The sequence below is a fragment of the Micromonospora sp. NPDC047812 genome (assembly GCF_040704175.1).
Lineage (GTDB): Bacteria > Actinomycetota > Actinomycetes > Mycobacteriales > Micromonosporaceae > Micromonospora.
The window spans coordinates 57,672-115,342 of record NZ_JBEYRY010000010.1 but is presented as its reverse complement, the minus strand read 5'-3'; the positions used below and the strand labels follow the sequence as shown (position 1 = coordinate 115,342).

Annotated in this window: 48 protein-coding genes (1 of these 48 only partly in view); 27 read left to right on the top strand and 21 right to left on the bottom strand. The window is 73.6% G+C overall.

What is annotated here, in order from left to right; genetic code table 11:
* The first annotated feature begins 113 nt into the window (after positions 1 to 113).
* Positions 114 to 476, top strand: a complete 363-nt coding sequence (locus tag AB0883_RS26385) for a hypothetical protein (RefSeq protein ID WP_366644022.1) — start codon at positions 114 to 116, stop codon at positions 474 to 476.
* A 100-nt stretch (positions 477 to 576) separates the two neighbouring features.
* Here AB0883_RS26385 and AB0883_RS26380 read toward each other — a convergent pair whose 3' ends face one another.
* Positions 577 to 849 (bottom strand): GlsB/YeaQ/YmgE family stress response membrane protein, encoded by a 273-nt coding sequence (locus AB0883_RS26380; protein WP_121398573.1) that lies wholly within the window; start codon positions 847 to 849, stop codon positions 577 to 579.
* 361 nt (positions 850 to 1,210) lie between these two features.
* Positions 1,211 to 1,822, bottom strand: a complete 612-nt coding sequence (locus AB0883_RS26375) for a TetR/AcrR family transcriptional regulator (RefSeq protein WP_366644021.1) — start codon at positions 1,820 to 1,822, stop codon at positions 1,211 to 1,213.
* 91 nt (positions 1,823 to 1,913) lie between these two features.
* Here AB0883_RS26375 and AB0883_RS26370 point away from each other — a divergent pair, with 91 nt between their 5' ends.
* Positions 1,914 to 2,960, top strand: a complete 1,047-nt coding sequence (locus tag AB0883_RS26370) for an aldo/keto reductase (protein WP_366644020.1) — start codon at positions 1,914 to 1,916, stop codon at positions 2,958 to 2,960.
* A 193-nt stretch (positions 2,961 to 3,153) separates the two neighbouring features.
* On the opposite strand, the gene AB0883_RS26365 is transcribed toward AB0883_RS26370, so the two are convergent.
* Positions 3,154 to 4,416 carry an FAD-dependent oxidoreductase gene (locus AB0883_RS26365; RefSeq protein ID WP_366644019.1) on the bottom strand — a complete coding sequence of 421 codons (1,263 nt, stop codon included), beginning with the start codon at positions 4,414 to 4,416 and terminating at the stop codon, positions 3,154 to 3,156.
* 134 nt (positions 4,417 to 4,550) lie between these two features.
* Between AB0883_RS26365 and AB0883_RS26360 the strand changes: the two genes are divergently transcribed.
* On the top strand, positions 4,551 to 6,128 hold the full coding sequence (locus AB0883_RS26360; RefSeq protein ID WP_366644018.1) for a helix-turn-helix domain-containing protein: 1,578 nt from the start codon (positions 4,551 to 4,553) through the stop codon (positions 6,126 to 6,128).
* Positions 6,129 to 6,172: 44 nt separating this feature from the next.
* Here the strand turns inward: AB0883_RS26360 and AB0883_RS26355 are convergent, their stop codons facing one another.
* The gene (locus tag AB0883_RS26355) at positions 6,173 to 8,377 is read right to left on the bottom strand and encodes an ATP-dependent RecD-like DNA helicase (protein ID WP_366644017.1); all 2,205 of its coding nucleotides are present in this window, start codon (positions 8,375 to 8,377) and stop codon (positions 6,173 to 6,175) included.
* A gap of 287 nt (positions 8,378 to 8,664) precedes the next feature.
* On the opposite strand from AB0883_RS26355, the gene bla reads away from it, so the two are divergent.
* The 3 genes from bla (at position 8,665) to AB0883_RS26340 (ending at position 13,052) form a co-directional block, all read left to right on the top strand.
* Positions 8,665 to 9,597: a class A beta-lactamase gene (gene bla / locus AB0883_RS26350; protein WP_366644016.1), complete on the top strand. Its 933-nt coding sequence runs from the start codon at positions 8,665 to 8,667 to the stop codon at positions 9,595 to 9,597.
* Between the two features lie 144 nt (positions 9,598 to 9,741).
* On the top strand, positions 9,742 to 10,203 hold the full coding sequence (locus tag AB0883_RS26345; protein ID WP_366644015.1) for a hypothetical protein: 462 nt from the start codon (positions 9,742 to 9,744) through the stop codon (positions 10,201 to 10,203).
* A complete protein-coding gene (locus AB0883_RS26340; RefSeq protein WP_366644014.1) occupies positions 10,200 to 13,052 on the top strand; it encodes a M48 family metalloprotease in 2,853 nt (950 codons plus the stop codon). The genes AB0883_RS26345 and AB0883_RS26340 overlap by 4 nt, the downstream gene beginning before the upstream one ends.
* Positions 13,053 to 13,083: 31 nt before the next feature.
* Here AB0883_RS26340 and AB0883_RS26335 read toward each other — a convergent pair whose 3' ends face one another.
* The 13 genes from AB0883_RS26335 to AB0883_RS26275 all read right to left on the bottom strand — a co-directional run bounded on the left by AB0883_RS26335 (position 13,084) and on the right by AB0883_RS26275 (position 30,851).
* The gene (locus tag AB0883_RS26335) at positions 13,084 to 15,432 is read right to left on the bottom strand and encodes an AbfB domain-containing protein (protein ID WP_366644013.1); all 2,349 of its coding nucleotides are present in this window, start codon (positions 15,430 to 15,432) and stop codon (positions 13,084 to 13,086) included.
* A gap of 143 nt (positions 15,433 to 15,575) precedes the next feature.
* On the bottom strand, positions 15,576 to 19,031 hold the full coding sequence (locus tag AB0883_RS26330) for a discoidin domain-containing protein (RefSeq protein WP_366644012.1): 3,456 nt from the start codon (positions 19,029 to 19,031) through the stop codon (positions 15,576 to 15,578).
* Positions 19,032 to 19,316: 285 nt separating this feature from the next.
* Complete coding sequence (locus AB0883_RS26325; RefSeq protein WP_366644011.1) at positions 19,317 to 20,372, bottom strand: alcohol dehydrogenase catalytic domain-containing protein; 1,056 nt, start codon at positions 20,370 to 20,372, stop codon at positions 19,317 to 19,319.
* Positions 20,359 to 21,060 carry a GntR family transcriptional regulator gene (locus tag AB0883_RS26320; RefSeq protein ID WP_366644010.1) on the bottom strand — a complete coding sequence of 234 codons (702 nt, stop codon included), beginning with the start codon at positions 21,058 to 21,060 and terminating at the stop codon, positions 20,359 to 20,361. The genes AB0883_RS26325 and AB0883_RS26320 overlap by 14 nt, the downstream gene beginning before the upstream one ends.
* An 8-nt stretch (positions 21,061 to 21,068) precedes the next feature.
* On the bottom strand, positions 21,069 to 21,980 hold the full coding sequence (locus AB0883_RS26315) for a 2-deoxy-5-keto-D-gluconate 6-phosphate aldolase domain-containing protein (protein ID WP_366644009.1): 912 nt from the start codon (positions 21,978 to 21,980) through the stop codon (positions 21,069 to 21,071).
* Positions 21,977 to 22,978 (bottom strand): alcohol dehydrogenase catalytic domain-containing protein, encoded by a 1,002-nt coding sequence (locus AB0883_RS26310; protein WP_366644008.1) that lies wholly within the window; start codon positions 22,976 to 22,978, stop codon positions 21,977 to 21,979. Before AB0883_RS26310 ends, AB0883_RS26315 begins: the two co-directional genes overlap by 4 nt.
* On the bottom strand, positions 22,975 to 23,796 hold the full coding sequence (locus AB0883_RS26305; RefSeq protein ID WP_366644007.1) for a carbohydrate ABC transporter permease: 822 nt from the start codon (positions 23,794 to 23,796) through the stop codon (positions 22,975 to 22,977). The genes AB0883_RS26310 and AB0883_RS26305 overlap by 4 nt, the downstream gene beginning before the upstream one ends.
* Entirely contained in the window at positions 23,793 to 24,746 is a 954-nt protein-coding gene (locus AB0883_RS26300) for a sugar ABC transporter permease (protein WP_366644006.1), read from the bottom strand. Before AB0883_RS26300 ends, AB0883_RS26305 begins: the two co-directional genes overlap by 4 nt.
* A 7-nt stretch (positions 24,747 to 24,753) precedes the next feature.
* On the bottom strand, positions 24,754 to 26,049 hold the full coding sequence (locus tag AB0883_RS26295; RefSeq protein ID WP_366644005.1) for a sugar ABC transporter substrate-binding protein: 1,296 nt from the start codon (positions 26,047 to 26,049) through the stop codon (positions 24,754 to 24,756).
* 27 nt (positions 26,050 to 26,076) lie between these two features.
* Positions 26,077 to 27,183: a diphosphate--fructose-6-phosphate 1-phosphotransferase gene (locus tag AB0883_RS26290; RefSeq protein WP_366644004.1), complete on the bottom strand. Its 1,107-nt coding sequence runs from the start codon at positions 27,181 to 27,183 to the stop codon at positions 26,077 to 26,079.
* 5 nt (positions 27,184 to 27,188) lie between these two features.
* On the bottom strand, positions 27,189 to 28,664 hold the full coding sequence (locus AB0883_RS26285; protein WP_366644003.1) for an aldehyde dehydrogenase family protein: 1,476 nt from the start codon (positions 28,662 to 28,664) through the stop codon (positions 27,189 to 27,191).
* Positions 28,661 to 29,881, bottom strand: coding sequence for a mandelate racemase/muconate lactonizing enzyme family protein (locus tag AB0883_RS26280; RefSeq protein WP_366644002.1), 1,221 nt, complete (start codon positions 29,879 to 29,881; stop codon positions 28,661 to 28,663). Before AB0883_RS26280 ends, AB0883_RS26285 begins: the two co-directional genes overlap by 4 nt.
* A 187-nt stretch (positions 29,882 to 30,068) precedes the next feature.
* On the bottom strand, positions 30,069 to 30,851 hold the full coding sequence (locus AB0883_RS26275; protein WP_366644001.1) for a DeoR/GlpR family DNA-binding transcription regulator: 783 nt from the start codon (positions 30,849 to 30,851) through the stop codon (positions 30,069 to 30,071).
* A 126-nt stretch (positions 30,852 to 30,977) separates the two neighbouring features.
* Here AB0883_RS26275 and AB0883_RS26270 point away from each other — a divergent pair, with 126 nt between their 5' ends.
* The 5 genes from AB0883_RS26270 to AB0883_RS26250 all read left to right on the top strand — a co-directional run bounded on the left by AB0883_RS26270 (position 30,978) and on the right by AB0883_RS26250 (position 35,851).
* Complete coding sequence (locus AB0883_RS26270) at positions 30,978 to 31,853, top strand: hypothetical protein (RefSeq protein ID WP_366644000.1); 876 nt, start codon at positions 30,978 to 30,980, stop codon at positions 31,851 to 31,853.
* Between the two features lie 2 nt (positions 31,854 to 31,855).
* Complete coding sequence (locus tag AB0883_RS26265) at positions 31,856 to 32,584, top strand: sulfite exporter TauE/SafE family protein (protein WP_366643999.1); 729 nt, start codon at positions 31,856 to 31,858, stop codon at positions 32,582 to 32,584.
* Positions 32,578 to 32,976 (top strand): DUF202 domain-containing protein, encoded by a 399-nt coding sequence (locus tag AB0883_RS26260; protein ID WP_366643998.1) that lies wholly within the window; start codon positions 32,578 to 32,580, stop codon positions 32,974 to 32,976. The genes AB0883_RS26265 and AB0883_RS26260 overlap by 7 nt, the downstream gene beginning before the upstream one ends.
* A gap of 46 nt (positions 32,977 to 33,022) precedes the next feature.
* Complete coding sequence (locus AB0883_RS26255) at positions 33,023 to 33,367, top strand: DUF202 domain-containing protein (protein ID WP_366643997.1); 345 nt, start codon at positions 33,023 to 33,025, stop codon at positions 33,365 to 33,367.
* 834 nt (positions 33,368 to 34,201) lie between these two features.
* Positions 34,202 to 35,851 (top strand): family 10 glycosylhydrolase, encoded by a 1,650-nt coding sequence (locus tag AB0883_RS26250; protein ID WP_366643996.1) that lies wholly within the window; start codon positions 34,202 to 34,204, stop codon positions 35,849 to 35,851.
* Between the two features lie 10 nt (positions 35,852 to 35,861).
* Here AB0883_RS26250 and AB0883_RS26245 read toward each other — a convergent pair whose 3' ends face one another.
* Positions 35,862 to 36,503 carry an MBL fold metallo-hydrolase gene (locus AB0883_RS26245; RefSeq protein WP_366643995.1) on the bottom strand — a complete coding sequence of 214 codons (642 nt, stop codon included), beginning with the start codon at positions 36,501 to 36,503 and terminating at the stop codon, positions 35,862 to 35,864.
* A gap of 156 nt (positions 36,504 to 36,659) precedes the next feature.
* Here AB0883_RS26245 and AB0883_RS26240 point away from each other — a divergent pair, with 156 nt between their 5' ends.
* On the top strand, positions 36,660 to 37,208 hold the full coding sequence (locus AB0883_RS26240) for a hypothetical protein (protein ID WP_366643994.1): 549 nt from the start codon (positions 36,660 to 36,662) through the stop codon (positions 37,206 to 37,208).
* Positions 37,209 to 37,236: 28 nt separating this feature from the next.
* Here the strand turns inward: AB0883_RS26240 and AB0883_RS26235 are convergent, their stop codons facing one another.
* Positions 37,237 to 37,995 (bottom strand): aminoglycoside adenylyltransferase family protein, encoded by a 759-nt coding sequence (locus AB0883_RS26235; protein ID WP_366643993.1) that lies wholly within the window; start codon positions 37,993 to 37,995, stop codon positions 37,237 to 37,239.
* 135 nt (positions 37,996 to 38,130) lie between these two features.
* Here AB0883_RS26235 and AB0883_RS26230 point away from each other — a divergent pair, with 135 nt between their 5' ends.
* From AB0883_RS26230 to AB0883_RS26210, 5 genes are all read left to right on the top strand, one after another.
* On the top strand, positions 38,131 to 38,760 hold the full coding sequence (locus tag AB0883_RS26230) for a CatB-related O-acetyltransferase (RefSeq protein WP_366644055.1): 630 nt from the start codon (positions 38,131 to 38,133) through the stop codon (positions 38,758 to 38,760).
* 180 nt (positions 38,761 to 38,940) lie between these two features.
* On the top strand, positions 38,941 to 40,521 hold the full coding sequence (locus AB0883_RS26225) for a phenylacetate--CoA ligase family protein (RefSeq protein WP_366643992.1): 1,581 nt from the start codon (positions 38,941 to 38,943) through the stop codon (positions 40,519 to 40,521).
* A 3-nt stretch (positions 40,522 to 40,524) separates the two neighbouring features.
* Positions 40,525 to 40,965 carry a DUF4188 domain-containing protein gene (locus AB0883_RS26220; RefSeq protein WP_366643991.1) on the top strand — a complete coding sequence of 147 codons (441 nt, stop codon included), beginning with the start codon at positions 40,525 to 40,527 and terminating at the stop codon, positions 40,963 to 40,965.
* Entirely contained in the window at positions 40,962 to 42,065 is a 1,104-nt protein-coding gene (locus AB0883_RS26215) for a hypothetical protein (protein ID WP_366643990.1), read from the top strand. Before AB0883_RS26220 ends, AB0883_RS26215 begins: the two co-directional genes overlap by 4 nt.
* A gap of 2 nt (positions 42,066 to 42,067) precedes the next feature.
* On the top strand, positions 42,068 to 43,051 hold the full coding sequence (locus tag AB0883_RS26210) for a nitroreductase (protein WP_366643989.1): 984 nt from the start codon (positions 42,068 to 42,070) through the stop codon (positions 43,049 to 43,051).
* A 73-nt stretch (positions 43,052 to 43,124) separates the two neighbouring features.
* Here the strand turns inward: AB0883_RS26210 and AB0883_RS26205 are convergent, their stop codons facing one another.
* Positions 43,125 to 44,414, bottom strand: a complete 1,290-nt coding sequence (locus AB0883_RS26205) for an MFS transporter (protein ID WP_366643988.1) — start codon at positions 44,412 to 44,414, stop codon at positions 43,125 to 43,127.
* A gap of 214 nt (positions 44,415 to 44,628) precedes the next feature.
* Between AB0883_RS26205 and AB0883_RS26200 the strand changes: the two genes are divergently transcribed.
* The 4 genes from AB0883_RS26200 (at position 44,629) to AB0883_RS26185 (ending at position 50,187) form a co-directional block, all read left to right on the top strand.
* Positions 44,629 to 47,607 (top strand): MXAN_6230/SCO0854 family RING domain-containing protein, encoded by a 2,979-nt coding sequence (locus tag AB0883_RS26200; protein WP_366643987.1) that lies wholly within the window; start codon positions 44,629 to 44,631, stop codon positions 47,605 to 47,607.
* A gap of 69 nt (positions 47,608 to 47,676) precedes the next feature.
* Positions 47,677 to 47,979 (top strand): type VII secretion target, encoded by a 303-nt coding sequence (locus AB0883_RS26195; protein WP_366643986.1) that lies wholly within the window; start codon positions 47,677 to 47,679, stop codon positions 47,977 to 47,979.
* Positions 47,980 to 47,986: 7 nt separating this feature from the next.
* Positions 47,987 to 49,651, top strand: a complete 1,665-nt coding sequence (locus tag AB0883_RS26190; protein ID WP_366643985.1) for an alpha/beta hydrolase — start codon at positions 47,987 to 47,989, stop codon at positions 49,649 to 49,651.
* The gene (locus AB0883_RS26185) at positions 49,648 to 50,187 is read left to right on the top strand and encodes a hypothetical protein (RefSeq protein ID WP_366643984.1); all 540 of its coding nucleotides are present in this window, start codon (positions 49,648 to 49,650) and stop codon (positions 50,185 to 50,187) included. The genes AB0883_RS26190 and AB0883_RS26185 overlap by 4 nt, the downstream gene beginning before the upstream one ends.
* Positions 50,188 to 50,239: 52 nt before the next feature.
* Here the strand turns inward: AB0883_RS26185 and AB0883_RS26180 are convergent, their stop codons facing one another.
* A complete protein-coding gene (locus tag AB0883_RS26180) occupies positions 50,240 to 51,037 on the bottom strand; it encodes a siderophore-interacting protein (RefSeq protein ID WP_366643983.1) in 798 nt (265 codons plus the stop codon).
* A 249-nt stretch (positions 51,038 to 51,286) separates the two neighbouring features.
* Here AB0883_RS26180 and AB0883_RS26175 point away from each other — a divergent pair, with 249 nt between their 5' ends.
* From AB0883_RS26175 to AB0883_RS26150, 6 genes are all read left to right on the top strand, one after another.
* Complete coding sequence (locus AB0883_RS26175) at positions 51,287 to 52,315, top strand: iron-siderophore ABC transporter substrate-binding protein (RefSeq protein ID WP_366643982.1); 1,029 nt, start codon at positions 51,287 to 51,289, stop codon at positions 52,313 to 52,315.
* On the top strand, positions 52,312 to 53,355 hold the full coding sequence (locus AB0883_RS26170) for an iron ABC transporter permease (protein ID WP_366643981.1): 1,044 nt from the start codon (positions 52,312 to 52,314) through the stop codon (positions 53,353 to 53,355). Before AB0883_RS26175 ends, AB0883_RS26170 begins: the two co-directional genes overlap by 4 nt.
* A complete protein-coding gene (locus tag AB0883_RS26165; protein WP_366643980.1) occupies positions 53,352 to 54,386 on the top strand; it encodes an iron chelate uptake ABC transporter family permease subunit in 1,035 nt (344 codons plus the stop codon). Before AB0883_RS26170 ends, AB0883_RS26165 begins: the two co-directional genes overlap by 4 nt.
* Positions 54,383 to 55,210, top strand: a complete 828-nt coding sequence (locus AB0883_RS26160) for an ABC transporter ATP-binding protein (protein ID WP_366643979.1) — start codon at positions 54,383 to 54,385, stop codon at positions 55,208 to 55,210. Before AB0883_RS26165 ends, AB0883_RS26160 begins: the two co-directional genes overlap by 4 nt.
* Before the next feature lie 178 nt (positions 55,211 to 55,388).
* Positions 55,389 to 57,095, top strand: a complete 1,707-nt coding sequence (locus AB0883_RS26155) for an ABC transporter ATP-binding protein (RefSeq protein WP_366643978.1) — start codon at positions 55,389 to 55,391, stop codon at positions 57,093 to 57,095.
* On the top strand, positions 57,092 to 57,671 hold the 5' end (the start) of the coding sequence (locus AB0883_RS26150; RefSeq protein ID WP_366643977.1) for an ABC transporter ATP-binding protein. 1,310 nt of this gene lie beyond the right edge of the window; only the first 580 of its 1,890 coding nucleotides appear in the window; it begins with the start codon at positions 57,092 to 57,094; its stop codon lies beyond the right edge, outside the window. The genes AB0883_RS26155 and AB0883_RS26150 overlap by 4 nt, the downstream gene beginning before the upstream one ends.

Genomic DNA, 57,671 nt, shown 5'->3' with positions numbered 1-57,671 from the left:
CGCCAGGGCCGCCCGCCGCCACCCGGTCGAGATCCACAGGACCGGCACACGGCGGGCGGAGCGCATCAGCGCTCCGCCCTTTCTTTCGTTGCGAGCAGGGAGAAGGACCGATCGTGTACGTCGCGAACAGGCAGGACGAGCTGGGAGTGCTCCGGATCGTCCTGGAGGAGCAGTACGAGCGGCACAGCACCCAGTTGGCGCTGCTGGACCGGCAGGCCCGCCAGGTGCGCTCCGACGGCGCCGATCTCGAGGCCGCCGCCGCGTTGACCGCCGCCACGCGACGGGCCCTCGGTGACATCGCCCGGGCGCTGCACTACCTGGAACAGGGCCGCTACGGCACCTGCAAGGGGTGCGACCGCGACATCCCGATCGAGGAGCTGGCGCACCGCCCGTCGGCCCGGTACTGCGCCACCTGCCGGCCCTCGCCCCACCGGCGCGCCGCCCACGGCCGCACCAGCTGCGACTGTCGTAGCTAGGCGCGCCACCCGTCTTCGCCGGCGCGGTCCTACGGCAGCACGGCGGACAGAACGGCGCCGGCCCGCCGCGAGGGTGGGCCGGCGCCGTCGGACGTGCAGGTCAGCGGATGCGTCGGCGACCGTAGGCGCCGGCGGCGATGGCGACACCGATCGCGGCGAAGACGACCTGGAGGGCCAGCTCGATCCAGTCGATCCCCCTGGTGTCGTCCACGCCCAGGGCCCCGGCGACGAGGGTGCCGAGGATTGCCGCCACCACACCGATGAGCAGCGTGAGCCAGATCGGGATGTTCTGCTTGCCCGGCACGACCAGGCGGCCCAACGCCCCGATGATCAGGCCGATGATGATGGCGGTGAAGAAACCGGTGACTTCCACGTGGAGCCGTCCTTCCGGAGAGTTGTCGTCGAGCTGCGTGTTGCCCCCGCCGGAAGGGCGGCGAAACCACTCCCGGTTACTTCCACAGCTTCTTCATACAACTGTCATGGAGCTGGGTACGAAACGTCATCGGTGTCACCGGACGGCTCGCAGCCGAGCTGGCCTGGCCGGGAACCGCGCCGACCGCGCGCCGCAGTGCGGAGGGGGGCCGCCGTCCGCCGGAGCCGCGGTACCGGGCCGGCTGCGGAGCGTAGGCGGATGTCTCGTCGCGCCGGGCGTAGCTCAGGCGAAGGCGGCCTCTTCCCGTTCGTGCCACCTCGGGCCCAGCGATGAGCGCGGCAGGTGAGGATGTGGTGCGTCGTCAGTCGCGACCGTTGGCTGGCGTGTAGACGCCGGCCCGGGCGGCTGCCGCTGCCCCTTCGGCAGCCCGGTCCGCCGCGGCCTCGTCGACGGGATCTCCGCTGACGAGCAGGCGGTAGTAGAGCGGGGCCGAGACGGCGCGGATGACTTCGGCCGCATCCGTGCCCGCCGGCAGCTCCGCCCGCTGCACGGCCTGCTCGACGCAGGGAGCCCACTCGGCGATGCGCACGGCATAGAAGCGATGTAGCGCTTCGGCGGCACGGGGGTCGCAGGTCGCGGCGACGATGACCGCCCGGAACAGCGCGCCCTGGCGCGGATCGACCAGGGTGCGCTGCACGAGCCGGGCATTGGCGCGCAGGTCCCCGATCAGCGAGCCGGTGTCGGCCCGGGGCGAGGACTGCTCCGCCATGTCCGCCAGCAGGTCGGCGACGAGGCCGGCGACCGTACCCCAGCGGCGGTAGACCGTCGTCTTGCCCACCTCGGCGCGGCGCGCCACATCGGCGAGGTCGAGACGGTCGAAGCCGTGCTCGATGAGCGCGTCAGTGGCGGCTTGGAGCACGGCGGCACGTACCCGGGCGGTCCGTCCTCCGGGCCGGATGGCACCGACGGTCATAACGGGTCTCCAGTTCCCTTAACTGCGGATGGCTGCTATCGTACGCAACATCTTAAAGGAACTGAAGTTCCGTTAATAAAGGGGTGTGATCGTGGAGTACCGACGACTGGGGGCATCCGGCCTCACCGTGCCCGCGCTGAGCTTCGGCGCCGGCACCTTCGGCGGTTCCGGACCGCTCTTCGGTGCCTGGGGCAACACGGACGCGCGCGAGGCCAGGCGCCTCGTGGACATCTGCCTGGACGCCGGGATAACCATGTTCGACACCGCGGACGTGTACTCCGACGGCGCGTCCGAGGAGGTGCTGGGGCAGGCGATCAGAGGCCGACGCGACGCCGTCCTGATCTCCACCAAGAGCGGCCTGCCGACCGGCGACGGACCGAACGACGCGGGGACCTCACGGGCCCGGCTCATCCGATCGGTCGACGCAGCGCTGCGCCGACTCGGCACCGACTACATCGACCTGTTCCAGCTACACGCCTTCGACGCCGCAACGCCCGTCGAAGAGGTCGTGGCGACACTGGACGACCTGGTGCGGGCCGGCAAGATCCGCTACGTCGGCGCATCCAACTTCGCCGGCTGGCAACTCATGAAGTCCCTCTCCGCCGCCGACCGGGACCACCGTTGCCGGTACGTGGCGCACCAGGTCTACTACTCCCTGGTCGGCCGGGACTACGAATGGGAACTGCTGCCCCTGGGCCTCGACCAGGGCGTCGGAGCCGTCGTGTGGAGCCCGCTCGGCTGGGGACGACTCACCGGCAAGATCCGCCGCGACACCCCGCCACCGCCCGCGAGCCGGCTGCACGCCACCGCCGCCTACGGCCCGCCGGTCGACGACGAGCACCTCTTCCGCATCGTGGACGTCCTCGACGAGCTGTCCCGCGAGACCGGCCGGGCAGTGCCGCAGATCGCGGTCAACTGGCTGCTGCGACGACCTACCGTGGCCACCGTCATCATCGGCGCCCGCAACGAGGAGCAGCTGCGGCAGAACATCGAAGCCGTCGGCTGGTCACTCACACCCGAACAGATCGCCCGGCTCGACACCGCCAGCGCCCGCACCGCGCCCTACCCGTACTTCCCTTACCAGCGGCAGGAGGGCTTCGCCAGGCTCAACCCCTCGCCGGTCGCGACCGCCTCCTGATCTTTGCGACCCGCCGACCACCAGGGCTTCCTCGACGGGCGCCGGAAGCCCTGGGCTGCTGGCGCGTCGGCTGTGCTGATCCGGTGGCCGCGTGCGGGAGGCGGGCGGCTCGCCCGTCTCCCGCCCGCGTGCGGCATCCGTCCGGCGCGCAGCGAGGCCCGGCCGGCGGCTCGTCGGTCCCGGGCGGTGCCCGTCAGCGCAGCGGGTCGAAGGGGCGCAGCTCCACAGGCTGCCCACCGCCGGTGATCTGCTCGGCGAGCAGCTCGCCGGTGAGCGGGCCGAGGGTGATGCCCCACATGCCGTGGCCGCCGGCGGCGAAGACGCGCGGTGACCTGGTCCGGCCGATCAGGGGCAGGCCGTCGGGGGTGCAGGGCCGCGAGCCGACCCACTCGTCGGTGCGGGCATCCAGGTCGGCGCCCCGCAGCAGCGGTCGGGCGGCCTCGGCGATGGCCGAGATGCGGCGCCGGTCCAGCGGCGCCTCGGCGCTGCGGAACTCCATCATCCCGGCGACGCGCAGCCGGTCGCCCAGCGGCGTGCAGGCCACGCGCTGCGCGGGGAAGTAGACCGGACCGGCCGGCAGGTGCTCGATCGCGACGCTGAAGCTGTAGCCGCGGCCGGCCTGCACGAGGGTGCGGACGCCGAAGCGCCGGGCCAGCTGGCCGAGCCAGGTGCCGGTCGCCAGCACCACCGCGTCGTAGCGCTCGTCGGCGCCGGCGGAGGTCAGCACCCGGACCCCGGTCGCCTCGTCGCGGACGTCCACGACGTCCACCCCGGTCTCGATCGCTCCGCCCCGCGCGCGGACGGAGTCGGCCAGCGCGTGCACGTACTGCCCCGGGTTGACGTAGCGCTGGTCGTGCAGGCGGATGGCGGCGCCGACCGCGTCCGACAGGGAGGGCTCCACCTCCCGTGCCTCGGCCCCGGTCAGGACGTCGAACTCGATCCCCTGGCCGGCGGAGTGGATGTGCGCCAGCTCGTCGAGCAGGACCGACCGTTCGGCCTCGGTCCGGTACGCGGCGAGGAACGACTTCGCCTCGTGCGTCGGCGCCGCGACCCCACCGGCCGTCAGCGCGTCGAACGCCGCCAGCGCCCGCCGGTTCACCGGGATGAGGGCCCGCATCGCGCTCTGCCACCTCGACGCGGTGCTGTGCCGCGCGAAGCCGGCCAGGAACCGCAGCAGCCGGGCGTCGGCGCGCGGCGGAACGTAGACGGGCGAGGACGGGCTCAGCACGGCGCGCACCCCGTACCGCAGCACCGCCGGCTCCGGCAGGGGAGTGGTGATGCCGGGGGTGAGCCAGCCCGCGTTGCCCCACGACGCGCCCGCCGCGACCCCCGTACGGTCGAGCACGGTGACCCGGACCCCCCGCTCCTGCAGGAACCAGGCGGTGGCCAGCCCGACCATCCCCGCGCCGACGACGGCGACGTGCTGGGGGGCGGGCACTGACTCGGCGGGGGACATGGCGTCTTCTCCTTCGGGCGCGACAGGGATCGCGGCAATCCTGTCCCCGCCGGGCCGGGAGGTCATTGTCCGTTCCGGCCAACGATCGCCCAGGTCATTGGCCCTCGCGCACAAGATCGGGGCACAATCGCGGCATGCTCACCGTGGCTGGCGTGGTGGACGCGGCCGGCGCCGCGTTGCTCAAGGTCGTCGTCGCCGCCGACGAGGCGGAGGTACGCGACGTGACCCTCGCCGAACCCGACGACGCCACGACCGGCCAGAGCGGCGACCTCGTCCTCGGCGCGGGTGTCGCGACCCCGGAACAGGCCATCGCCGTCGTCGCCCGCTGCCAGGAGACCGGGGCGGCCGGCCTGGTGCTCAAGCCCCCACTGGCCGCGCACCCCGACGTGACGTCGGCCGCCGCCGAACGGCGCCTGACCCTGGTCGAGCTTCAACGCCACGGCTCCTGGGCCCAGCTCGTCTGGCTGCTCCGCGGGATGATCGACCGGGCCGTCGCGCCCGGCTCGCCGGAGACCGGGGAGCCCGGCGTGTACGACGAGCTGTTCGCCCTCGCCGACGCGACCGCCGCCGTGGTCGACGCGCCGGTGACGATCGAGGATGCCCGGTCCCGGGTGCTCGCCTACTCCTCGCGCCAGGACCGCACCGACCCGGCGCGCGTGTCGACGATCGTCGGCCGCCGCGCCCCCGGCAACGTGATCGCCCATTTCCGTTCCCGGGGCGTCTTCCGCAAGCTCGCGACGGGCAGCGAGCTGATCTTCGTACCGCAGGGCCCGGACGGGACGCTGCCCCGTCTCGTCATCCCGATCCGCGCCGGAGGCGAGCTGCTCGGCTCGATCTGGGCCGTCGTCGAGGGCCCGGTGCCGCAGGGGCGGCTGCGCGATCTCCAGGGCACCGCGTCCGTGCTGGCCCTGCACCTGCTCCGCCTGCGCGTGCAGGCCGACGTCGCGCGCCGGGTGTCGGCCGACCGCCTGCGGGCAGTCCTGCGGGCCCCCGGGAGGATGGGCCGGGAGGAACTGGCCCTCCCCGAGGGGCCGTGGCGGGTCGTCGCCCTCGGCGCGCACGGCGGGACGGGGGAGATGGTCGACAACCTCGCCCTGTGGGAGTCGATCACCCGACGGCACGGCTGGCGCCAGCCGCTGCTCGCGGACGTCGGGGACGTCCTGTTCGCCGTCCTGGTCGACGAGGGCGCCTCGCCCGGGTCCCGGCGATGGATGGAGAAGCTGATCCACGACGTCGCCGCGCAGGACCCCGGGCTGTACGCCGCGTCCGGCGGTGTCGCCCGGGACCTGACGGACCTGCCGCGCTCCCGCGCCGAGGCGGCGGAGCTGCTCGCGTTGCGCGGTCCGACCGGGCAGCGGGGCCCGGTGCTGCGGTTCGAGGACCACTGGGCGGAAGTCGTCGTGCACCGGGTGGTCGGCGCCGTGCCGACCGCCGACCTGCTGGTGGGCGGCCCCCTGCCCGATCTCGTGGCCCACGACCGGGAGCACGGCACCGACTACGTCGCCACGGTCGCCGCCTGGCTCGACCAGCAGGGCGACCCGCAGCGGGCCGCCCGGCAGCTGCACGTGCATCCCAACACGCTCCGGTACCGGTTGCGTCGCCTCACCGAGGTCGTCCCCGTGGATCTCGACTCGCCGCGCACGCGGCTGGCGTTGCAGATCCAGCTCGCGGCGCTGCGCCCCGCGCCGACCGCGCCCCGTCCCGTGGCGTAGGGGACACGCGGTTCCGTACCGGCGGTGCGGAGGCGGCGAGGCGCTCAGGCGAGGCGGTGGTCGAGGGCGGTGTGGCGGCGCCCGGCGCCGACGGTACGGACGGCGGCGGCGAGGGCGCGGCGGGAACCGACCAGGACGACGAGCTTCTTGGCGCGGGTGACGGCGGTGTAGAGCAGGTTGCGTTGCAGCATCATCCAGGCGCTGGTGGTCAGCGGGATGACGACCGCCGGGTACTCGGAGCCCTGCGAGCGGTGGATGGTCATGGCGTACGCGTGGGCGAGTTCGTCGAGTTCGTCGAAGTCGTAGTCGATGCTCTCGTCCTCGTCGGTGCGTACCGTCAGGGTCTGCTCGTCGGTGCTCAGCGCCGTGACGATGCCGACGGTGCCGTTGAAGACGCCGGCCTGGCCCTTGTCGTAGTTGTTGCGGATCTGGGTGACCTTGTCGCCGACGCGGAACACCCGTCCACCCAGGCGGCGCTCGGGTTGGCCCTCGCGGGCCGGGGTGAGCCGCTGCTGGAGCAGCGTGTTCAGGGCCGCCGCGCCGGCGGGTCCGCGGTGCATGGGGGTGAGGACCTGGACGTCGCGGCGCGGGTCGAGGCCGAAGCGGGCGGGGATCCGGGTGCAGGCGACGTCGACGGTCAGGGCGGCGGTGGCGTCGGTGTCGTCGCAGGCGAACAGGAAGAAGTCGCTGAGGCCCTGGAGCAGGGGCGGCTTGCCGGCGTTGATGCGGTGGGCGTTGGTGACGACGCCGGACTCCGCGGCCTGGCGGAACACCTGCGTCAGCCGGACCCGGGGGATGGCCGGGGCGGCGAGCAGGTCCCGCAGGACCTCGCCGGCGCCGACGGAGGGGAGCTGGTCGACGTCGCCGACGAGCAGCAGGTGTGCGCCGGGCGGGACGGCCTTGACGAGCTTGTTGGCCAGGATGAGGTCGAGCATGGACGCCTCGTCGACCACGAGGAGGTCGACGTCGAGGGGGTTGTCGCGGTCGTGGCTGGCCTCCCCGCCGGGGCGCAGCTGCAACAGCCGGTGCACGGTGGCCGCCGGATGCCCGGTCAGCTCCGACAGCCGCTTCGCGGCGCGGCCCGTCGGCGCGACGAGGGTGACCTTGGCCTTCTTCGCGGCGGCGAGTTCGACGATCGAGCGTACGGTGAAGCTCTTGCCGCAGCCGGGCCCGCCGGTCAGCACGGCGACCCTGGAGGTGAGGGCGAGGCGGACCGCCTGTTCCTGCTCGGGGGCCAGCTCGGTGCCGGTGCGGGCCTTCAGCCAGGCCAGCGCCCTGCCCCAGTCGACGCCGGTGAAGTGGGGCAGCCGGTCGGCGCGGTCGCGCAGCAGCCGCAGCAGGGATCCGGCGAGGGACTGCTCGGCGCGGTGGAACGGCACCAGGTACACCGCCGCCGTCGGCTCGCCGTCCGGCCCGGGCAGCGTCTCGCGGACCACCCCCTCCTCGCCGACGAGCGCGTCCAGGCAGGTGGCGACGAGGTCGGCGGGCACGTTGAGGATCTTGGTGGCGTCGGCGACCAACTGCCCGTCGGGCAGATAGCAGTGCCCGTTGTCGGTGGCCTCGGACAGGGTGTACTGCAGGCCGGCCTTGACCCGCTGGGGGCTGTCGTGCGGGATCCCGACGGCCTGCGCGATGGTGTCGGCCGTCTTGAAGCCGATGCCCCACACGTCGGCCGCCAGCCGGTACGGCTCGTTCCTGACGACCGTGATGGAGGCGTCGCCGTACTGCTTGAAGATCCGTACGGCCAGGGAGGTCGACACGCCGACGCCCTGGAGGAACACCATCACCTCCTTGATGGCCTTCTGCTCCTCCCACGCCGCGGTGATCTTCGCGGTGCGCTTCGGCCCCAGGCCGGGCACCTCGACCAGCCGGGCGGGCTCCTCCTCGATCACGCGGAGGGTGTCGAGGCCGAAGTGGGCGACGATCCGCTCGGCGAACACCGGACCGATGCCCTTGACCAGCCCGGAACCGAGGTAACGGCGGATGCCCTGGATCGTGGCCGGCAGGACGGTGGTGTACGAGTGCACCTCGAACTGCCGGCCGTACTGCGGGTGCGACGACCACCGACCGGTCAGGCGCAGGCTTTCCCCCGGCTGGGCTCCCAGCAGCGCACCGACCACCGTGAGCAGGTCGCTGCCGCGGTCGGTGGCCACCCGGGCGACGGTGTAGCCGGTCTCCTCGTTCACGTACGTCAACCGCTCGAGCACCGCGTCCAACACGGCCGACGGCGGGCGGGTGGGGGCAGTCACCCGACTATCCTGCCTCCTGCCGACGCGGGGATGCCGCCGGCCCAGCCACGCGCCACGGCAGGCGGCCCATCCGCCGCGGGGACGGATCGTCGATCCCTGCCGTGGACGCAACCGCGGGCGGTGGGCGGCGCGTTGACTCATCGGGCGGCCGGGTCGCGAAGCGCTCCGGGCTGGTTCAGGCAGCGCCCGTCGACGTCGCGTCGCCGCCGGGGGTGCCCGGCGGCGCCGCCGGCGGTCGCCGGACCCGACCCCGCCCATCCTCGTGACCCGACAACGGAGGGAAGACCATGCCTTCGACGCAGCCGACCGTCACCCGTCGCGCTCTGCTGGGGGCGGTGGCGGCGTTGCCGCTGGCCGGCTGCGCGGACGACAGGACGCCGTCCGCCGCCACCTCCTCGGCTGTCCCCGCTTCCCCCTCCGCCGCCGAGACGGGTGGTCACCACGATCGCCTGGCGGAGCTGGAGCGCAAGTTCGACGCGCGCCTGGGCGTGTACGCCCTGGCCACCGGCACCGGCGACACCATCGTCCACCGCGCGGACGAGCGCTTCGCGTTCTGTTCCACGTTCAAAGGGCTGGCAGCCGCGGCGGTCCTGCACCGCCACCCGCTGTCCCACCTGGACACTGTCGTCAGGTACACCCCCGACGACCTCATGAAGAGCTCCGTCATCACGAGGCGGCACGTGGCCTCGGGGATGACGATCCGCCAACTGTGCGACGCCGCGGTGCGCCACAGCGACGGTACGGCCGGCAACCTCCTGCTCCGCGATCTGGGTGGGCCGGCCCAACTGACGGCGTACGCCCGTAGCCTCGGCGACGCGGTCACCCGGATGGACCGGACGGAGCCGGCGATCACGACCGCCATCCCGGGAGACCTCCGCGACACGTCTTCTCCGCGAGCACTCGGCACCACCTACCAGCGGATCGTGCTGGGCGACGCCCTGCCGCCCGAGAAGCGCGCCGTCCTCCGCGACCTGCTGGAACGCAACGCCACCCGCGCCGGCACCCAACGCGTCCGCGCCGGCGTGCCCCGGGGCTGGACCGTGGCCGACAAGACCGGGACCGGCGACTACGGCACCGTCAACGACATCGCCGTCGTGTGGCCCCCGACGTCCGCGCCCCTCGTCATCGCGATCCTGTCGAGCAAGGCCACCAGGGACGCGGAATACCAGCAGGCCCTCATCGCCGAAGCCGCCGCGTACGTGGCAGCCACTCTCGCCTAGGGGCGTACGTCATGAGGGGACTCGCCCGGGACGTTCACGTGGCGCAGCGCGCCGGTCTCGAACCCCGTGACGGGCGACAGATCCTGGTGCCGGAAACCTTACTGTCGGGTCTCCGGGCTGGCGCCGTAGCGGCACGATGGCATCGTGACCGAGCCCCAGAACGTCGCCGCCGATCTGGTCGTGGGCGCTGCCCACGCGGCGGTGCGTCGCATCGCCCCCGAGGAACTCCCGGTCTTCGACGAGGTGGCCGCCGGCTGGCGGCGGCAGCTGTCGAAGGGACGCGTCAGCTGGTCCGTCCCGCAGGATGGGGTCGGGTTCGGCCTCGACGTCACCCTGCTTACCGAGCTGGTGCTCCAGGTGGTGGCCGCCGCCGTGGGCGAGGTGCTGGTCATCGGTGCCACCACCGTCCAAGCCGGCCTGCTGCGTCGTCGCCGCCGGGAGCTGCCCGCCCCGCCCGACGCCCGACCGGGGCTGGACCCGGAACAGGCACGCCGCCTGCGGGAGGCGTGCCACCGGCACGCCGTGGCGCTGGGCCTGGACGCCGGTCGGGCCGAACTGCTCGCCGACGCCGCGGTCGGCGCGATGGTCGATCCGCCGGACGCATGACCGGGCCCGGTGCCGACGGGACCCACCACGACGGCGGTACGGCTGCGGACGGCACGACCGGCGGCGATCGTGGCGACGCCGGCCCCGGCGTCGGCCCGCCCCTGCCTCCGGACCGGCTCGGCTGGCTCTACGCACTCGTGCTGGCGGCCCTGATCAGCGTCGGGATCAGCGCGGGTGGCCTCTACTTCCTCGCCGACCGCTCGCTCTCCCGGCCCTGGGCGACCGCCGTCGACGTGTGCACCCGGGCCCATCCCGTGGCGGCGGCGGAGCAGTCGGCCGCCCGCGACCGCTGCCTGGCCGGGCAGTTCGGCCGGCGTGGAGTGGCCATGCTCGCCGGGGCGGGGATCGCGCTGGGCGCGGCGGCGGCGCTCGTCCTGGTCCTGCCGCTGGCCGACCGGCGTCGGCTTCGTCGCCGGCTCGCCGTGCCGGGCGCGCAGGAACGCTTCGTCGATCTCTGCGACCGCAACGGGTTGGTCGGGCGACGCCGACCGAGGTTGGTCGTCGCCGCCCCGCCCGTACGGCAGGCGTACACCACCGGTGGTGTGGTCGGCCGGCCGACGGTGGTGCTCCCGGCGGCCGTCGCGGTGGCCCACGCCGACCCGGCGCGGTTCGACCCCGTGGTGGCGCACGAACTCGCGCACGTCCTCGCCCGGGACGTGGCCTGGGCGTCGGCCGTTCGTGCCCTGATCTGGTTGCCGGTGCCGGCGGTGCTCGCCGCCGGCCTGCTCGAGGTGGCCTTCTTCGGGCCGAACGCCACCTACCTGACGGCACTCGGCCGGGCGACGGTCGTCGCGGTGCTGACCGCGCTGCTGGCGGCCGAGCTGCTGCGGCGGCGCGAGCGGGAAGCCGACCGGTACGCCGCCGATGCCGGCCACGCCGAGCGCCTGGCCGCGCTGCTGCGCGCCGGGATCGTTCGCCCCACGCGACGGCGTCGGCTGCTCGCCCGGCATCCGGATCCGGCGACCCGGGCTGCGGCGCTCGGCCGACCGGCGGATCCGCCGGGCGGCCTGACCCACGGGCTGGCGGTCGGCGCGGTCGCGATGCTGGCGACGGGCGCCGCCGACGCCCTCGCGCGCGACCTCTTCCTGACCGCGCAGGCGGCCGTCGGCCCGCCAGTCGCGGTCTGTGTCGGCGCCGTCCTGCTGAGTCTCGGACTGCTGCCCGCGCTGGTCCGCCGGGCCGCCGCCGGGGCGGGCGGCTGGTGGCGACCCGTTCTCGGCACGGCCATCGGCTTCGCGGTGACGGCGTTCATCGCCACCGCACTGCCGGTTCCGGGAAGCTCGGGCGTCTCTGCCCGACCGGACGTCTCCGTCGCGCTGCTCGTCGCCGCGCTCGCGGGGCCACTCGCCGCGTCGGTGGCCGGGCTCTGCGTGCTGCTGGCGCGACTGGTGGTCGCCCGCCGGCCCGGGTCGGTCGGCTGGCGTTCGGCCACGTACCTGGTGGCGGCGCCCGCCGGTGTCGCGGTCCTCTGGCCGTTGCCGGCGGTGGCGTCCGTGGCGGGCGACGGCCACGCGGCCCGCAGCTGGCTGGTCTTCGCGCTGCCCCGCAGCGGTTGGCCGCTGCTCGCGCTGCTGGTACCGGTGCTGGTCGGCCTGCTGCTGCGCGGGGCCGGGGAGGGGCACCGACGCCCGCCGCGCCGGTGGGACCGGGGGGTCGTGGCGGCGGTCCTGACCGCCGTGCTGGTCGGTGCGGGAGCCGCCGTGTGGCGGACCGAGCTGTTCCCGCCGGGCACCCTGGCCGAGGCGGGCCGGCAGGCCCAACAGCGCTGGCTGCTCTGTGCGCTCTCCGGCTGGGCGGTCCTGGTGGTGCTCGCGGTCGGCCGTCGTGCCGGTGTCGGCCGGGCGCTGACCGCGGGCTGGGCGGCCGGCGTGGCGGCGGCGCTGCTGCAGTACGCACACGCCCTGCTGACCGGACGGGCGGACGGGCTGGACACCGCCGAGGCGCACCTGCTGGCCCCGCTGGCCTGGCTGGGCTACCTCGTCGCGTTCACCCTGCCGTTCCTGGTGTCCCGGCCCGCCCTTCCCGGACCGACCCGGTCCGCTCCGGGCGGCGCCCGGGGGCCCGTCGCGACGGTGGGGGTGCTGACGGCCCTGCTCGCGGTGGCGGTACTCGGTCCGGGGATCCCCGGGGCGTACGCCCCGCTTCCGGTGGCGGAGCCGGCCGGGCTCCCCGCGCCGGCGACCGCTCCCATCGTCCCGCCGGTGCCCGACGCCACCCCGGGGCCCACGCGGTCCGCTCCGGGACGAGCGGACCCCGGTCGGCCGCTCACCCACGCGGAGGCCCGCCGGGCGGCCGGCGCGGTCGGGGCGGTGCTGCCCCGGGGCTGGCGGGTTCCACCCGCCCGGGCTGAGGGCGGCGGCTCCCGGATAGACCCGTCGGCCTGCCGGCCCCTGGCCGAGGACTCCTACCTGGACCGGCTCGGCGGAGTCGAGCGGGTCCGGAAACGGGCCCGCTTCGCCACGGTGCCCGGCCTGACCGCCACCGCGTCGGCCGAACTGGTGATCGAGATCAGGTCCCACGCCGAACCGGTGCCCGCCTCGGTGCTCGCCGAGGCGGAGTCGGCGCGCCGGGCCTGCCCCCGCTTCACCGCCCGGGGCACGGGCGGCTCGGCGGTGCGGTTCGCGGTCGACGCGCAGCCGCCACCCGCGCTCGGCGAGCAGTCCTGGCGGGTGGACTACCGGCTCAGCGCGGGCAGCGGGCGGACCCGGATCACCGGGCGGTCGGCCTTCGTGATCGTCCGGGCGGGACACAACCTGGTGACCGTCTACGCCAGCGCCGTCTCGCAGCCCCTGGACGAGCGGCTGCTTGACGCGGCGGTCGAGGCCGCGGTGGCGGGACTGGGCGGCTGACCGACCGGTGCGGCCGGCTCGCGTCCGGTCCTCACGGCGCCCAGGGCGCGGCGACGTTCCAGGTGCTGTCCGCGCTCCAGAGGGTGGGCGTGTCGTACGCCGCGCCGCCGGCGCCGTCGCTGAGCCACACCTCGGAGTTGAAGTGGCGCAGGAACGAGCCCCGGAAGTTGTACGACTCCAGCGAGACCCCGCTGCCGGTCAGCCCGGTGCGGGCGCACCAGGTGGCGTCGGCGCGCATCAGCGCCGAGCCGTCGTTCGGCGAGTTGCGGACCCGGGACGCGGCGTGCCGGAGGTACTGCCCCGGGAAGTTGACCGACTCGAAGGAGTAGCAGCTCGCGTCGGCCAGCCCCGCCCGGATCGTGTAGGTGGCGTCGTTCTTGAGCAGCGCGGTGCTGCCCGCGTCGACGACCGCGGTGTAGGCGAGGCTGTCCTGGTGCCGCAGGTACCTTCCCGTGTGTCCGGGCGTGGTCACCTGCAACGACCGGCGCGTGTTCAACGGCAGTGCGACCGGCTGGTTGTCGCCGAGCGACCTGGACGCGTCGATGAGCGCCTGGTTTGCCGCCCGGACCCGGGACTCGACCATCTTGACGATGCGGCGGTCGTAGGTGAGGAAGCCGTTCAACTCGCCTTCGAGGTCGGTGATCTCGGTGTACACCGAGGCGCTGAGGCCCTTGCCGAGCATCAGGTTCCGGGTGCCCTGCACCAGCCCGACGTACCGGTCGGTGAGGGCGGTGGAGTTCGGCTGCCACTCGTAGGCGAAGAAGCTGCCGCTGGGGCTGTACTCGTGCCCCGGCGTCCGCAGACCCAGGCCGCCGAACTCACCGAGCACGGCGATCCGGGAGGCCGACGGGCTCGGCGACGCGGGGCCGAGGTAGACGTGCCAGTCGTCGACGTCACCGTTGCCCGGGTCGCCCAGCGACTGGCAGCAGTTGTGGCCGCTGTGCACGTTCACCAGGCGGGTGGGGTCCTGGTTCTTCACGTTCTGCCCGACCCGCCGGGTGTCGGCGAGCGCGCGCTCGCCCCAACCCTCGTTGTAGACCGTGTACGCGACCACCGCCGGGCTGCTGCGGTGCTCGTCGACGACCTCCCGCGTCTCGGCCTCGAACTGCGCCTGCTGGGCGTCGTCGGCGTTGACGTCCTGCGCGGTCAGGGACGGGACGTCCTGCCACACCAACAGGCCGAGGCGGTCGGCGTGGTAGAACCACCGCTGCGGTTCGACCTTGATGTGCTTACGGACCATGTTGAACCCGAGGTCCTTGTGTTTCTGCAGGTCGAAGGCGAGTGCCGCGTCGGTGGGGGCGGTGTAGAGCCCGTCCGGCCAGTACCCCTGGTCGAGGGTGCCCGTCTGGAACACGAACTGACCGTTGAGCTTCGGGCGCAGCACCCCGCCGACCATCCCGGTGGTGATCTCCCGCATCCCGAAGTAGTGCGTCGTCCGGTCCGTCCGGGCGCCGCCCGGGTCGCGCAGCGTCACCCGTAGGCCGTAGAGGAACGGATCGTCCGGGGACCACCAGCGGGCGTTCGGCACCGGCACGCTGAAGTCGGTGAAGCCACCGGTGGCCGAGCCGACCACCGTGGTCCCGTTCAGCGCCTCGGCCAGCACACTGTGCCCGGCGACGTTCCCCCGGGTGGACACCCGCACCCGCAGACTGCTGCTGGACAGGTTCGGGTACACGTCGACGCTACTGATCGACGCGACCGGCACCGGCTCCAACCAGACGGTCTGCCAGATGCCGGAGTTGGGGGTGTAGAAGATCCCACCCGGACTCTTGGTCTGCTTGCCGATCGGCGGCAGGCTGCCGTCCTGACGGCTGTCCGTCGGATCCCACACCTTCACCACGATCTCGATCGAGCCGCCGTGGAGATGCGGCGTGACGTCGAACGTGAAGGCGTCGTAGCCCCCGGTGTGCCCGCCGACCTGAGCGCCGTTGACCCACACGGTGGCCTGCCAGTCGACCGCCCCGAAGTGCAGCAGCGTCCGGCGGCCGGACCAGTCGGCCGGCACGGTGAAGGTGCGCCGGTAGAACAGGTAGTGGCGGTTGTCGTTCGCGGCGCGCTGCACGCCGGACAGGGCGCTCTCCACCGGGAACGGCACGTTCACCCGCTCGGGGAGGTTCGTGCCGAACTGCGGGGCGTCGTTGGTGGCGGACTGGCGGAGCTGCCACTCGCCGTTGAGGTTGAGCCAGTCGGGCCGGGTCATCTGCGGTCGCGGGTACTCCGGCAGGGGCGTGCCGGTGAGGGCCTGGCTGGTCCAGGGCGTGGTCAGTGTGGGCGTCTTCGCGGGTACCGCCCGGGCCGGGGACACCGGCGTGAGAAGGGCGGCCAGCAGGGTGAGGGCGGCCGTGAGCGGCAGGGTGCGGATGCGGGCGCGACGTGTCATGCCGTCTCCGATGTGGACGGGTCGGCGGGCGCGGGGACGCGGCCGTGCGACAGGGACGGGGGATCTCCGGGATCGGGCGTACGGCGGTGGTGACGGTCGGGGCAGGACGACCCGCGCGGGCCGTCCTGCCCCGGGTGGCGCGGTCAGCTCAGGGGTTCGACCCAGATGTTGCGGTAGTGGACGTTGAGGCCGGGGTCGCCGTGGTCCTGCAACCGGATCGGCCCCACGGAGGGTCCCTCCGGGGCGCCGTTGCCCGTGGGCCCGTTGATCACCGCGTTGTCGTGGACGGTGACGCCGTTCCACACGACCGTGACCCGGGCGTTCTCCGTCTTGACCCCGGCGCTGTCGAAGCGGGCCGCCCGGAAGGTGACGTCGTAGGTCTGCCACGTCTCCGGCGCGCCGGCCGCGTTGACCGACGGCGCGATCTTTCCGTAGATGGCGCCGCCCTCGTCGTTGGCCGGGGTGGTGTCGCCGAAGGAGTCCAGGACCTGGAGTTCGTAGCGGTCCTGTAGGTAGATCCCGCTGTTGGCGCGGGCCTGGCCGGTGACGTCCGGCGGAAGGTTGGGCAGCCAGAACTCGACGTGCAGCCGGAAGTCACCGAAGGCGCGCCTGCTGCGGATGTCGCCGCCGAGGACCTCCACCCCGCCCTTGGCCAGCGGCCACGTCGCCGGTGTGCCGTTGGTGTACTCGAAGTTGTCGAGGTGGGACCCGTCGAGGAGCGTGACCCGGCCGGTGTCGCCGCCGGGGCCGTGGGCCTCGAACTCGTAGATGCGTGCGGCGTTGTCCGAGGTGTTGGTGGCCTTGGTGACGTTCAGTCGGACGTATCTGGCCTGGGTGGGGGAGATGTCGTGGGTGGTGGTGTTCGCCGTGTTGGCGGTGACGGTCGCCGCTGTCGTCCAGGAGGTGCCGGTGGTGCTGGTCTGGATGGTGAAGTCGCGGGTGTTCCAGGCGGTGTTCTCGCCGCCGGCGCCGGCGTGCCGTACGACGAAGCGGCTCACGCTCCGGGTGGTGCCGAGGTCGACCTGGAGCCACTTGTTGGTGCCCGTCGAACACCACTTGTCGCTGTTCCCACCGGACACGCTGCCGTTCACGGCCCTGGCCGGGCCCTCGGTGGCCGAACAGGAACTGTCGGCCGTCGCCGCCCTGCCCAGCGCGAGGTTCTCGGTGGCGGCCTGCCCACCGTAGGCCTCGAACTCGTAGATGCGTGCGGCGTTGTCCGAGGTGTTGGTGGCCTTGGTGACGTTCAGTCGGACGTATCTGGCCTGGGTGGGGGAGATGTCGTGGGTGGTGGTGTTCGCCGTGTTGGCGGTGACGGTCGCCGCTGTCGTCCAGGAGGTGCCGGTGGTGCTGGTCTGGATGGTGAAGTCGCGGGTGTTCCAGGCGGTGTTCTCGCCGCCGGCGCCGGCGTGCCGTACGACGAAGCGGCTCACGCTCTGGGTGGTGCCGAGGTCGACCTGGAGCCACTTGTTGGTGCCCGTCGAACACCACTTGTCGAGGTTGCCGCTGGTGACCGTTCCGTTGACGGCCCTGGCCGGGCCCTCGACGGCGGAGCAGGAGCTGTCGGCGGTCGCCGCTCTGCCGAGCGCCAGGTTCACGGGCGGCTGCTGCCCGGGGATGGCGTTGAGCGTGTACCACACCTCGGTGCTCCAGAGCGACTGACCGTTGCTGGCCGCGAACGGCCGGGGCGACCGGACGTGCACCACCCGACCGGCCTTGAGGCCGTTGATCACCAGCGTGACCGTCTTTCCGTCCTGCGACAGCGTGGCCGACGAGACCGACAGGGTCTCCTCGTCGACCTTCGGCCCGCCGTACGCGGCCGTCGCCACGTAACGCCACTGCTTGACCCGGTACTTGGAGGCCAGCGCCGCGGCGGTCGTCGCCGACAGCGGCTGGGTGTATTCGATCTCGAAGCCGTTGGGCAGCGCCCGCATCGCCCGCATGTCGAAGTTGTTGCTGCCGTTCGGGGCGATCTTCTGCAGGCCGTAGCTGAGCTTGCCGTCCTGCCCCCAGTTGCCGCCACCGTGCAGGCCGCCGGTGTAGATGGCGCCGTCGGGTCCGACACTGACCTCGGACACCCCCGCCTCCAGGCCCTGGGTCAGTCTGAACAGCGCCCCCTGGTACTCGCCGTTGACCTTCTCCAGGAAGGCGCGCTGGAGCCCGCCGTAGGTCACGTCGCCGATGAGCATCTGCCCGGCGAAGGTGCCCTGGGTCAACATGACCGGGGTGCTCGGCGAGTTGCCGATCTCGTTCTGCGGCATCCAGAGGACCGGCTGGACCACCGGGTTGTTGTCGAACGGCCCGGGCGGGTTCATGTAGTGGTTGAAGAAGCGGCCCTGCTTGACGTGCACGAGCTTCGACGACGGCAGCCAGCCACCCTGGTTGTCGGTGACGAAGATGTCGCCCTCGGGGCCCCAGCCGATGCCGTGCGGGGTGCGCAGGCCGCCGGCCACGTAGTCGACCGCGCCGGTGCTGCGGTTCACCCTGATGGTCGTGCCCCGGTTCGGGGCCGGTTGCGGGTCGGTGGTGGCCCCGCCGTAGTTGATGGACACCGAGAGGTTCAGGTAGAAGTACCCGTCCCGGTACAGCAGGCCGAACCCGAACTCGTGGAAGTTGTTGCCGAACGGCCAGGTGGCCACGGTGCGGTACTGGTCGGTCACGCCGTCGCCGTTGGTGTCGTTGAGTTCGGTGAGCTTCGCCTTCTCGGCGACGTAGATCTTCCCGTCGACGATCTTGATCCCCATCGGCTCCTGGAGCCCGGTCGCCACCCGCTGCCGGGTCACCTGGCCGGCACTGGTGCTGCCGGTGACGTTGCCCAGGATCCACACCTCGCCCACGCTGGTCAGGGAGCCACCCCAGGTGGACACGGCCAGCCGGCCGTCGGGGAACCAGTCGAACCCGGTGACCTGCGGCTGGAAACCACTCGGACGCAGGTCGGTCAGGGTGTAGTTCGGGTGCACCGACGTGAGCGGCAGCCCGTCGCCGGGGGAGTCGCCACTGGCCTCGCATTCCTTGCGGCCGGGTGCGGTCACCCGCACGACGCCGGCGTCGGTGCTCAGCGCCGAGTTCGGGACGTCCACGAACGTGCCGGAGCCCGGCGTCTGCCACTGCAACGTGAGCTGCTGGCCGCCCGTACGCTCGAAGTGCTCGATGCGCAGGGAGTGGTATCCGGCGGTCAGGTCGACCGCGCCGTCCTTCGGTTCCGGGCCGTGCACACCGTCGTGGTCGACGATCACCGTGTCGTCGATCAGCAGGCGCGAGCCGTCGTCGCTGATGAGTCGGAAGGTGTAGCGCCCGGCCTGGGTGATGTTGACGTTGCCGAGGGCGTGCACCAGGAAGTGGTCCTCGATGCCGAAGTCCACCGCGCTCGTCCAGTTGACCGTCGGCATGAGCTTGTCGACGTTCGGGGTCTGGCCGGCCTTCAGGGTGCAGAGGTTGTTCAGCGGCACCTGCAGGTCGAAGACGCGCAGGGTGACGCCGGGTTCCTGCGGGGGCGGAGCGGCAGCCGCGCTCGGCGGGGACAGCCACAGGCCGGCGACCGCCATGACGGCGGTGACGGCGCTCGCGATGGGCACGCGTGCTCGTCGGGACGATCCGAGCATTCTTCTCCTCCAGGGGAGCGGGACAACGACGTACGTCGTCGCGCGGCGCTCGGGCTCAGCGGCGGGCCCGGACATCGAACGGACATCGTTGTCATGTCCTGATGGTTGGCCTGGCACGCCGCTGCCTGGTGAGGCAACACTAGGATTCTTAAATCTAAATGTCTAGATGTTTGTGCGAGATCGTCTGAACTTTCGTCCGGACGGGCAAAAGTCGTCGACGCCGTGCGGCGCCACCGTGGACCGGCCACGGTGACGCCGGATGGGGGGAACCCGGCGGTCCCCGGGCTACCGGAGGGCGGCGTCGACGCCGTGCGGGGCGACGAAGACCTTGTCGGCCTGTCCGACGGCCTGGGCCTCGAGCGCCTGCGAGACCTCATCCAGCCCGAAGAACGCCGGCCGCAGCCGGTCCAGGCCGAGCGTCGGCAGCATGCCCACCGCGCGGTGATGGGTGTACGGGTTGATGACCGCCCCCACGATGGTCAGCTCGCGCGCGAAGACCTCGTTGGGGCGCACCCGGGCCTCCTCGTCCGGCCGGGCGACACCGAAGACCAGGATCCGGCCGCCGCGGCTGGCCATGCCGATCGCGGACTCCAGCAGGCGCGCCGAGCCGACGGCGTCGACGACGTACGGGAAGCCGAGGCCGTCGGTCAGGGCCCGCGCCGCCGCCCCGCTGGCCGGGTCGGTCGGGTCGAGGGCGGCGTCGGCTCCCATGCGCAGCGCGAGGTCGCGGCGGTCCGGGCGGGGATCCATGACGACGACGGGGGCGAGCCCGCGGGAACGGGCCAGCGCCACCATCATCGCGCCCGCCGGGCCGGCGCCGTAGACGAGCACGGGCAGGCCGGAGCGGGGCGCGAGCTGGTCCATGCCGTGGATACAGCACGCGAGCGGCTCGGTGAGAGCGCCGATCCACGGTGGCGTGTCCGGGGGCAGCCGGTAGGCGATCCGTGCCGGCACCACCATGCGCTCGGCCATCCCGCCGTCGAGCCGTACGCCGTAGCCCCGCTTGGCGTCGCAGAGATGCTCCTGCCCCAGCCGGCAGTACGCGCAGGCGGTGCAGTAGTCGTGGGGCTCGACGGTCACGAGGTCGCCGTGCGCGAGCCGGTCGACCCCGGGGCCGACCTCCCGCACCCGTCCGCAGACCTCGTGACCCAGCACGACCGGGGCCGCCGCGGGGAAGCTGCCGCCGACGATGTGACTGTCCGTGCCGCAGACCCCGACGGCCAGGGGCTCGATGGCCACCTCGCCGGGGCCCGGGGCGCGCTCGGGCAGGTGCTCGACGCGTACGTCGCCCGGACCGTGGCACCGGACGGCGGTGATCGTACGGGTTTCAGTAAGCGGCACGAAGCAGCTCCTTGAGTCGGCGGATGTGCGCCCGGGCGGCCTCACCCGCGGCGTCGGGATCACCCGAACAGAGCGCCTCGAAGATGGCCTGGTGGTCGGCGACGGCCTGGGCCATGCCTCCGGTGATGCTGGTCGAGCGCATCGCGATCAGGACCCGACTCTGGACACCGTCGAGCATCCGGGTCAGCACCGGACTCTGCGCGGCCTGCCGGATCTCCCGGTGGAACGCGGCGTCGAGTTCGATGTGGCGGGCGAAGTCGCCGTCCGCCGCGACCTGCCGGTGCTCGGTGAGCAGAGCGAGCAGGCGGCGGCGCAGCGCCGGGCTGTACCGCTGCGCCGCCAGCCGCGCCACCGCCCATTCCAGAGCCTCGCGGGCCTCGTAGAGACTGACCAGCTCCTCGCCCTCGATGCGGGCGACGACCGCGCCGCGGTTGAGGGTCTCGCGCGCCAGCTCGTCCTGCACCAGGCGGATCACCGCGTCACGCACGGGGCTGCGGCTCACCCGGAACTCCTCGGCCAGCGCCGGGACGCTCAGCCGGGTGCCGGGTCGCAGCTCGCCCGAGATGATCCGGTCTCGCAGCGTCCGGTAGAGCAGCTCGCCGACCCGCTCACCGGTCTGGGGATCCGCTTCCTGCGCGGGCACCGGCAGCGTCGCGGCGGGGGGCCGGGGCATGGAGGGTGGCGTCACTGGTGTCCTCACTCGTGTGGCTCGGGCCCGACCGGCACCGCGGCGAGGAACGCGGCGGCGAACCCGCGGTAGTTCGCGGCGACCGCCGCCACCGCCTGAGGGCGGGCCAGGTCCCCGGCGAGCAGCCCGCGCAGCGCGTCCCACCAGATGCTACGCCCGATAGCGAAGCCGGTGAATCCGGCGGCGGCGGCGTCGGCGAGCCAGCCTTCGACCTGGGTCGCCGGCGCGTTGGCGCCGAGCAGGATGCACTCGCCGCCGGCCTCGGCCGCGATCCGGGCCGCGGTGCGGTAGTGCTCCTGCCGGTCGAGGTGCTCCAGCTTCCAGACGTCCACCGGCACCTCGTCGAGCAGTTCGGTCATCGCGCGGTGCACCAGCGCGGGACGCAGTTCCCGCTCGAACCGTCCCGGGTCGCCGCCGACGGCGTCCAGCTGCGCGGGCGTGGGCGGCACGAGCAGCTCGAACAGGAAACGGCCACCGGCGTCGCGGACCGCCGCGGAGACCTCGGCCAGCCGGGCGCGCTGGACCCGGTTGCCGTCGACGTCGCCTTCGACGTTGTAGCGGACCAGGACCTTGGGCAGCTCGGGCTGGTGGTGCTCCAGGTGGGACTTGAGGTCGGCCGGTTCGGTCTCGTAGATCTCGCAACCGCCGCGTTCCAGCGGCATGCTCACGGTCACGCCGTTGGCGTGCGCCCGCTCGGCCACGCCGGGGCCCAGCGTCGCGTCGACGAGGATGCCGGCGTGCGCGGCGAGCCTCGGCTCGTCGGCGAGCGCCGCGAGGAGCCCCTCCACCACCATGTGCTTGCCGTCGGTGATCGCCGCGCGCTGGCTGCGCGTGGCGGTGCCGGTGTGGCGGTAGAGCGCCTGGGTGAGCCAGGGACGCTGGTCGACCGCGAGGATGAGCAGGTGCTGCGGCTGGTTCATGGGGCGTCCTCCGACACGATGCAGGGCTTGAAGTAGTCGCCGGCGACGAAGCGGGCGAAGGCGTCGGGCAGTTCGGCGAGGGTCACCGGCACCGTCAGCCGGTCCCGCAGCGCGGCGCCGTGGCCGCGCAGCAGGTCCCAGTTCGCCTCGACCTCGCTGGTGGGGAAGTAGAAGGAACGCACCGTGTAGCAGTCGGTGCGCCGCCAACGGGGCGTCGCCGGCATCGTGTAGGGCTCGTCGGACTCGCCGAGGGCGATCACCGCGCCGCCGGGCGCGACCACCCGTTGCGCGGTCTCCCGGGCCGCCGCCGCGCCGCTGACCTCCACCACGAGGTCGTACTGGTTCTCGACCGCCAGGTCGCCCGCGGCCCGGGCGCCCAGCTCGACGGCGGTGGACAGCCGACCCTCGTGCGGGTCGAAGGCGTCGACCCCGCCGACGCCGAAGGCGCCCGCCACGGCGATGACGCCGAGGCCCAACGGGCCGGCGCCGATCACCAGCGCCCGGTCGACGCCGTCGGGTTGGGTGCGCTGCCACAGGCGCAGGGCGTGCGCGGCGGTGCCGACGGTGTCCAGGCCCAGCACCGCCGTGTCGAGCGGCACGTCGTCGGGCACCGGCAGCAGGCAGCGGGCCGGCACGTCGACGTGCTCGGCGAACCCGCCGTCGCGCTGCCAGCCGATCAGCTCCCGCAGGTGCAGGCACTGGTTGGTGCGGCCGGCGGCGCAGCGCCGGCACGTACCGCAGAAGACCGGGATGTAGACGATGCCGCGGGTCCCGACGGGCACGGCGACGTCCGCGCCGGCGTCGACCACGGTGCCGGCGATCTCGTGTCCCGGCACCACGGGCGATCCCGACCGCAGCAGCCGCTTGTCCGAGCCGCAGAGGGCGCAGACGTCGACGCGGACACGTACCTGCCCGTCGGCGACCGGGCCGAGCGTGGCCCGCTCGAAGTCGATCCGTCCGTCGCCGAGGAAGCGGGCACGGACACTGGTGGTCGTCACTTGACGGCACCTCCGGTGATTCCACGCACCAGCCACCGCTGCGCGAAGATCGTCAGCAGGAGGGCCGGCGCTGAGATGAGCGTGCTGGCGGCCATCAGACCGCCGAAGTCGTTCGATCCCTGGCCGATGAAGTTGAAGGCGATGACCGTCAGCGGCAGCGTCCGGTCGTTGGCGAGGGCCAGGGCGAACAGGAAGTAGTTCCAGGAGAAGACGAAGCTGAGCGTGAGGGCCACCGAGACGCCGGGCAGGGCGAGCGGCAGCACCACCATGCGGAACCGCTGCCACGTGGAGGCTCCGTCGATCAGCGTGGACTCCTCGATGCTGATCGGGATCTCCTCGAAGAACGGGATCAGCAGCCAGATGCACAGCGGCAGGGTGACGATCAGGTGCGCCATGATGAGCAGGGCGTAGTTCAGCCCGGTGTTCGACGGGGCGTCGATGCGGATGGAGAGCACGAACAGCGGAAGGACGAACAGCACGCCGGGTGCCATCCGGGCGAGCAGGGTGACGAAGCCCAGCGTGTTCAGCTGCCGCCGGACGATCACGTACGCGGCCGGGGCGCCCAGCACCAGGCCGAGCAGGGTGGAGCCGCCGGCGACGATGAAGCTGTTGGCGATGTAGCGGCCGAACTCGAACCGCTCGAACAGGTTGGTGAAGTTCTCCAGTGTCAGCGGCGAGGCCACGTCGAACAGGGAACCGGTGATGTCGACGTTGCGCCGCAGCGACGACCAGAGCATGAACAGCACCGGGCCGAAGAAGACCACGGCGAACAGGACGTACGCGGTGTAGACGCCGACCAGCCGCTTGCCCGCGCTCATTTCGCGGCCCTCCTTCGGACCAGGGTGAAGACGGCGGCGATCAGGACGACGAGCACCAGCAGGGCGATCTGCAGGGTGGCGGCGTAGCTGGGCGCCTGGTTGATGAACGCCTCGTTGTAGCCGTACACGTTCAGGGTGTTCGTCGAGTCGACCGGCCCGCCCTGGGTCATGATGTAGATGGTGTCGAAGAACCGGACCAGGTCGACGGTGCGCAGCAGCATCGCGACGATGAGCACCGGCCGCAGCAGGGGCAGACCGATGTTCCACGCCGTACGCCAGCCGCTGGCCCCGTCGATGGCCGCCGCCTCGAACGGCTCCTCCGGCAGCGACCGGATGCCGGCGGAGATGATCAGCGCCATGAACGGCGTCCACTGCCAGATGTCCACGAGCGCGATCGACCAGGGCGCGACCGACGGGTCGCCGAGCCAGACCACGGGATCGATGCCGATGACGGCCAGCAGTTCGTTGGCCACCCCCAGCGACGGATCCATGATCAGCAGCCAGAGCAGGCCGACCGCCACCGAGGCGGTGATCGCCGGGATGAGCATCATGCCCTGGAAGACGCGCCGGCCCGGCACGTCGAGGCTCATCACGTAGCCGAGCGCGAGTCCCAGCACGGTCTCCACGGCGAGGCACACCACGAAGAGGAAGAGCGTCACCTTCAGGGAGTTGTAGAACGCCGGGTCGGCGAACATCCGGGCGTAGTTGTCGAAACCGAGGAAGCCCGCGTTCGTGCCGTCGGACTGCCGGTCGGTCACCGACAACCAGACGGTGTACGCGATCGGCAGCAGGACCAGCAGGGCGGTGACCACCGCGGCCGGCACCACGAAGGGCCAGATGCCCCGGGCCGTCGGATGCACCGTCCTTCTCGGCCGGCGCCCCGCCCCCCGCCCCGCCGTGGTGGCGGGGCGGGGGCCGGTCGGGCGTTTCGTCATCGTGTCGGTGCTCATGAGGCTCCTACTCGCTGTTCTTCGCCAGCAGCGGGGTGAGGCCGTCCTGGATCTGCTTGGCCGCTTCCTCGGCGCTCGCCCGCCCGAGGATCACCGTGCCCACCGCGTCGCCGATGACCTTGCGCATCTCGGCGGCCGCGACACCCACCGGGCCGACCTCGGTGTCACCGTCGGTCTGCGCCTTCGTCAGCGCCGCGTTCCACTGCTTGAGCGTCTCGGTGTTGAGGGTGGCGGTGTAGGCGGGGTCCTCGCTGACCGAGGTGCGCGGCGGGGCGATGCCGGACTTGGTGAGTTCCAGCTGGGTCTTCGCGCTGGTGGCCCACTGCACGAACTTCCACGCCGCGTCCTTGTTCTTGGAGAACGAGGAGACCGCCAGGCCCCAGGACAGCACGGTGGTCTTGGAGCCGGCGGCCCCGGCCGGGAAGTCGAGGACGCCGATCTTGTCAGCGACCCGGGAGGTCTTGGGGTCGATGATGCTGCTGACCTCGTTGCTCGACTCCAGCTCCATGGCGGCGTCGCCGGCGGCGAACAGGGCCGAGGACTGGGTGAAGGTGTTGTTGACGACGCCGGGCGGGCCGTACTCGCGGGCCAGGGTGGCGTAGCGGTCGATCGCCTCGACGGCCTTGGGGTCGTCGAAGTTGGGCGTGCCGTCGGGCTTGGTCCAGCTGACGCCCTGCGAGTGCAGGAACGGGCCGAAGGTGAACGGCAGCGCCGCGGACTGCCCGCGCAACGCGATCGGGGTGACGCTGCCGCCGGACTTCTGCTTGATCGTCTCGGCGGCGGTGGTCAGCTCGTCGAGGGTCTTCGGCGGCGTGACGCCGTACTTGTCGAACAGGTCGGTGCGGTAGTACAGCACCACGCCCTCGACGTTGATCGGCGCCGCGATCAGCTTGTCGTCCACGGTCATGCCGGCACGTACGGCGGTCGGGAAGTCGTCGACGTCGTAGTCCGCCCCGGCCTTGCTGACGTGCTCGTCCAGCGGCTCGTAGTAGTTGGACTTGGCGAACTGGGGGCCCTCGCGGGAGGGCAGCGTCATGAACACGTCCATCGAGGAGCTGCGCGACTGGAGGTTGAGCTGCACCTTGTCGCGCATCTGCTGCTCGGCGAACGTCTGGACCTTCACCGTGACGCCCGACTCCTTCTCGAAGCCGTCGATCAACGGCTCGATCGCCCGCTGCCAGGGGTGGTTCGACATGATCAGGTTGATCTCGTTGGCGGAGCCGGCGGAGTCCGAGCCGCAGCCGGCGGTGAGCCCGCCGACCAGGGCCAGGGCGAGCGCCGCGCTCAGGTACCTGTGCCGCATGTGCCTGCCTTTCGATGGAGGGGTCACTCAGGCGATGAGAGGGGTGAGCCAGTCGTGGAATTCGTCGAGGTCGGCGGGGTCGGTGGTGCGCCACCGCGCGGGTACCGGTCGGGTGTGGCCGGCCACCTCGGTCAGTGGCACCGGGTCGTACCCGGCGGCGTAGGGGTCCGTGCCGACGCGGTGCAGGCCGACCATGAGTCCGCTGCGCCGGTCCGCCAGCAGCCGCGCGGCGTGCCGTCCGGCCTCGGTCGCCTCCCGGCGGTCGACGTCGCCGGCCAGGGCGCCGGCCGAGCGCTGCACCATGCCGAGGACCTCGCCGCGGGCGGCCACCCCGAGTTCGGCGGTGACCAGCGCGGCGAGCCGGCGGGACACCCCGCCCAGCAGGATCCGGGTGTGGTTGGCCGCCTCGAAGGGCTCGTCGGTCAGCTCGCGGGCGGCGCCCTCGCTGGTCACCACGAACGCGCGGCCGTGCGTGTGCAGGGCGTCGGCGACCTGGCGCAGGAAGTCCGCCCGGTCGAACGGCACCTCCGGCAGCAGGACGAGGTGCGGTGCGTGTGCCGGATCCTCCCGGTGCCATGTCGCGGCCAGCGCCAGCCAGCCCACCGACCGGCCCAGGGTCTCCACGATGCGTACCGGCTCGATCGCCCGCATGGCCGCGTGGTCGCGGGCGAGGTCGGGCACGACCCGGGTCAGGTAGCGCGCGGCGGAGCCGAATCCGGGGCAGTGGTCGACGCCGACCAGGTCGTTGTCGACGGTCTTGGGGATGCCGGCGGTGCACAGGGGCAACCCGGCCTGCTCGGCGCGTTCGGTGAGGGCCCGCAGCAGCGCCATCGTGCCGTTGCCGCCGATCAGCGCGACCCCGTCGACGCGGTGCGCGGCGAGCGTCGCGACCGCCGCGTCGAGGTCGTCGCCGGTGACCGCCCGGCGGCCGGCGCCGAGCCAGGATCCGCCGCGGCGGGCCCAGGCGGGTGGGACGTCGGCGAGGGTGACGGGGGTGAGCCGGCCGTCGACGAGACCGTCGGGGCCCCCGCGCAGGGCGAGGACCTCGTGTCCCTCGGCGCCCTCCAGGAAGCCGCGCAGGCTCGCGTTGACGACGGCGGTCGGCGCGCCGGTCTGGCCGATGAGCAGGCGCATGACGCTCAGGCCCTCACCGGGCGGGAGGCGACGCTGAGGTAGGTCTGGAACGCCTCCAGGCCCGGCCGGCCGCCCTCGTAGCCGACGCCCGAGTCACCGAGTCCGCCGAACGGCACCCACGGCGTGTTCGGCGTGCCCGTGTTGATCCCGACGATGCCGGCGCGCAGCCGGTCGGCGACCGCCCGCGCGGCGTCCAGGTCGGTGCCGCACACGTAGCCGGCGAGCCCGTAGCCCGTGGCGTGGTGCACCGCCAACGCCGCGTCGAGGTCGTCGTAGACGTGCACCGGCGCGACCGGACCGAAGATCTCTGAGGTCATGGCGCGGCTGTCCACGGGCGCGTCGAGCAGCACCGTCGGGGTGGCGTAGTGCCCGGCGGCCGGTGCCGTGCCGTGCGGCGCGACGGCACGGGCGCCCCGGGCGACGGCCTCGTCGACCAGGTCGGCCATGCGTGCCGGGTCGCCGGCCGGGGCGAGCGGGCCGATGTCGGTGCCGGGATCGCGGGGATCGCCGACGCGCAGGGCGCGGGTGGCCGCGACGAACGCCTCGACGAACTCGCCGGCCACCTCCCGGGCGACCAGGATCTGGTTCGCCGCGATGCAGGACTGGCCGTTGTTGCGGTACTTCGCGACCATCAGCGTCTGCGCCGCGGCCTGCGGGTCTGCGTCCGGGAGGACGACGAACGGCGCGCAGCCGCCCAACTCCATCACGGTACGCAGGAACCGCGGCGCCGCCTCGGTGGCCACCAGGCGACCGACCCGGGTCGACCCGGTGAAGGAGACCGCCCGCACCGCCGGTGCCGCGAGCCACGGGGAGACCACGTCGGCCGGGGTGCCGAGCACGGTGCCGAGCACCCCGTCGGGCAGGTGCCGCTCGCACACCGCAGCGAGCACCATCGACGACAGCGGAGCCAGTTCCGAGGGCTTGAACAGCACCGGGCAGCCGGCGGCGAGCGCCGGTGCGATCTTCCGGGCGGGGATCGAGACCGGGAAGTTCCACGGGGTGAGTACGGCCGCGATCCCGACCGGCCGGACACCGACCCGGTGCTCGTGCTGCGGCACCACCGTCAGCCGCTGCTCGGTCTGCGATTCGGCGAGCTCGGCCATGGCCCGGAAGTACGTCACGGTCAGCCCGAGCTCGGCGGTCGACTCGGCCAGGCGCTTGCCGGTCTCCCGCGTGATCAGCGCGGCCCAGTCCGGTCGGGTCGCCAGGGCCTCGACGTCGTCGGCGATGGCCCGCAGGGCGGCGGCGCGCCTGGTCACCGGGGTGGCCGCCCAGGTCGGCAGCGCGTCGGTGGCGGCGGTGAGCGCGCCGGCGGCGTCGGCCGGGCCACCGGTGGTGACCTCGGCGAAGGCCGTCCCGGTGGACGGGTCGACGACGGGCAGGGCGGGCGCGCCCGTGGCGGTGCCAGGGACGGCCCGGCCGCCGATGCGCACCGCGCTCCGGGTTGCCAGGACCTCGTCGACGATCGGGGAATCGGTCACGACAGCTGCTCCTCGTACGGGTCGAGCTGGTCCGGATCGAGGTCGATACCGAGACCGGGGCGGTGGGGCACGGTGACCGTGCCGTGGGCGGTCAGGAACTCGTCGGCGGCCCGGCGCAGCGGGTTGGACCGGACGTCCCACTCGACGAGGGACGTCGCCGGGCTGCTGGCGGCCACCTGCACGGTCGCGGCGGTGGCGATCGCGCCGTTGTACAGATGCGGGTTGACGGTCTTGCCGGCGGCCTCGGCGGCCCTGAGCACCGTCAGGTACTCGCTGATCCCGCCGACCTTGGTGAGGTCCGGTTGCACGATGGCGACCCCGTCGCCGCGCAGGTACGGGGCGAAGGCCGCGGCGCCGTAGAGGTTCTCGCCGGTGGCCAGTGCCATGCCGGTGCGGGCGGCGAGTTCGTCGAGTTCCTCCGGGCGGTCGCCGGCGAGCGGCTCCTCGACCCAGGCGACACCCAGGTCGGCCAGCGCCGGCAGCAACCGCAGCGCCTCGGGCAGCGACCACGCCTGGTTGGCGTCGGCGAAGATCTGTGCCCGGTCGCCGAGGACGCGCCGCGCGGTGCGGACGTTGTCCAGGTCCCGGTCCCGGCCGAAGCCGACCTTTACCTTCACGGCGGTCAGCCCGAGTGCGCCGCAGTGCGCCGCGGTTTCCGCGACCCCGGCGGGGCCGAGGCTGGAGCCGTAGACGGGCAGCTCGGTGCGGGGGTGCGTGCTGAGCAGCGACGCCAGGCTCCGTCCGGCGTGCCGTGCGGCCAGGTCCCACAGCGCGATGTCGACGGCGCTCACGGCCTGGTGGATCGGGCCCGGGGCGCCCCACTGGCGGCCCAGCGGACCCAGCTTCGCCATGAGCGCCCGCTGCGCGTCGGCGGGGCCGGCCGGCCGCGTGCCGACCAGCAGCGGCGCCACGCCCTCCCTGAGCGTGGCGACGCGTTCGCGCCAGGCCCAGGACGGGTAGTTGGCCCAGCTCTCGCCGACGCCGACCGAACCGTCGGCCAGCTCGACCTCGACCAGCACCATCACCCGGTGGGTCAGGGGGGCGAAGGACATCGCGATCTGTTCGGCGGGCCGGGCGCGGAACACCCGGCAGCGCACGTCGGCGACGGGGACGTCGGGCAGCCGCACGGTGTCCACCGGGGGGCCGGCCTGGTCGGCCGAGGAGCCGGCCTGGTCGACCGCGTCCGGGGCGTGCCGCAGATCTCCGCTGAGTCCCATGAGGCCTCTCTCACACTTGTTAAGAACTGCATGCAGTTCTAGCCGCCGTTCATCGGTCCGTCAAGGGCTGGAAACAAACTGGGTCGACCCGGCGGCGGGCGGTGGAGGGCGAAAAAAGGACGACGCGCCCCGCAACGGGACGCGTCGCCGCGGTGTGGCGGCCGGTGGCGAGGGTGGGGCCGGGAGATCAGGCGGTGATGACGCGGATGCCGTTGCGCCGCACCGTCGTCGCGACCGCCTCGGGCAGCGGCGCGTCGACGACCATGCTGTCGATCCGGTCGAGCCCGCAGACCTGCACCGGGGCGGTGGCGGTCAACTTGCTCGCGTCGACCACCAGGACGATCTCGTCGGCGATCTCCATCAGGGCGTGCTTGGCGCTGAGCTCGATCTCCGAGCGCACGTAGACGCCGCGCTCGTCGACGGCGCCGGCGCCGAGGAACAGCATCCGGATCCGCAGGCGGCGCGTCAGGTCGAGGGCCGCGAAGCCGACCAGCGCCTGGTTGTCGTGCAGCAGCTCGCCGCCGATCCCGATGACGCGGGCGCGCGGACGCGACAGCATGTGCCCCAGCACCGGCACCGAGTGGGTGACCACGCATCCCTCGAACTCGGCGGGCAGGGCGTGTGCCACCTCGGCGGCGGTGGTCCCGCTGTCGATTCCGATGGTGTCGCCGGGCTGCACCAGGCCTGCGGCGGCCGCCCCGATCGCCAGTTTGGCCTGCGTGTGGGTCTGGGCCCGGGAGGCGAAACCGGGACCGGCCACACCGCCGGGCGGCAGGCTCACCCCGCCGTGCACCAGGGTCACCTCATGCGACTCGGCGAGCTGGCGCAGGTCGCGGCGGACGGTCATCTGCGAGACGCCGAGCTGGGCGCTGAGTTCCGCCACGGAGAGGAAGCCCGCCCGCCGCAGCGCCGCCATGATCTGCGTGCGACGCCGGGGGGCGCTCTCGTAACGGGACGTCTGCACGCTCACGCCGGGCCCTCCTGCCGGATGTCACCCCACGGGGCTCGGTGGAGAGTTTAGAGCAACGAAGGGATGTTATTTTTCCACCATCCGATGGTACGTTGCCAACGTCCTTTGGTAATTCTGGGAGGTACCATGACCGTCGCCACCGTGTCGCCCACCGTCCTGGCCCGCCCCTCCGGCGGCTACGCCATGCTCGCCGTCGACCAGCGGGAGGCCCTGCGGGCGATGTTCGCCGCGCACCAGAGCCACCCGGTGACCGACGAGCAGATCACCGACTTCAAGGTCGCCGCGGCCCGCGCGCTGAGCCCACACGCCTCGGCGATCCTCGTCGACAAGCAGTTCGGCTGGGACGCCGTCATCGCCCAGGAAGCCGTCGCCGCCGAGTGCGCCCTGATCGCCGCCGCCGACCGCTTCACCGCCAGCGCCACCGAGTTCGTCGCCGACGTCGCCATCGACGACGACGTCGACCCCGCCGCCGTACGCGCCCAGGGCGCCAAGGCGCTCAAGCTGCTCGTGCTCTGGCGCCCCGACGAGGACCCCGCCCCCCGGATCGCCCTGGTGACGGACTTCGTGCGGCGGTGCCGCGACAACGGACTCGTCAGCATCATCGAGCCGGTGTCCCGCGCCCCCCGCCAGGGCGGCGCCTTCGACCACGACGCCGGCATCCTCGCCGCCGCCAAGGAACTCGGCTCGCTCGGCGCCGACCTCTACAAGGCCGAGGTCCCCACCGCCGGGCAGGGCACCCCGGCGGAGATCGTCGCCGGCTGCTCCCGGCTGAGCCAGTCCATCACCGGGCCCTGGGTGGTGCTGTCGTCGGGCGTACCCGCCGAACTCTTCCCCGACGCCGTCCGCCTCGCCTGCCAGGCCGGCGCGTCGGGCTTCCTGGCGGGCCGGGCGATCTGGGCGTCGGTCGTCGGCAGCCCGACCATGGCCGACGACCTGCGGACCATCTCCGTGGACCGGCTGCGCCGCCTCTGCGACGTGGTTGACGACGCCGTGTCCCGCTGACGGTGGCCCTCCTCGGCGCCGCCCTCGCGGTGGTGGCGGTCGCCCTCGGGGCGGCCATGCAGCGGGTCACCGGGCTCGGCTTCGCGCTGGTCGCGGCGCCGTTCCTGGTCATCATCCTCGGCCCGTTCACCGGTGTCGTGCTGGCGAACCTGCTCTCCGCCGCGATCAACCTCGTCGTGCTGGCCTCGACCTTCCGGGCCCTGCACCGCAGGCTGGCCGTGGAGATGATCGTCGGCGTCGTGGCCGCCGTCCCTCTCGGCGCCTGGGTGGTGGCGTCCCTGCCGGGCCCGCTGCTGCTCATCGGCGTCGGCTCGATCACGGCGATCTCCGTCGCCTGGGTCGCCCGGGGCAACCCGCTGCGGTTCCTCCGCAGCCGTGGCGGGCCGGTGCTGTCGGGCTTCACCTCGGGGTTCTTCAACACCACCGCGGGCACCGGCGGGCCGCCCCTGGCCGTCTACGCGGTGAGCACCGACTGGGGCCAGCGCAGCTTCGTGCCGACCGTGCAGATCGTCGGCCTGGTCACCAACGTGCTGTCGCTGGCCGCCAAGGGCACGCCGGCGCTGTCCTGGCCCCTGCTGCTGGCCTGCGGCGTGGCGATGACCGTCGGCATCGCCGGGGGCCAGGTCCTGTCCCGCTGGCTGCCGGAGGAGCGGGCCCGAAGATCGGTCATCGGTCTGGCGATGATCGGCAGCGTCATCGCCGTCGGAAAGGGAGTGACCGCCCTGTGGTAGTCGACACGGACGACGACACCTCCTCGCGGACGCACGGGCGACGCCGGTGGCCCGGCCGGGTCTTCGAGCGGGGCGTCGATCCCGACCCCCGGTTCAGCCTCGCCAACGAGCGGACCTTCCTGGCCTGGATCCGTACGTCGCTGGCGCTCTTCGCGGCCGGGATCGCCCTGGAGGCGCTGGCCCTGCCCATCGCGCCCGGCCTGCGCCGGGCGGCGGCCGTCGTCCTGATCGCGCTCGGCGCCGCGGCGCCGGTGCAGGCGTGGATCGGTTGGCTGCGCACGGAGGCGGCGCTGCGCCTCGGCCGGAGCCTGCCGCCACCCGCGCTGGCGATGCCGCTCGGCCTGGGCCTGGTCGTGGCGGCCGGACTGATCCTGATCGGCCTCGTCCGGTGAGCCGTCCCGCCGGGACGTGGAACCGTCGGCGTCGGCAGGTCCACCCGTGACATCCCCTCGCCTGGACGGCGACCCCGGCCTGCAACTGGAACGGACCATGCTGGCCTGGCGGCGCACGGCGGCGGCGTTCCTGGTGGCCGGTGCCGTCGGCGCGCGACTGCTCACCCCGCTGCTCGGCGGCTGGGCCTATCCGGCCGTGGCGGCACCGGCGCTGTGCGCGGGCGCGCTCGCCCTCGCCAGGTGCGTCCCGCCGCGTCGCACGACGTCGCCGCCGGCGGCCGTCGTCCCACGGGCCGGCTGGATGGCCGGCGTCGCAGGGCTCACCTGCCTTCTCGGACTCGCCGCCGCGGCGGCCGTGCTGACCGCCGCGACACCGTCGTCGATCCCCTGACCGTGCCGGCCGGTGGCGGGTCCCGGTCAGCATCGCCGCGCACCGCGGCCCGGCCCGACACGCCCTCGTCGCCTGGTTCTGTCCTCGCGGAACAGCCCGACGCGCGTGCCGACCCTGCCGGGTCGACGGCCGCCGGCCCGCGCGGTGACCTGACGTGCCGCCATGCTGCTCACCCTCCGGCCGCTCGCGCTCGACGACACCGCAGCCGTCCACGACTGGGCACGCCTGCCGGAGTCGTGCCGGTGCTGCGCAGGATCGGTATGCGGTACGAGGGCCGGATGCGTGGCACCGCCCACATCCGCGACGGCTGGCGCGACTCGGACCTGTACGCGGTCCTCGCCGACGACTGAGTCCCGGCCCGGCCACACCTCACCGTCCGCGACGGGCGTGCAGACGGTAGGCTGTCGAAGCGGGTACGCGAGGGCCGATGACGGGCCCCGACCACCCGCCTTCCTTCCGGCTCGCAGCCGCCAGTGGTCACGTTGCGTGCCGCCCTGTGAAATCTTGGAGTACGTCTTGGCAGACATGACGCCGCCCGCCCTGAATCCCTTCGAATCAGAGGGAGACGGGGACACCGACCGCGAACGCGGGCGAGCGGTGGACGTGAGCGCGGACGCGATGACCCGCATGCGCAGCCCGTTCGTCTCGCCAGACAGTGACCACGGCACCGCTGACGAGGGGCGGGCGTCGCGTTCCTGATGCGCCGCGCCGTAGTGGTCGAGGACGACGGCTACGGCTGGATCCGCCGCAGCATCGGCGTCCGGCCCTTGGCTGACCGTCAACTAACGGTCCGACTGGTTCACCAGGTGGGGCCGGACTGGGCAGACTGGGACGATGTCCGCCGCTGAGTCGCCCGCCCGCCGCCGTCGTACCCAGGCATTCGTCGCGGTGGTGGCCGCGCTCGCCGTGGCGGCCGCCCTCGGCGCCTGGTCGCTGCGGGACCGGGTCGCCGGTGGACCCGGCCTGTCGGAGCGGGGCGCCGTGACCGCCTTCGGTGCCGCCCCGGCGGATCGCGCCCCCGCCTGCGCCGGTCGACCGGCCCGGGCGCCCCGCGAGCTGCGGGGCATGTGGATCACGACCGTGAACAACATCGACTGGCCGAGCCGACGGGGGTTGCCGGCCGAGACGGTGCGGGCGGAGTTCCGGGGCTGGCTGGACCTGGCGGTGCGGCACCACCACAACGCGGTCTTCGTGCACGTGCGGCCGAGCGGGGACGCGCTCTGGCCGTCGGCGTACGCGCCGTGGTCGGAGTGGCTGACCGGGCGCCGCGACGGCCGTGATCCGGGCTGGGACCCGATGGAGTTCATGGTCGCCGAGGCGCACGCCCGCAACCTGGAGTTCCACGCCTGGTTCAACCCGTACCGGGGCGGGCAGCCGGCCACGGTGGGCGGGCCCGGCCCGAGGCTGGACCGGCTCGCGCCGACGCACCCGCTGCGGCGGCACCGCGACTGGGTCGTCACCTATCCGAGCGCCGACCGGCCCGGCAGCCGCCTCTACTTCAACCCCGGCATCCCCGAGGCACGCACGTTCGTCGAGGACTCGATGCTGGAGGCGGTCCGGCGGTACGACGTCGACGGGGTGCACTTCGACGACTTCTTCTACCCGTACCCGGAGGCCGGGCAGGACTTCCCGGACGACGCGACGTTCGCCCGGTACGGCCGGGGGTTCGCGGACAAGCACGCCTGGCGCCGGGACAACGTGAACACGCTGGTCCGCGAGATGAGCGAGCGGATCAAGGCGATCAAGCCCTGGGTGAAGTTCGGCATCAGCCCGTTCGGCATCTGGCGCAACAAGCGCACCGACCCGGCCGGCTCCGCGACCGCCGGGTTGCAGAGCCACGACGACATCTACGCCGACACCCGACTGTGGGTACGGCGGCAGTGGCTGGACTACGTCGTGCCGCAGTTGTACTGGCACATCGGGTTCGACAAGGCCGACTACGCCAAGCTGCTGCCGTGGTGGGCGGCCACGGTGCGGGGCACCCGGGTCCAGCTCTACATCGGCCAGGCCGACTACCGGGTGGGCGAGCGTGGCGCCTGGCGCGACCCGGCCGAGCTGACCCGCCAACTCGCCCTCAACCGCCGGTACGGCGTCGACGGCAGCGTGCACTTCAGCGCCAGGCAGGTACGCGCCGACCGGCTCGGGGCCGTCAGCCGCTACAGGGCGGCCCACTACGCCGGGCCGGCGCTGGTGCCCACGATGGCGCAGCTGCCGGCGGCGCGACCGGCCGCCCCCACGGTCACCGGCGCGCGGCGTGCCGGTGTCGGCGGGGTGACGCTGACCTGGCGCGGGGACGGCGCCGCGAGCTTCGCCGTCTACCGTGTCGACGGCGACACGGCCCGGCTCGTCGGCACCGCCCGGGGCACCGGCTGGGTCGACCGCACCGCCCCGGCCGACCGTCCACTGTCCTACTGCGTCTCCGGCCTGGACCGCAGCGGCAACGAGGGCCGCCTCAGCGCACCGATGGCCGTCGACACCCGGTAGGAGCGGGCGGTCAAGGGACGAGGTGGACACGCTCACCGGGTCGCAGGCGGCGGATGTCGGCGCCCAGGCGGTCGGCCTCGCTCCGCAGTACGCCGTCGAGCACCCGCAGGCCCCAGTCGTTGAGGAGGCCGTCGTGGATGGCGTAGGCGCGCCGGGGTGCCATCCGGCGTAGGTGGCCGATCAGGTCGGGGACGGTCATCCACGGCGCCTGGCCGGGCACGAGCAGCGTGGGCACGTCCACGACGGTCAGCGCGTCACCGGGATGGAAGACCTCCTCGTCGATCAGGAAGCCGACGTTGTCCACGGGCGGGACGTCGGGGTGGCTGCGGTGGTGTTTCTCCCCGACGGCCCGTACCCGGAAGCCCGCCACGTGCAGCACGTCGCCCTCGCGGACCACGTGGACCCGATCCTCCAGGCCCGTCAGGTGCCGGGCGACACCCGGACAGGTGTAGACGGCCAGAGCGGGATCGACCGCGACGGCCGCGCGCAGCCGGTCGGGCTCGAAGTGATCGAAGTGTTCGTGGGTGATGAGCACCGCCTCCACGTCCGCCAACGCCTCGGGCTCGGGCGTCATCGCGCCGGGGTCGATGACGAGCGCCCGCCCCGCCTTCTCCAGCCGGACGCAGGCGTGGCCGTACTTGGTCAGCTCCATCGCTCCCTTGTAGCACCACCCGCGTCGCACGGGCGGCCCACGGATCTGCCCCGGCGGCCGGATCTGCCGCAGGCAGAACCGGGTAGGCGACGGAGCGTGCCGGAGGGGGTCGCCCCGGTTGCGGCAGCGCCCGGTCGCGCCGGCTACCCTGCGGCGGTGGTGGTCGGCGAGGACGGGGAGCGGCTGGCGGCGTCGCTGGCCGACCGGCTCGACGCGGTCACCTTCGCCGACCTGACCACGGACCAGGTGACCGCCCGGTTGATCGACGCGGTGGTCGACTGGGCGGGGGAGCGGGGCTGGCGGGTCTACCGGCGGGCGTCCAGCGTGTTGCCGCTGCCGCCGCCGATGTCCGCGCAGCAGTCGGTGCTCGACGTGGCCTGCGCCCGCCCGGACGGGCCGCCGGTCGTCGTCGAGGTCGATCACGGTACGCGCCGCCGTACCTGGGAGAAGCTGCTCGCCGAGGCCGACGCGGGGCGGGTCCCGCTCTGGGTGCGCTGGGGCGCCGGCCGGTTCACCGCGCCGCCTGCGCCGATCCTGATGGTGGCCTGCGAGGTGAACAGGCGGCCGGACCCGACCGGCCGGGGTCGCGTGCACAGCCGTTCGCCGCGAGCCGACAAGCTGCCGCCGGCGCATTCGGCCGTACGGGTCGCGACGGTGGACGCCGTCGAGTTGCCGCTGCCGCCGCCCGGGCCAGCCGGGGCCTGACCGCACGGCCGCTCCGCACCGGCGACGCTCAGCGCCGCGACAGCCGGTCGATCTCCGCGAGCATCCGCTCCACCTGCGGGCGGGCCCGGGCCCGCAGCTCGTCGCTCCAGCTCTCCTCGGAGTAGCGGCGGTTGAGGTACAGCTCCCTGGCATGCGCCAGCACGGGTCGGTGCTCCCTCGGCAGCCGGGCCAGGGCCCAGTCGGCGGCGGCGTCCTTCGACCGGATCTCGCCCGTCGCGAGCGTGCTCCAGATGCGGGCGAAGGTCAGCACGACGTTGCGGGTGTCGCCGTCCAGGTCGTCGAGCAGGCCGGGGATGCCCGCCACGCTCGCCCGGACCAGGTCCGCGTGCGGTACGGGATCCAGGACCCGCGCCGGCGGCGGGCCGGTGAGGGGCCGGTCGCCGGCCAGCACCATCGTGATCAGCAGGGCCAGGTCCGGCATCGGCTCCGGGCGCGGGAGGACACCGGCCTCGAACTCGGCGCGCAGCCACTCGCCGTACAGGAAGTCGCCGGTCGGCGGAAACCGCCACGGGCGGACCTCGGACTGGACGACCACGGTGAGTTCGACCGGACGGGCCCCGGCGGGCGAGCCGGAGATCGCGAGCAGCCCGTCGACGAGTGCCCTTCGTTCCTGATCGTCCGTCCGCCGGCGCGTGACCACGAGGACGTCCAGGTCACTGGCCGGCTTGAGGCCGCCGAGCACGCAGGACCCGTGCAGGTAGGCGCCGACGGTCTCGCCAGCCAGCACGTCGCCGACCAGCCCCACGACCTGCTGAACCTGATCCATGGCCGCCAGTCTCGGCCGTCGGGGCGGGGCAGCGCATCCGGATAAGGACTTTGCGATCATGGGTACGTCGACCCGCCCGAGAGGAAGTGATCCGTGGTGGCCGGCGTCCCCGCCGATCCGAACGTCCTGCATCCGATGCCCGGGCAGCCCCGGGTGGTGCTGTTGAAGCCGCTGGTCACCTCCCCGCTCATCGAGGTCGGCGAGTTCTCCTACTACGACGACCCGGACGACCCGACCGCCTTCGAGACCCGCAACGTGCTGTACCACTACGGGCCGGAGAAGCTGGTCATCGGGAAGTTCTGCGCGCTCGGCGAGGGCGTGCGGTTCATCATGAACGGCGCCAACCACCGTCTGGACGGCCCTTCGACGTTCCCCTTCCCGATCATGGGTGGCTCCTGGGCCGAGCACTTCGACCTCATCACCGGCCTGCCCGGACGGGGTGACACCGTCGTGGGCAACGACGTCTGGTTCGGATACCGCGCCATGGTGATGCCCGGCGTCCGCATCGGCCACGGGGCGATCGTCGCGTCCGGTGCCGTCGTCGTCGACGACGTCCCCGACTACGGCGTCGTCGGCGGCAACCCGGCCAGGCTCATCCGCCGCCGCTACAGCGACGAGGACGTCGTCCGACTGCTGGCGCTGGCCTGGTGGGACTGGCCGCTCCCGCACCTCACCGAGCACGTCCGCACGATCATGTCCGGCAGCGTCGACGCCCTGGAGGCGGCGGCGCCGCGCCCGCGGCGGCCCGGGTCCGCCGATTCCTGACGACGCGGCGGTCGCGCACCGCCGCCACCTGCCGCGCTCCGAGGTCGACGTCGAAAGCTCCGCCCGCCGCACCGACCTCGGGTAGGGCCGGGAGCCTGGACCGGGCTGGGTGCGGATACTCAGCGTCGGATCGGTGCGACGGCTCAGGCGTCCCCGGCCGGATCCGCCGAGGATTCTGGCATGGCCGAGACGCTGCACCGATACGCTGATCCGTCCTTTCTCGTGTCACCACGCCTGACGGCCGGCGAACGCTGGCGACGGGCACGTCTGACGATCTTCGGTCGGGTGCTCGGGGCGGCGGTGCGGCTCGCCGGTCGCCACCCCGCCTCGTGGCGGTGGTCGGCCCGGCGGCACCACCCGGCACTGGACCTGCTCGCGGCGGCGAACGCGCGTGCGGGTTGCGCGCTCGCCGCGCTGGACGTCCCGGCGTACCGCTCCTTCCTGCGCACCCGGCCGGCCGGGGTGCGTCGCCGGCTGCGGGACTTCCCGGAGACCGACAAGGTGAGCTACGTCGTTCCCTTCGACGCCGCCCGGCGCTGCCGGGGCGGCCGGCTGCCGGCCCGGGGCGTGGTGGTCGACGAGTCGGCCGGGTCGTCGGGCCGGCCCTTCAACTGGCCGCGCGGCGAGCGGGAACTGCGCGCGGTGCACCGCGACATCGTCGGCTACACCAGCCTGGTCTTCCCGATGCGTCGCCCGTTCGTCATCAACGCCTACTCGATGGGCGCCTGGGCGACCGGGACGACGACCGGCGCCGCGATGGCCCGGATCGCGGTGGTCAAGAACACCGGCCCGGACCTCGGCAAGATCGTCGACACGCTTCGCGAGTTCGGCCCGGACTTCGACTACCTGGTGACCGCGTACCCGCCGTTCCTGAAGCACCTGCGCGACCGCCTCGACGCCGACGGCTTCGACTGGTCGCGCCACCGCGTCTTCGCCAGCTGCGGGGGAGAGGGGATGACCGAGGCGTTGCGCGCCTACCTGGAGGAGCGGTTCCTGAAGGTCCGGTCGGCGTACGGGGCCTCGGACCTGACCATCGGGATCGGCGCGGAGACCCGGTTCACCGTGTGGCTGCGGCGCCGCCTGCGCACCGACCCCGAGCTGCGGGCGGCGCTGTTCGGCGTCGACGAGCAGCGGTTGCCGATGGTGTTCCAGTACAACCCGTTGGCCACCTACCTGGAGACCAACGAGCGCCGGGAACTGCTCTGCACCATCACCGGCCCCGACGTCCTGCAGCCGCGGCTGCGGTACAACGTCGGCGACGAGGCGCTGCTCGTCGGGTACCGGCGGATCCTCGACCTGGTCCGCGGCGACCCGCAGCGCTGGGCCGAGTGCCGCGCGGCGCTGGCCAGCGAGCGGATGACCCTGCCGGTGCTGCTGCTGTTCGGCCGGCGCGACTCGACGGTGTCGTACCTGGGCGCCAACCTCTACCCGCAGGACGTGGAGTACGGCCTCTACGCCGGGAACCCGTACGCCGCCGAGATCAGCCGGTTCTGCCTGGCACTGGCCGAGGACGCCGCGCTGGAGACCCGGCCCGTGGTGCACCTCGAACTGCGCCGCCCGCTGTCCGACTCGGACCGCGAGGCTCTCGCCGGCGCCTGCCGCGGCGGGGTACGCGGGCACCTGGCGGCCGTCTCCCGCGACTTCGCGCAGTCGCTGGCCGAGGACCCGACCGCCGGTGACCTCCGAATCGAGCTGCACGAACCGGGCGCCGGCCCGTTCGCCGGACAGCAGAAGATCAAGAACGTCTACCTGAAGGGCTGAGAGATGCGTACCCGTGACTTCTCCCGCGCCCCCGCACGGGCCCAGGCCGGCGCCATGTTCTTCGGCGCCACCCGCTACAGCGGGCCGCTGGCGATCCTGCGGCTCCTCCCGGCCTGGCTGCGGATGGTCCGCGACATGCGCCGCATGTCCGGATACCGCTGGCACCGGGTGTACTGGGAGTTCCCGTTCACCCTCGGCACCGTCGCGTTCTTCGCCGACCGTGACGCCCTGCTGCGCTTCGCCCGGTCCCGGCACCACCGCAAGCTGATGGTCTGGCTCACCGACGGGGACCGCAACGCGACCGCGGGCTTCATCCGGCTCTTCACGGCCGAACCCGACGGCTACTCCAACGGGCTGTGGCGGGCCGAGTCCCCGGAGATGGGGCACATCGCGACGTTCACGCCGCTGGGATCGGAGACGGTGGGACCGGCGGTGCGGCGATGACCGCGCCGCGCGGTCTGGAACGCGTCGTCGACCGGCGCGGCCTGCGCGAGTTCCTGGCGCTTACCGACCGGGTGTACGCCGGCGAGCCGCGCTTCGTGCCGCCGTCGCGCCAGCAGGTGCGACGGTGGTGGCGCGACGGCGTGCCGATGTACGTGCTCCGCGACGGCGCGGGTGCCGTCGCGGCCCGCACCACGCTGCACACCGACGCCGCCCTCGACGCCCGACTCGGTCGCCGGTGTCAGCTCTTCGGGCTCACCGAGTTCACCGACGCGGCGGCGCAACCGCTGTTCGAGGCGATCGGCGCCGCCGCCCGCGCCGACGGCGACCGGGACGCGCTCTTCGGGCCGGTGGCGTTGCTGCCCAACCAGTCGGGCGGGGTCATCACCTCCGGGTACGCCGACCGGGGCTTCATCGACAGCGCCTGGAACCCGCCCCGGTACGTGACCGCGTACGAGTCGTCCGGGTTCCGCCGGCGGTTCGAGTCGGACACGTGGATCTGCCCGGTCACCGCCGACGCCGACGTCCCGGCCGACGCCGACGTGCCGCCCGGCGCCGACGAGGACGGCGCGGAGCTGAGGGTGCACCGGGGCGACGTCCGCCGGCTCGCCGACCAGCTCGAACTGCTGCGCGGGATGCTGAACGCGTCCTTCGCCCAGCTCGGCTACTACACCGAGATCTCCGCCGCGCAGTTGCGCCGGCAGACCGACGGGCTCGCGTACCTGCTGGACGAGTCGCTGCTGCTCTACCTGACCAGGGCCGGGCGGCCCGTGGCGTTCGTGCTGTGCGTACCGGACATCAGCGAGTTCGTGGTCCGGGTCCGGGGCGACCTCCACCCGGTCAACCAGCTCCGGCTGCTGGCGGTCCGCCGCCGGTACCGGCGGGAGGCGGTGCTGATCGTCAAGGGTGTGCTGCCCGAGCACCAGGGGCGCGGGTACCAGCGGCTGCTCTCCGCCGCGCTGCGCCGCAACCTGCACGCCGGCGGGTACACCACGCTGCGCAGCACCTACGTCGGCCGGGACAACCCGGCCTCGGCCGCGCAGTACCGCGCGATGGGCGGCCGGCCGCTGCACGGCTACACCTTCTACGAGAAGGCGCTGTAGACATGGACCTCGCGACGTTCCGCGCCCTGGAGCCGCTCTGCTGGCGGGCGCCGAGCGCGCACAACACCCAGCCGTGGCGCCTCGACCACCAGCCCGGAGCGATCCGGGTGGGCTGGGACGAGGCGCACACCCTGCCGGCGGCCGACCCCTCCGGCCGGGACCTGCGGCTGTCCCTGGGCGCCTTCGTCGAGACCTGTCTGGTCGTCGCGGCCGACGCCGGGCTCCGGATGCGCTTCCTCGCCGACCACTGCGCCACCGACCGTCGGGCGGGCTGGCTGCGGCCGTCCCCGCACCGCTACGACACCCCGTTCGACGCGGCGCAGGTGCTCACCCGACGCACCCACCGGGGCCGGTTCTCGGCCGGCCCGGACGCCGGGGTGGTGGCGGCCGCCGACGCCGTCGCGCGGGCGTCGGGCGGGGCGGTCCGGGCCGTACCGGACGCCGGCCTGCTGGCCCGCCTGCTGAGGACCGCCGACCGGCAGACGTACGCGGATCCCGCGGTGGTCGGCGAGTTGCGGTCGTGGCTGCGGCTCACGCCGACGCACCCGGACTACCACGCCGACGGGCTCACCGACCGGTGCCTGGGGCTGTCCGGGCGCGAGGCGACCGCGTTGCGGGCGGCGTTGGCGGCGTACCCGGTCCTGCGCCCGCTGGGCCTGCCCCGGCTCCTCGCGGCGGCGTCCGGCAACCCGCTCGCGCGCGGTGGCGCCGTGATCGTCCTGATCGGACCGCCCGGGGCGGACGACGCCACCCAGGTCGAATTCGGTCGGGTGCTCGCGCGCACCTGGCTGACCCTGCACGCGGCCGGGCTGGCGGCGCACCCGCTGAGCCAGCTGATCGACACGGCCGCGACCCGCGACGCCCTGGGCTCGCTGCTGGGCGTGGCGTCGGAGCGCCTGCTGCACGTGGCCCGGGTCGGCCGGCCGGCGGGTCCGGCGGCACCCTCGGCGCGCCGGCTCGGCGGCATCGGGCCGGGCCGGCGCTGAGCCCTTCTCGACGGCGGTGGCGCGACCGCGGCGGTGCCGCGCGGGGCCGGCGTGCCGGTGGCACCGCCCAGGGTCACGACGCCTGGCTGGTCGCGGGTCGTGGGGTCGCCGGCCGGCGGGTCACCGGCTCGGACCCGGCGCGGCGCACCGGGGTGAACAGCCCGCCGACCGCGACCAGGAGACACCCCGTTCCCGCGACGAGGGTGACCGCGGTGACGCCGTAGCGGCCCGCGGCCCAGGTCAGCACGGCGGCGCCGGCCGGGCCGAGCGCGTAGTGCGTGCTCCAGAACGCCGAGGTGACCCGCCCGAGCAGGTGGTCGGGGGTGATCTCCTGGCGCAGCGACATCGAGCAGATCCCGCCCACGCTGACGCCGCACAGGTACACCGCGGTCAGCACGGTGACGCCCCGCACGCTCCCGACGACGCCGATGCCGACGATGGCGAGACCGCACACCGCGTGCGCGCCGATCCAGGTGATGCCGAAGCCACGCCTGCGGCGCAGCGGCGCCACCAGCAGCGCTCCGACGACCGTGCCCAGGGCCGCCAGGCCCAGCACCGTGCCGACCGTGCCGTCGGAGCCGCCGAGGTCGTGCTTGACGTGGTAGACGAGGACGTCGGTGAAGCCGTACGTCAGGAAGATGAAGACCGACAGCAGGACGGTCAGCGAGCGGAGCACGGGCTGCCGCCAGAGGAACCGCGCGCCGGCGAGGAACTCGGCCAGCCGGCCCTCCCGCGCCACCGCGCCGCCGGCCTCCGCACCCTCGTCGGGCCGCCGCAGCCGCACCACCCAGAGGCCGAGGGCCGACAGGGCGAAGCTGGCCGCGTTGATGGCGATGGCCGCCGTGGGGCCGAAGCGGGCCGACACCACGCCGGCGAGCAGCGGTCCGAGCACGGCCGCCGCCGCGTACGTCGCCTGGAGGCGACCGTTGGCCTCGGTGATCCTGGGCCGGTCGACGAGGTTGCGCACCGCGGTCACCGCGGCGACCTGGAACACCATGCCGGCCGCTTCGCAGATCGGCAGCACGACGAAGAGCAGCCAGACCTGCGGACCACCGAGCCAGGCCAGCGGGATGAGGCCGTAGAGCACCAGCCGGGCCAGGTCGGCGGTGATCATCAGTTTCCGTCTGTCGTACCGGTCGACCAGGACGCCGCCGAAGATCCCCGCGCCGACGGACGCGGCACCGGCCGCGGCCGTGAGCAGGCCCATCTGGGCGACCGACCCGGTCGCGTGCAGCACGAGCAGCGGCACCGCGATGTAGGCGAACGAGTCGCCGGCGGCGGAGAGCGACTGCGCAGCCCAGTAGGCCCCGAAGTCGCGATCACGCCACAGGGGACGCGGAACCGGATCGGTGCGTCGGCTCATGTCGGCGAGGGTAGTCCGACGCCCCCTGCGAGCGGTGCCCCTTGGCCCGCGAACGGGCGTCTTCCGTCCGGGAATCAGGGTGAGGCCGGCCGCGGCCGCCCCGTATGATCTTCCCCGCGGTGGGCGGCTCCCCGCGGTGCTTCCTTCTCACCCTTTCCTGGCAACTAGCGTCGCGACTCTCCGCCCACCGCCTTCGCACGGGGAGGTCGCGAGCATGGATGCGCTGGCCGTGGTGCTGCTGCGACGCACCGGCCGGGTCGCGGTGGTGGGTACGGGCCCCGCCCCTGTGGACGGTGCCGCCTGGGTGGCCGCGCTCGAGGCCGATCTGGCCGGTCGTGGCTGGCTGCTCCGGGACGACCTGCGCACGGCGGCGGCCCGGCTGCCGGCCGCGGTGCGGGTCCGGTGGGCCGACTGGCTGCTGGCGACCATCGACGAGATGGTCGGCGCGGATCGTCCGATGCTGCCGCTCTACCGGTCGTTCCCCGACACCCCGCGCGACGTCGAAGCGGTCTACGTACGGCGGCTGCTGACCCACCTGTTCGCCGTGCCCGGCGCGCCCTGCGTGCTGTGCGGCCGCGAGGACGGTGGCGCGCCGCTCGACCCGTGCGGCCATCCCGTGTGCCCGGCGTGCTTCCCGCCGGAGCAGGTCACCGCGTGCCCGGTCTGCGGTCGCCGGCTCGCGGCGGACGACACGTACCTCACCGTCGTCGCGCCCCCGGTCCCGGTGCGCCGCCGGCTGCGGCGGGCCGGTGCGCCGGTCGAGGACACCGACGCGGGCGCCGTCCCGGCCGCGCCGTCGCTGCCGATGCGTCTCGCCGGGCTCGAGGCCGACCCGGTCGGCGCCGCGGCCCGGCTTCGCGACGAGCTGGTCGCCCGGCCCGCCGCGCTGAGCGAATCCGACCGGGCCGACCTCGAGGTGTTGGTGAACGCCACCGCGCCGGGCCGCCTCGACTGGTTGCCCGAGGTGGTGCCCGCGCGGGAGACCCTCGCGCTGGTCGTCGCCTGGGCGCTGCACGCCACGGCGTGCACCCCCGGCTACCGCGACCTGGTCGCCGCGGCCCGGCGGCGGTGGTCGACCGCCACGGACGTGGCGCGGACCCTGTGGGCGTACTCGGGTGGGGACCCGGGGCTGGTCCTGCCACGGCGGGACGACGAGTCCGACGCTCCGGGCGCGGCCTGGCGACCGGTCCACGAGCCCGTCGTCGTCGTGCCGGTCACCCGGGTGCGGGCCCTGCCCCGGCCACTGCGGCGCGCGGCGCTCGCACACCTCGACGCCTGCGGTGCCGCGGGCGCGGCGGAGGACCTGCGGCGGCACCCCACCGTCTGGAAGCGCCTCGGCGAGCGGCTGCACCCGTACGAGAACGTGGCCGCGCACCCGGCGGCGGCCGTCGCGTTCGCCGCGCTGCGCGGCACCCGCGCGGCCTGCGCCAGCGCCCTCGGCGCGGCCATCGTGGCGGCCTGCGCCCGCGAGCCCCGGCAGCTCGTGCTGACCGGGCACCCCGACGGCACGGTCACCGTCCGCGTGCGGACCCACGCGTCCCTGGTGGAGGAGGCCCTGACCGGCGACGACGTGCTGCGGGCCGCCGGCCTGCTCACCGAACGTCCGGGCGAGCTGTGGCGCCGGCTCGACCACCTGCTGCGGGTCGCCGGGGACGATCCGGCGGCGCACGCGGCCGTCGAGACAGCCATGCGCCGGACGGTGGCCCGGGTGGCACCCGGCGTGCTCGCCGCGGCGGCGGCTCAACTCACCGGCCGCGCCGAGACGGTACGGGCGACGGCCGCCGAGCTGGCGGCGACCGCGCGGGCGCGGGCGGCGGCGCGGTCCCGCGGCTCCGCGCACACCGGGGCCGCCCCGGCGCTCGCCGTCGGCCTGGGCGACCTCCTGCGCGCCGTCGCGCGAGGCGTGCGCGGTGCCGGCCCCGCCTTCCTGCGTGAAGCGCTCCGGCCGGGCGGCGAGTCGCCCCCTCCCGTCGAGGCGCCGCCCGTGGGCGGCGCCGTCGAGGAGCCCGGGATCGTCGGCGGCCGTCCCGGTCCCGGTATGCCCCGGCGGGTGTTCCATCCCCGCGGCAGTGTCGTGACGACCTGGACCGAGCCCGAGCGACGCCCGCCGGTGCCCGCGCCGGCGATCACCGCGGTACGCGGGCTGGTCGACGCCGAGCTGACCGCCCGCGCCGCCCGGCTCGGCCGGTTCGACGTGGCCGTCCTCGACGCCGCCCTGGCCGAGGTGCCCGCGCCGACGCGGGAACGGGCCGCCTCGGAACAGCTGGCGGGGTGGCCACGGGGCAGCGTGCGGGCGCTGCCCGACGCGGAGGTGTTGCGGTTCTTCCTGCACTGGGAGGAGCCGGGCGCCGCGCGGGTCGACCTCGACCTGTCCTGCGTGTTCTTCGACCGGGACTGGCAGCGGGTGGGCCACTGCGACTTCACCCGGCTGCGGTTCGCCGGCGACGGCGCGATCCACTCCGGCGACCTCACCTCCGCCCCGGCTCCGCTCGGGGCCACCGAGTTCCTCGACCTCCACCTGACCCGTCTCGCCGAGCACGGCGTGCACTACGCCGCGCCGACCGTCCTGAGCTACAACGCCGTGCCGTTCGAGGCCCTCACGGAGGCGGTCGCCGGCGTCATGCTGCCCCTCGCCCGGGGCGAGCAGTTCGACGGGGCCCGGGTCGCGCAGCGGTTCGACCTGCGCGGCAACGCCCGGATGCTGCTGCCGATGGTCGTGGACCTGCGCACCCGGCGGTTGCTCTGGACCGACCTGACCCTGACCGGCCGCGGCTACGGCCACAGCGTCGACCGGCACGGCGACCAGCTCGCGCGGGCGGCCGCCGACCAGTGGGAGCACTTCCTGGGCGGCCACCGCGCCACGCTCCTCGACCTGCTGGCCTGGCACGCGGTCGGGCGCGCCGACCGGATCCTGGTCGGCCACGCGGACCACACCTACACCGAGGTGCCGGCCGACGTCGCCGCCGTCCGCGCGGCGGCGTCGGCGGACACCGGCGAGATCGGCGTACCGCCCGACCTGGCCGGCCGCACGGTCCTGGCCGGCGCCGCCGACCCCGACGCCCTCGACCGGCTGGTCCGCGTGCCCGCCCCGGTCGCGCCGGGCTCGACGGTGGTGACGGTGACCGGCACGCCCGGCCATCCGTGGACGGTGCTGCGCGCCGGCGACGTGCTGGCCGGGCTGGGCACGGGCTGAGGCGACCGATCCGCGCGGTGCGTGGGGCGGTTGGGTAGGCTCGCATCGATCTTCGCGGGAGGCCAGTCAGTGATCGAGCTACACGTCGAGCCGGAGTTGCTGGAGAAGGCGTCGCGGGTGTGCGACGACCTGCGGGACGATCTGCGGCGCGACGTGTCCGACGTCGAGGACGAGACCCGGGCGGCGGTCTCCGGCCTGCCCGGATGGCAGACCCGGGCGGCGCTGGAGCAGCTGCGTTGGTCGTGGTCGGACGACCTGACCAGGTTGGACCGCTATCTGTCCCAGGTGGGCGAAGCCCTGCGGGGCTGCGCGATGGACTACCGCTACAGCGACGAGGCCAACGCCGCCCGTTTCGACATCCGCGGGCGGTGACCGCGCGGTGGTGACGTACGCGGACCTGCGCGAGGCGCGCGTCGCCCCGCTCCGGGACGCCGCGCAGGCCTGGACGGACCTGTCCCGGGCCTGCGCGAGGCTGGAAGAGCGGTGTGGCGCCGAGCTGACCGGGCCGCTGCGCGTCTCGGGCTGGCAGGGGCCGGCCGCCAGTGCCGCGTTGGGCCGGCTGGACGAACTCGACGACGAGTTCGAGGTCGCGAGCCTGCAGACGCGGACCGCCGCGAGCGTGTTGCGGGAGGCGGCGGAGGAGTTCGGCGACCTGCAACGGCGGTTGGAGTCGGCCGTCGGCGCCGCCCGGTCCCTCGGACTGGCCGTGGACGAGGCCGGGCGGGTGTCCGCGCCGGCGGTGGCGGCAGGGGACAGGCACGACCCGGACGCGGAGATGATCCACCGTCGGCAGGTCCAGAACGCCGCGATCTACACCGACCTCATCACGCGGATCGTCACCGAGGCCACCGAGGCCGACAGCCGGATCGCCCGCGCCCTGACCCGGTTGAAGGCCAGCGCGCCGGGACAGTTCGCCTGGGAGTACAACCGGGCCAACGACGGTGCTCTCGCCGCCGCCACGGCGCTCGGGCTCCACGAGGAGAGCATCCCGGCGCCGGGCAGCAGTCCCGTCGACGTGCACGCCTGGTGGAGCGGCCTGTCCGACGACGAGCGGCAGGTCTACCTCACCGCCTACCCGGAGAGGATCGGCGCCCTCGACGGGCTGCCCGCCACCGACCGCGACGCGGCGAACCAACTGGCGCTGCGCACGTTCGTCGGTGACGACGCCGGCCGGCACCGCGGCCGGGACGACCCGCAGCATGCCGCCGCGCTCATGCTGCTGGACAAGCTGGAAGGCACGGAGCACGCGGCGCCGAACGAGCGGCTCTACCTGCTCTCGGTCGATCCGACGGGTGACGGGAAGGCGGCGGTGGCGATCGGCAACCCGGACACCGCCGCCCACACCGCGGTCCTCGTACCCGGCGTCGGCACCGAACTCGACGACATCCGTGGCCTGATCGGGCGCGCCAACGACCTGCGGGAGGCCTCGGTCGAGCTTGCCCCCGCCGGCGCCGACGTCTCCGTCGTGGCCTGGCTCGGCTACGACACCCCGTCGGTGAACCTCGACATCGTCAGCGCCGTGTTCGGGGCCAAGTCCGAGGCCGGGGCCCGCGCGCTCGACGGCTTCGTCGACGGGCTGCGCGCCTCCCACGACGACGGTCCCTCCCACCTCACCGCCATCGGTCACAGCTACGGGTCGACAGTCCTCGGCGAGGCCGCCAGCACCGGCGACGGCCTCGCCGCGGACGACCTGATCGCCGTCGGCAGTCCCGGCATGCGCGTCGAGAACGCCGGCGAGTTCAACGTCGACCCGAGACACGTGTGGGCCGGGGCGGCGGCCGACGACACCGTCGTCGCCCGACCGGAGGAGACGATCGGCTGGCTCGACGGCGTACCCGTCGTGGGGCAGTGGTTGGTCGACGGCCTCGTCGGCATCCACGGTCCCGCCCCGCACGATCCGGAGTTCGGCGGCAACGTCCTGCACGTCGACACCTCCGGCCACAGCGGATACTGGGCGCAGAACAGCCAGATGCTGCGCTCCCAGGCGGCCGTGATCGTCGGCGACTACGAGGCAGCCGCCCTCGACCACGGAAAAGCCCCGTGACCCTTCGTCACCGCACGCCCTGGTGGCTCGCCGTGGCGGTGGCAGCCGTACTGGTGCCGGCGACCGCCTGCGCGGGCGGTGGCCCGGACACCTCGTCAGGAAAGGACGACCCGTTGCAGACCAAGGCAGCCGCCGAGGTGAGCGCCCTGGCCGAGGCCCGTGCCAAGGCCGTCGCCACCACCGCCGGCGTCGCGCTGGACGACTGGCGGACCAACACCTCGCCCTGCCAGGGCCAGCGGGGCGAGATCGCCGACGACGGACGGTGGACGTTGAGCGGCTTCGCCGGGCTTCCGGTCCCGCCCGCCGACCAGATCACCACGCTGCGGCGCATCCGGGACATGTGGCGGCAGCAGGGCTACGAGATCACCGAGGACCGCACCTTCGCCGACGGCACCCGGGGCGCCGTGTCGATGCGTGACCCCGACACCGGGATCACGATCAGCCTCACGACCACCGCGAGCCGGGACCGCGTCGCCCTGATCCTGGCGAGCGACTGCTACCGGCCCGCGGCCGGCGAGGACCCCGCCAACGCCTAGGTCGGCTCCCGGCGCGTCCGCCGGCGGCCCGGGCAGGCACGGCCACCGGAGTTCAGTGCGCCGTGACCTTCCAGTAGCCGCCGAAGTACACACGCTCCTTGGCGATGCCGCGCTCGGTGCACAGGTGCCGCCGGACGGTCGTGACCATGGCGGACTCGCCCGCGACGAAGGCGTACGGCGTGCCGGCCGGCAACGCCAGGTCCCGCAGCGTACGGATCACCACGTCGCTGCCGCCCGCCGGTGCGCCGCCCCGGTGCAGCCAGGTCAGCGTGACGCCGGGCGGCGTGCGTACCTCGATCTCGTGTTCTGCCGAACCCACCTCGATCAGCGTGATCGCCCGCGCCTGCGGCGGCAGCGCCTCGACGGCCGCGGTGATCGCCGGCATGGCGGTCTCGTCGCCGACGAACAGCTGCCAGTCGGTGTCGGCGGGCGGCGCGTACGCGGCGCCGTCGCTGAGCAGGCCGATCCGGTCGCCCGGGGCGGCCCTGAGCGCCCAGGCGGAGGCCGGCCCGCCGTCGCCGTGGAGCACGAAGTCGATGTCCAGCTCGCGCCGGCCGGCGTCCAGGCGCCGGACCGTGTAGTTGCGGACCACGGGCCGCCGCTCCGCCGGCATGGCCTGCAGGGCGGGCCACCACTGCGCGGAGTCCGGCAGGTGCAGGTCGGCGTCGGGCGCGGGGGCGAGGAAGATCCGCGCCAGGTGGTCCGGCCCGTCGTAGCCGAAGCGGTCGATCTCGGCGCCGGTCAGGGTGATGCGCCGCAGGTGGGGCGTGAGCGGCCGGTTGGCGACGACCTCGGCGAGCATCGGGCGTCTGATCACCCCGGCCTCGACCAGTGTGCTGCCGACGGTCATGGTGTCGCTCCTTCGAGGATCGTGAGCTACCTCCTGGCTGCGAAGTTAGGTTAGCCTGCCCTGATCACGGTTCATGTTCTGCGCCTGGGCACCGAAGGCGGGGGATCGGCACGCACGGAACGCGTCACGCCGGTAACCCCAGGTGAGGCGGCCTGCGGGGGTGGTCGCGGGCGGGGCCGCAGTAGATCAAGAGCGCCTCGGAACGTGTGTTAGGTTAGCCTCCCCTTACCAGCATTGAGGTGTACTTTCATGCGCGCAAACCGCTTCCTCACCGGGGTCGTCGCCCTGGCCGCCACGTTGGCGCTCACCGCGTGCGGCGGTTCGTCGAAGGCCGAGGACGCCTCGGCCGACGGTGGTTCCGCCGCGTTCCCCGTCACGATCACGCACGCGCTCGGCACGACGACGATCAAGGAGAAGCCGAAGCGGGTCGCGACGGTGGCCTGGGCGAACCACGAGGTTCCGCTGGCTCTCGGCATCGTTCCCGTCGGAATGGCGAAGGCCAACTTCGGCGACGACGACAACGACGGCGTCCTGCCGTGGGTCGCCGAAAAGCTCAAGTCGCTGGGCGGGACAGCCCCGGTGCTCTTCGACGAGAACGACGGCATCAACTTCGAGGCGGTCGCGGACACCAAGCCCGACGTCATCCTCGCCGCGTACTCGGGTCTGACCCAGCAGGACTACGACACCCTGAGCAAGATCGCCCCGGTGGTCGCGTACCCGAAGGCGCCCTGGGCCACGGCGTGGCGCGACACGATCAAGCTGGAGAGCCAGGCCCTCGGCCTGGCCAAGGAGGGCGACGCGCTGATCGCCGACATCGAGAAGCAGATGGCCGACGCCGCCGGCAAGCACCCGCAACTGGCAGGGAAGTCGGCGATGTTCATGACGCACGTCGACCCGACCGACCTGAGCAAGATCGGCTTCTACACGACGCACGACACCCGGGCCCAGTTCTTCGCGGACCTCGGGATGAAGGCCCCGGCAAGCATCGCCAACCTCTCCGCCGGCACCGACAAGTTCACGCTCAACCAGAGCGCCGAGCAGATCCAGGTCTTCGACGACGTGGACATCATCGTCGCCTACGGCGACGACAAGCTGCTCGCCGCCGCGCAGGCCGACCCGCTGCTGTCGAAGATCCCCGCGATCAAGCGCGGCTCGGTGGTCATGCTCTCCGGCGCCACGCCGCTGGGCACCGCGGCGAACCCGACCCCGCTGGCCATCCCGTTCGTGCTCGACGACTACGTCGCGATGCTCGCCAAGGCTGCCGACCGGGTGTCATGACCCGGCTCGACTCGCCTGCCCTGCCGGACGTCGCCGTGGTGCGGCGTCCGGCACGGGTACGGCTGCTGTGGTTCCTCGTCGCGGCCGCGGTGCTGCTGGCGTTCATGCTGGCGTCGGTCGCGCTGGGCTCCCGCAACGTCGGCTGGTCCGACATCCTCGCCGCGTTCCAGGGCGCGGACGCGACCATGGAACAGGCCGCGGTCACCAAACGGATCCCGCGCACCCTGCTCGCCGTGGCCGTCGGCGCGGCCCTCGGCCTGTCCGGGGCGGTCATGCAGGGCGTCACCCGCAACCCGCTGGCCGACCCCGGCATCCTGGGCGTGAACATGGGTGCGTCGCTCGCCGTGGTCACCGCCATGGTCACCTTCGGCCTCTCCTCGGCGACCGGCTACCTCTGGACGGCGATCCTCGGCGCCGGCCTCGCGGCGGTCTTCGTGTACGCCGTCGGCTCCCTGGGGCGCGGCGGCCCGACGCCACTGAAGCTCGCCCTCGCCGGCGCCGCCACGTCCGCCGCGCTCGCGTCGTTGATCAGCGCCTTCGTGCTGCCCCGCAACGACGTGGCCGGCGGCTTCCGCTCGTGGCAGATCGGCGGGGTCGGCGGTGCGACCTACGACAGCCTCCGGCAGGCCCTGCCGTTCCTCGCCGTGGGTTTCGCGATCTGCGTCCTGTCGGCCCGGGCCCTGAACTCGCTCGCGCTCGGCGACGAGCTCGCGGCGGGGCTCGGCGAACGGGTGGCCGTCGTGCGGGCCGTCGCGGCGATCGGCGCCGTGCTGCTCTGCGGCGCCGCCACGGCCGTCGCCGGACCCATCGGGTTCGTCGGCCTGGTCGTCCCGCACGTGTGCCGCCTGCTGGTCGGGCTCGACCACCGGTGGCTGCTGCCGTTCTCCGCGCTCCTCGGCGCGTCGCTGCTGACCGCCGCGGACGTCGTCGGCCGGATGGTGGCGCGCCCGGCGGAGATCGACGTGGGCATCGTGACGGCGCTGATCGGCGCCCCGTTCTTCATCTACATCGTCCGCCGGCAGAAAGTGCGCGAGCTGTGAGCACCACGACTCTCGAGGCCGTCACCCACGGCCGGGTCCGCCGTACGCTCCGGCGACGCGGCGTGCTCGTGGTGCTCGCCGTCCTCGTCGTCGCCGCGTTCGCCGTCTCGCTGATGGCGGGGCGCACCTTCTACCCGCCGGCGGACGTCCTGGCGGTGATCGCCGGCGAGGACGTCCCCGGGGCCTCCTTCACGGTGGGCACGCTCCGTTTGCCCCGGGCCGTCCTCGCGATCCTGGCCGGGGCATGCTTCGGGCTCGGCGGCGTCACCTTCCAGACGATGCTGCGCAACCCGCTCGCCAGCCCCGACATCATCGGCATCAGCTCCGGAGCGAGCGCCGCGGCCGCCTTCGCGATCGTGACGCTGCACCTCGGGGAGGCGGGGGTGTCCGCCTTCGCGATCGTCGTCGGGTTGGCGGTGGCGCTGGTCGTCTACACGCTGTCGTTCAAGGACGGCGTCGCGGGAACCCGCCTCGTCCTGATCGGCATCGGCATCGCCGCGATGCTCGACAGCATCACCGCGTACGTCCTGACCCAGGCCGCCGAATGGGACCTGCAGGAGGCGATGCGCTGGCTGACCGGCAGCCTCAACGGCGCCACCTGGGCGGAGACCGTTCCGGTGGCCGTCGCCGTGGCCGTCCTGGCGCCGGTGCTGCTGGGGCAGGCCCGCAACCTCTCCATGATGCAGCTCGGCGACGACACCGCCGCGGCGCTCGGGGTCCGCCTCGAACGCACCCGGATCCTGGTCATCGTCGCGGCCGTCGGTCTCATCGCCTTCGCCACCGCGGCCACCGGGCCGATCGCCTTCGTCGCCTTCCTCTCCGGGCCGATCGCCGCCCGGATCATCGGCCCGGCCGGCTCGCTGCTGCTGCCCTCCGCCCTCGTCGGCGCCCTGCTGGTGCTCGTCGCGGACTTCGTCGGTCAGTTCGCCTTCGACACGCGCTACCCCGTGGGCGTCGTCACCGGCGTGCTCGGCGCCCCCTACCTCATCTACCTGCTCATCCGTACGAACCGCGCGGGAGGCTCGCTGTGACCACCACCCACACGCTCGCGGTCGAGAGCCTGACGCTCGGCTACTCCGACCGCGTCGTCATCTCCTCGCTCGACCTCGTCGTGCCGCCCGGGAAGATCACGGCGATCGTCGGCGCCAACGCGTGCGGCAAGTCGACCCTGCTGCGATCGATGTCGCGCCTGCTGGCGCCCCGCGCCGGCCACGTCCTGCTCGACGGCAAGCAGGTGCACCGGCTGCCGGCCAAGCAACTGGCCCGTACCCTCGGCCTGCTTCCCCAGTCGCCGACGGCGCCCGAGGGGATCACCGTGGCCGACCTCGTCGGTCGTGGGCGCAATCCGCACCAGCGCGTGCTCTCCCGGTGGAGCAGGGAGGACGACGCCGCCGTGGCGGCGGCCCTGGACGCGACACAGACGACGGACCTCGCCGACCGCCCGGTCGACGAACTCTCCGGCGGCCAACGGCAACGGGTGTGGATCGCGATGGCCCTGGCCCAGCAGACGGACCTGTTGCTGCTCGACGAACCGACGACGTTTCTCGACGTCAGCCATCAGGTCGAGGTCCTCGACCTGCTCACGGACCTCAACCTGACACGCGGCACGACGATCGTCATGGTGCTGCACGACCTCAACCTCGCCGCCCGGTACGCGGACCACCTCATCGCGCTTGCCGCCGGCAGGCTGCACGCCGCGGGGGAGCCGGCGCAGGTCCTGACGCAGGAGTGCGTCCGCGCGGTGTTCGGCCTCGAGAGCCAGGTCATCGTCGATCCGACGTCGCAGAAGCCGCTGATGCTGCCGATCGGCCGCCACCACGTGACGACCCGCCCCGGCGTCGGCGTGCCCGAATGAGGCGTCGTCGAGCCCCCGTTCACCGAGGCGATTAGGTGAGGCTAACCTGGCCCTCGATCGCTGGGAGGGCGCATCTCGTGTACACATCCACGTTCGTCCGGACCGTCTCCGAGCCCAGGCGGGCCCCGGCCCCCACCTGGGCCGACGCCCCCGTTGCGCCCACCGGGGCGTGACGCCGATGGCAGCCGACGTGATCAGCGGTCCGGCGGTGCTGCGCCGCGCCCTGCGCCGTCAGCGGGGTCGCGTGGTGGCCGGCATCGTGCTGCTCTGCGCCCACCAGGCCGCCGAAGCCCTCGTCCCGGTCGCCATCGGCCTGATCATCGACCGGGCCGTCGCCACCGGGGACGTGCGGGCGCTGCTGCTCTCCCTCGTCGGTCTCGCCGCCCTCTTCACCGTCCTCGCCTTCGCCTACCGGGCAGGCGCCCGCCAGGCGTACGCGGCCGTGGAGCAGGAGGCCCACCTCGTGCGCGTCGAGATCGCCAGGAGCGCCCTCGACCCGCGCGGGAACCGCTCGGGCATGCGCGACGGCGAACTGCTCTCCGTCACCGCCTCCGACGCCGAGTTGTCCGCGCTCGTCGTGCGGGTCGCGGGGCTCTGCGCCGCCGCGGTCACCGCCATCATGGTCGCGGCCGTCGCGCTGCTCGTCGTTGACGTCCCGCTCGGGCTCGGGGTGCTCCTCGGCGTACCGCTGGTGGTCGTCGCCCTGCACCGGATGGCGCCGTTGCTCAGCCGGCGCAGCGCGTCGCAGCAGGAGGCGCTCGCTGCCACGACCGCGCTCGCCGTGGACCTCGTCACCGGCCTACGCGTGCTGCGCGGCATCGGCGCCCAGGACCACGCCGCCCGCCGGTACGCGGTCGCCAGCCGCCACGCCCTCGACGTCACCCTGCGCGCCGCCACCACCAAGGGCCTGCACCTCGGGCTCACCACCACGGTGAACGGCCTCTTCCTCGCGGCCGTCGCCGGGGTCGCCGGCTGGCTCGCCCTGCAGGGGCGGCTCACCGTCGGCGAGCTGGTCGCCGTCGTCGGGCTGGCCCAGTTCATCGCCGAGCCAGTGCAGACGCTCGGCTACTGCGTACAGCTGTTCGCCATGGCTCGCGCCTCCGCCGGACGGGTCGCCCGGGTGCTCGGCGCCGAGCCGCTCACCCGGCCGGGTACCGCCGGCCCACCCGCCCCCGGCCCGGCGCGGCTCACCCTCGACACGATCGGGTACGCCGGACTCGACGGGCTGTGCCTGCGGGTCGGCGCCGGTGAGGTCCTGGGTGTGCTCGCCTACGATCCGGGCGAGGCCGAGGCGCTGGTGCGGCTGCTGTCCGGCCGCGTGTCCCGCGAGGACTACCGGGGCACGGTGTGCGTCGACGGCGTGCCCGCCGAGGACCTGCACATCGACGCCGTACGCGGCGTCCTCCTGGTCGAGCAGCACGACGTGGCGTTGTTCGAGGGGACGCTGCGCGCCAATCTCGCCGCCGGCGCCGACGTCGACGAGGCGGTCCTGCGCGCCGCCGTGCGCGCCGCGGCGGCCGAGGACGTGCTCGCCGCGCACCCGCACGGCTTCGACCGCCTGCTCACCGAGCGGGGGGCGAACCTCTCCGGCGGGCAGCGGCAGCGGATCGGGCTGGCCAGGGCGCTCGTCGCCGACCCGCCGGTGCTGGTGCTGCACAACCCCACCACGGCGGTCGACGCGGTGACCGAGGCGCTGCTCGCCGAGGGGCTGACCTCGGCCCGCGCGGCGGCGGCCCGCGGCACGGTGCTGATCACCAACAGCCCGGTCCTGCTGCGGGCCACGCACCGGGTGGCCGTGATCGACCGTGGACGCGTCGTCGCCGAGGGCCCGCACGAGCAACTGCTCGCCGGCGACGCCCGCTACCGGGAGGAGGTCCTGCGGTGACCGATGAGTCGAGCACGCCCGGCGTGGAGACCAGGCGGCTGCTGCCCACGGCCACCGCCCGGCAGACCTGGGCCGCACTGCGGGTCGAGTTCGCCCGACTGCCGGGGCTCAGCGCCGCCGCCGCCACGTTGCTGGTCGCCGCGGCGGCGACCGGGCTCGTCGCCCCATGGGTGCTCGGCCGCCTCGTCGACGACGTCATCGCCGGGTCCGACACGCCCCGGATCGTGACCTGGGCGGGTGTGATCGCGGGCGCCGCGGTGCTCGCCGGCCTGCTCACCGCGGTCGGCGCCGCGGTCGCCGCACGCCTCGGCGAGACCGTGCTGGCGCGGCTGCGCGAGCGGGTCCTCGACCGTGCCCTGCACCTGCCGTCAGCCACGCTGGAGCGCGCCGGGACCGGGGACCTGATCGCCCGCGCCGGCGACGACGTGGCCGTGGTGACGAACGTGATCGCCACCAGTGGACCCGCCTTCCTCGGCGCGCTGCTGTCCATCGTGCTGACCGCGGCGGGGCTCTTCGCCCTCGACTGGCGGCTCGGCCTCGCCGGGCTGGCCGCGGCCCCCGCCTACGCGTTGGCGC

Bases quoted from the DNA above. Each gene is read 5' to 3' on its own strand.
- AB0883_RS26245 (WP_366643995.1), bottom strand. From the start codon at position 36,503: ATGGAGCTGACCAAGTACGGCCACGCCTGCGTCCGGCTGGAGAAGGCG.
- AB0883_RS26360 (WP_366644018.1), top strand. From the start codon at position 4,551: ATGCTCACCGTGGCTGGCGTGGTGGACGCGGCCGGCGCCGCGTTGCTC.
- AB0883_RS26305 (WP_366644007.1), bottom strand. From the start codon at position 23,796: ATGAGCGCGGGCAAGCGGCTGGTCGGCGTCTACACCGCGTACGTCCTG.
- AB0883_RS26230 (WP_366644055.1), top strand. From the start codon at position 38,131: ATGCCCGGGCAGCCCCGGGTGGTGCTGTTGAAGCCGCTGGTCACCTCC.
- AB0883_RS26280 (WP_366644002.1), bottom strand. From the start codon at position 29,881: ATGGGACTCAGCGGAGATCTGCGGCACGCCCCGGACGCGGTCGACCAG.
- AB0883_RS26220 (WP_366643991.1), top strand. From the start codon at position 40,525: ATGCGTACCCGTGACTTCTCCCGCGCCCCCGCACGGGCCCAGGCCGGC.
- AB0883_RS26375 (WP_366644021.1), bottom strand. From the start codon at position 1,822: ATGACCGTCGGTGCCATCCGGCCCGGAGGACGGACCGCCCGGGTACGT.
- AB0883_RS26295 (WP_366644005.1), bottom strand. From the start codon at position 26,049: ATGCGGCACAGGTACCTGAGCGCGGCGCTCGCCCTGGCCCTGGTCGGC.
- AB0883_RS26225 (WP_366643992.1), top strand. From the start codon at position 38,941: ATGGCCGAGACGCTGCACCGATACGCTGATCCGTCCTTTCTCGTGTCA.
- AB0883_RS26340 (WP_366644014.1), top strand. From the start codon at position 10,200: ATGACCGGGCCCGGTGCCGACGGGACCCACCACGACGGCGGTACGGCT.
- AB0883_RS26365 (WP_366644019.1), bottom strand. From the start codon at position 4,416: ATGTCCCCCGCCGAGTCAGTGCCCGCCCCCCAGCACGTCGCCGTCGTC.
- AB0883_RS26175 (WP_366643982.1), top strand. From the start codon at position 51,287: ATGCGCGCAAACCGCTTCCTCACCGGGGTCGTCGCCCTGGCCGCCACG.
- AB0883_RS26205 (WP_366643988.1), bottom strand. From the start codon at position 44,414: ATGAGCCGACGCACCGATCCGGTTCCGCGTCCCCTGTGGCGTGATCGC.
- AB0883_RS26290 (WP_366644004.1), bottom strand. From the start codon at position 27,183: ATGCGCCTGCTCATCGGCCAGACCGGCGCGCCGACCGCCGTCGTCAAC.
- AB0883_RS26170 (WP_366643981.1), top strand. From the start codon at position 52,312: ATGACCCGGCTCGACTCGCCTGCCCTGCCGGACGTCGCCGTGGTGCGG.
- AB0883_RS26300 (WP_366644006.1), bottom strand. From the start codon at position 24,746: ATGAGCACCGACACGATGACGAAACGCCCGACCGGCCCCCGCCCCGCC.
- AB0883_RS26235 (WP_366643993.1), bottom strand. From the start codon at position 37,995: ATGGATCAGGTTCAGCAGGTCGTGGGGCTGGTCGGCGACGTGCTGGCT.
- AB0883_RS26270 (WP_366644000.1), top strand. From the start codon at position 30,978: ATGACCGTCGCCACCGTGTCGCCCACCGTCCTGGCCCGCCCCTCCGGC.
- AB0883_RS26335 (WP_366644013.1), bottom strand. From the start codon at position 15,432: ATGACACGTCGCGCCCGCATCCGCACCCTGCCGCTCACGGCCGCCCTC.
- AB0883_RS26200 (WP_366643987.1), top strand. From the start codon at position 44,629: ATGGATGCGCTGGCCGTGGTGCTGCTGCGACGCACCGGCCGGGTCGCG.
- AB0883_RS26215 (WP_366643990.1), top strand. From the start codon at position 40,962: ATGACCGCGCCGCGCGGTCTGGAACGCGTCGTCGACCGGCGCGGCCTG.
- AB0883_RS26155 (WP_366643978.1), top strand. From the start codon at position 55,389: ATGGCAGCCGACGTGATCAGCGGTCCGGCGGTGCTGCGCCGCGCCCTG.
- AB0883_RS26315 (WP_366644009.1), bottom strand. From the start codon at position 21,980: ATGAACCAGCCGCAGCACCTGCTCATCCTCGCGGTCGACCAGCGTCCC.
- AB0883_RS26210 (WP_366643989.1), top strand. From the start codon at position 42,068: ATGGACCTCGCGACGTTCCGCGCCCTGGAGCCGCTCTGCTGGCGGGCG.
- AB0883_RS26250 (WP_366643996.1), top strand. From the start codon at position 34,202: ATGTCCGCCGCTGAGTCGCCCGCCCGCCGCCGTCGTACCCAGGCATTC.
- AB0883_RS26330 (WP_366644012.1), bottom strand. From the start codon at position 19,031: ATGCTCGGATCGTCCCGACGAGCACGCGTGCCCATCGCGAGCGCCGTC.
- bla (WP_366644016.1), top strand. From the start codon at position 8,665: ATGCCTTCGACGCAGCCGACCGTCACCCGTCGCGCTCTGCTGGGGGCG.
- AB0883_RS26180 (WP_366643983.1), bottom strand. From the start codon at position 51,037: ATGACCGTCGGCAGCACACTGGTCGAGGCCGGGGTGATCAGACGCCCG.